Raw genomic sequence first — 57,671 nt, 5'->3', positions numbered from 1 at the left:
AACTCGCGTTGCGGCTGTAAATGCACTGAGCGAATAATTCGCTCTTTACATCAATAGCATGTTTTTAGAGCCTGACCGCCACAATCAGGCTCTATCATCATTAGCTTTCAATAATAATTGCTTACTATCTATTAAACATTTTTTAGCGTAACCACCAAACCAGTGCCCCACTTTCAAAAATGCTTTGATAAATGATGCTTTGTCGCCATTTTCAACAAATTCCAGAGCTTCACCAAAGCGAGTATGGAAACGTTTAAGTAAAGCAACGTTTTCGGGGTTGTTATAAATGATATCTGCATATAGTTGTGGAGCTTGGGCAAATAATCGCCCTACCATAGCCAGCTCTAATCGATATATCGGTGAACTAAAATCACGCAAAATTTGTAAATCAGGATTTTCAGCAGCTAAGTGCGTGCCGTAAACAAAGGAGCTAAAGTGACGCATTACTTGAATAAACGACATGGCCTTATCGTGTTCTTGTGCGCTACTTTCATACAAAGTAGCACCCCATACTGTCATTTGGTCCACCAGCCATTGATACTGCTCTTGCATACGACCGTTGCACACAACGACCACTTGTTTGATCATTCCCGGTGAATCAGGACCAAACATAGGGTGCAAACCTACAACTGGACCAGCATGAGCCTCCATCATTGCAGAGAGTGGTTTATCTTTGACACTGGTAACGTCAGCCAGTACACAATTAACGGGAAGATTGGTAAGTCTGCCAATAATAGTTTCGGTCAAATTGATTGGCACTGAGACAAGGACTAAATCGGCATTTGTGAAAAGTGTATCAGCTGTATCCCAATCGTCTTTCTCTACAATAGAAACGGTATAACCGCTGCGTTCAAACAGTCCGACAAACACTCTTCCCAATGCGCCCTTACCACCAACAACAACAATATTGTTTATAGATTTATCTGCTTTTACAAACTTATGATTTTGGGTGACATAAGATTCACGCATCATTCTGCGTAATAAATCCTCTGCCAGCTGAGGGGAAACACCTAGCTCTTCCGCTTGTGCTCGCCTCGCCGCAATAAGCTGCTTTTCTCTTTCTGGCACATAAATAGGCATCCCAGATTGAGATTTTATTTTTCCTACTTCCGTAGTTAATTCAGCTCGTTTAGCAAGAAGCTCAATCAATTGCTTATCTACCGCGTCAATACCCTCTCGGCATTGACGCAATGCGATATCAAGGTCAGCTTGTTGTTTGTCTTTGTTCATTCAACCACTGTTGTACGTTAAGCAACTTCAGATGTAACTGACAATCTCGTTGGCAAGACAGTCTGCAATTTATCTTTAGCCGCATTAATTAATAATTCGGTAGCATCCCAATCGATACACCCGTCAGTAATAGATTTACCATATTCTAACTCATCCAGCGTTTTGTCTGTACCGTTTTGATTTCCTGCTTTTATATGGCTTTCTAGCATAATGCCGATAATAGATTGATTTCCATTAAAAATTTGTTCGACAACATCGCCGGCAACAAGCGGCTGGTTACGGTAATCTTTATTAGAATTACCATGACTACAATCTACCACTAAACCTGCCGCCAAACCTGCTTTTTCGAGTTCACCTTCGCATATTGCAACGCTTTGAGTATTATAATTAGGTTGCTTTCCACCACGTAGAATAACGTGACCATCTGGATTACCTTGTGTGGCCACTACAGTCACTTGACCTGCTCGATTAATCCCCATAAATTTATGAGGCGATGCAGCAGATTTCAATGCATTAATAGCAATACCTAAACTTCCGTCAGTACCATTTTTAAAGCCTACGGGCATAGATAAGCCGCTAGCCATTTCTCGGTGAGTTTGCGATTCAGATGTCCGTGCACCAATTGCCGCCCAACTAAACAACTCACCTAAGTATTGAGGACTAATAGGATCAAGAGCTTCTGTAGCCACAGGAATATCCTGTTCTGCCAACCAAATAAGCAGCTCTCGAGCTTTTCTTAAACCACCTTCTATATCAAAACTACCATCTAGGTGAGGATCGTTAATCAAGCCTTTCCACCCAGTCGTTGTTCTTGGCTTTTCAAAATACACACGCATTACGATATACAAAGTATCAATTGAACTTTCTCGGAGTGCTTTCAAACGCAGTGCATAGTCTTTTGCAGCATCTACGTCGTGAATAGAACAAGGGCCACAAATCACTAACAAGCGATGATCTTTTCCATGAATGATATCGCTAATTTCTTTTCTTGCAGTCCCAATTGCCGTTAATGCGCGATCTGAAACGGGTAATTCTTGTGCCAATTTTTCTGGAGTAACTAGGACATTCTCAGCACTTACATGAACATCACTAAGGGTATTATTTTGCATCTATATTGCTCTTAAAATTCGGGTTTTACTACTACTGGCAATTACAGTGTACACTTATATTTACACTGGAAAATTATTTCATAGCTAATTAGGGTTGACTTTGTAACAACAACTAGAGAATTAAGCAAGCGGTCTTTTTTAAATAACCTGAACCCTGTTTAAGAAACGGCGCTCAATACTGCCAGAATTGCGAATTGCTGCGTTGTAAAAGCCAGTAATAGAATCACTATTACATGACTTTTACGCCTTGTACTTCACAATTCTAACAGCACCGAGTATCAAGATTGAAATTAGCATTTTAAAACAAACACTTGCACCATTCCTTAAACAGGGTTCAAGTTAAATACATAAAAAAAGCGGCCTAAGAAGGCCGCTTTTTACTGTTCCCCTAATAAATACCCTAGGGTTAACATTTATTTATTAACTAGGCTTTACGGCGCATCATTACAAATAATCCTAAAACACCGAACAAAGCAAACGTTGCTGGTGTAGATACCGCTGTGGTGCTAGCAAATTCAACACTTGCCCCGACAGTAATTGCATCCTCAAGTATTGGTAACCCCCCAGTAAGAGCCTGGAAGCCTGCGGTCACAGAACTTAAGCCTAAATTGCCCTCGCCTAATGCATCAACAGACAAATCAAAACTAAACTCAAAATCAGTTAACGGAGCAAATACTGATAAAAACCCAAGGCTAATGCCGCTTGCTACATCTATGCCCGGCAATAATACAGGAGCAGAAAATCCTGTTAGGATTGTATTCAAAGTTAAAGAACTCGCGTCAAACGAAAACGCGCTCGTGTCAAAATCAAACATCAAACTTAACGAATTTACACTAGTAAAGCCGCTTCCTGTTAACGTCACGGTTAAGGTATCGCCAACTTCAACAACACTGTCTGAGGTAGACACTTCAATTAAACCTGCATTTGCGTTAAAACACGCTAAAAAGGCACACATTGCTAATAATTTTTTCATTTTATTTATCCTAATTTCACTAAAACTACGCTGCACACCCTGTGCGTGAGCACAGGTTATACAAAACAAAAACATCAAATATATTAATCGAACCATCTTGGTTTAAGTCAAACGAGCTATCTAACTCAACACCTTGGCTTATCGCTGAGAACATGCCTTGAATATCAAGGATATCAACGTCACCATCACCATCAAAATCACCAAGCACATCAACGTCGCCGTTATCCGACGTTAGTGCAAAGCCGATGATTAATGGGTCGTGATCCGATGAACGGAAAGGCACTTCGCCATCAAAGATGCGTAAACGCGCCTCTTCACCAAAATCAGTATTGTAATCAAGGCCAATGGCTTCATCTGAGTTGATATGCCAATCTTCAGCACCGGTAATTTGCTCAAGTAATGAATCACTGGCTAGGCCATGATCTAAGTTACCTGACTGACCGTCAAACACAAATGAATAGGCTTCAGGGTCAGTAATGACATTGGTAAAACCATTTTCTTCTAATTCAACAAGTGGGTCTTCTTGTGCATAGGCGTTTAAGTCACCAATGATTAAGAAGTCGTCATCGTTTGAACCAGTAGGATCCGTTGCTAACCATGTATGCAAGGCTGTCGATGCTTGAACACGTGTAAGGTTACAATTACCTTGTCCCGTTGTCGTATCGTCATCACCTGCGCCACAGCCAGAACCTTTTGATTTAAAGTGATTAACAGCAACAGTAAGTGATTCACCTGACGCTATTTCAGTAAAGGTTGTAGCCAGTGCTGCACGGTTAGAGCCGCCACCGCTAAATAAAGGATCTAGCTCGCTTAAACCTAACTCAGCCAAGTTACTATCGTCTAAGATAGCCATGGCATCACCATTCATGATTTCAACTGTGTCTGCACAGTACATAAAGCCAACTGCAATGGCGTCAGTCCCTACGCGAACACCTGGGTCTACGTAATCGAACTGTGCACAGCTGCGGTCACGAGGGTCGGCATTTATTGCTGAAACTAGCTCTGCAACAGAACTGTTTTCACCTTCAACGATGTCGTTTTCTATTTCAATTAAGCCAATAATATCCGCATCTAACTCAACAAAAGCCGATACCAATTTTTCAAGCTGTCTGTCGAATTCAACTTGGTTATCAGCCCCACGACATTCACCTGTTCCACCACCGATGAAGCAGGTATTACTACCTTCATCTAAAGTGTTGAAGAAGTTCAATACGTTAAAGCTAGCAACCGATAGCGTTCCACCTACATCAGGACGCTCTGGTCGAGCAAACTGCGTAAACACAGGCTCTACATCTGCAGGTACTAAGCGGTATACATCAAAAGAATAACGCAACACACCTTCAATGTTAGTGGTTTCATCACCAATACGTACATAGTTAGACGTGCTCAAACCTGGTGCTGGATAACGAATATCAGCTGGGTTTTGTACAGTTAAGCCATCGTCTAGGGTGATGCTGCGGCTTCCAATGTCTTCTAAATACGCATTGTAACCGGCTTCATCAGGTCGGTTAGTTTGCGTAAACTGGAACAATCGCCCGCCTTCAGTCAGCACTAACTCTCCGAAACGGTCTAATGAAAACACTTCAGTAACCGTAAGTGATTGTGCAAATTGCACCCACATACCTTCATAGCGCTCTAAATCAGGAACGAAATCACCACTGCCAGAGGCAATAACGTCTTCAGTAGGTAAAGTAATTGATGTTCTTTCGGTTTCACCAAGGCTATTTGTCGCTGTTACCGTAACACTGGTTACTGCACTAATTTGAGTTTCTTCAAAGAATTCAGCAACGGTACCTGTAACTTGTACTTTGTCACCAACTTGTACGTCAACAATGTCGCCCGTTCCGTCGAAAACAAAAATACCTTCAGAGGTCAGTGGGTTTTCATCAAAATCAACGCTTTCTTCTTGAATATAGAAACCGTCATAGTCGCCATTTGAACCGGCTTCACCATTTTGGTAATCGCCAACAACGATACCTTCAACAATAACAACTTGGTTTAACAATGGACTCGCTGGACCTGACCCCTGTACGTCGCTAATTTTAACTTCAGTACCTGGGTCAACGACAACAACACCGTCGTCTCCGTCATCACCATTATCTCCACCATTGTTATTTCCGCTGGTAGAAAACTGAGCGATCGGGAATGGAGTGCTTGAAGTTGAATTTGATGTGTCGCCATCGATGGCATTTGCACCACTGAATGACCAGCTGTCTAAAACAAAACTTCCGCCGTCTGGTCCTGTGCCACTGTCGCGATACGCCCAACCATCTAAGTATTCCCATGGCTCACCTGTACCGTCGAGTAAAACGTCACCAAAGGTATCTGCTACTTCACCGTCTTTATATAACTCAATTGCGTCATCACCATTAATATTGGCAATATTATTTGTGAAATCAGGTTCAAAACCAAAGTAAGTATTGAAATCTTCAACACCTGTTGAGATATAAATATACTCTCCAGCACTCGCCGATTCAGCAGGGAAGTTATACTCTAAACCATCAGAGCCACCACCGTTATTCGCTACACCAAGACCGAAGATAGACAAATCTTCGATATTTGATACCGCATAAATTTCAATTGCTTTTGGCAAGCCACCAGATAAAGGCCCATCAAATACACCGGAGATAACTAGCTGTTCTGGAACAAAGTAACTTGCAATTGGGAAAGGGTTCGAAGCAGTAGCATTGGTTGTAACGCCATCTAGCGCATCAGTTCCGCTAAAAGTCCAGCTGTCTAATACAAAAGTTTCACCATCTGGGCCAGTACCAGCAACACGAGCAGCCCAACCATCTTGATAGTCCCAAGGTTCACCTGTACCGTCGACATTAATATCGCCAAAGACATCAACCACTTCGCCATTACAGAAAAGCTCTACCGCATCATCGCCATTGATTCCTGCAGCAGTTGTGCTGGTATATTGAGGAGTGAAACCGAAAAACTCAGTAAACTGAACTTCTTCTGTTGCAATGTAAATGTATGAACCAGCAGAAGCTGACACTGCATCGAATGTCAATTCTTGCCCACCCGAGCCGCCGCCATTATTAGCAGAACCAACTCCGCACAGGCTAAGGTTATCAATATCATTTACAACAAAAATTTCTATTGCTTTTGGCAAGCCACCAGAAAGTGAACCGTCAACGATACCCGTTAATACCAAGTCGCCTTGCTCTGGCAAATTACCTGTATCTACAATTTCTTCGGCTGCTGTAAAGCTAAATGTGAAGTCTGCTGCTAAATTGTTCGTTTCGGTGCCATCTAAATCAGACACGTCATCTGCTGAAATTGTTAGTGAACATGTTTCACCTTCAATTAAATTTAAACTCGGTGTAAGAACGTACTCTATATCATTATCTGTGCTGTCAGTTAAAGCAATATCGCCACTTACGTCACAACTTAGTGCGTTCCACGTAGCAACAGAAACGGCTTCACTAAAATTAACAGTAATACTGCTATCCACTGATACGCCTGTTGTACCATCAGCGGGTGACGTGCTGAAAACTAGCGGTGCTGTATCAACAACATCATTGTCTTGAGAGCCGTCAAATGACGCTTTAGGAAATGGCGTTGATGCAGTAGCGTTAGTTGTTTGACCATCTAAGGCATTAATACCACTAAAGGTCCAATTGCCAACAGTAAACACAGCGCCATCTGGCCCAGTGTTCGCATTCCGATATGCCCAACCATCTAAATACTCCCATGGTTGTCCAGTTCCATCTGTATTTACGTCGCCAAACACATCAACTACAGCTCCGTCACAGAATAACTCAATGGCATCGTCACCATTAACGTTAGCGGCACTGGATATATAATCCGGCGCTTCACCAAAGAAAGCAGTATATTGAACTGTTTCCGAAGCAATATATATGTAGTCCCCAGCAGAAGCAGTTACATTAGGAAAAGTAAACTCCTGTCCGTCTGTTCCACCACCATTATTGGCTGCACCTATGCCACATCGGCTTAAATCGGCAATATCATTTGCGACATATAACTCGACCGCTTTAGGTGTTCCACCTGATAACCCTGCGTCAATGACGCCAGTGATCACAAGGTCGTTTGTTGTTTGTGCGGCCGCCGATGCAGATACTGCAAGTGCCAACACAGATAAAACAGGTTTAAACATATCGTTCTCCTACCATTGTTTATGTGCTCATTTAAAACCTAATCAAATGCCACTTAATTTTTGTTTTTTATTGTTATATCTACTGAACAAAAGTTCAGGTGGATGAAGTGACGCTACCCGTCAAATATGTCACTTTTGTGACAGTAATGTGGCAGTAAGAATACGTCAAATAAGCAAACCAAATGGCTGATTTAGATAACCTTACTCAAAGGAAAAGTAATGTTATTTTGTAAAAAAAATAGACACTACTCAATTTGATTTTATAAGTTGAAACTCTGATTACTCTTACCTATAAAGCTGTATATTTACTATTTACAACATTCCCAATATCGTAAAAAAACCTGACAAAACGTTAAAATAAAAAATTAACCTGTATTCTTGTAAAAGTTGTATTTTTATACTAACTGATAAAATCAATTGAACAAAAAACGAACATTGAATACATGTTTAACGGTATCATTCATATTCGATAACAATATTAGCATCGTGAAAAACGCAATCTTTGTTACACTCCACCATTAATTATCTATTTTTCATTAGTTCAAGGTTTATTGGTGTCTTTCTTTGCGTCTAAAAAAATCACAGTGTTATCTAAACCTTTTTTAGTACTTGGTTTTATTACGGGTGCCATGTGCAGTTTTACGGTAATGAGCGGCGATAACTTCGGTAGAGTAAATTTATTATACTTATTGTTCATATTTTGGTTGGTACCTGTTGCCGGAGCTCTCTATTCAGCAATCTCGTTAAGCTTAAAGAGTAATTCCAATATCGCTAACGTATTCACCCTATTGCCTTTTTGGCCAGCGTCATTTCATACTCATATACGTCAAATGCATCAACAAACAGTAAGTGGGACATGGTTTTTTTATCAAACTCAAGGAGTTGCGCTTTTTTACACGCTAGGAGGTATGAGTGTTTTTTTACTTATGCTAGTTATCACTGACGTTAATTTTGTCTGGCGAAGTACTATCATTAGCGACAACAATTTTCATGCCCTACTCAGCTATATTGCTATTCCTTGGTGGCTATACCTCGACGCACAACCCTCATTAAAATTGGTACAATTAACCCAAGACAGCCGACTAGATACTTATTATGAAAACACGCTAATTTATGGTTCATGGTGGAAATTTATCCTGTTAACCCAGTTGGTTTACGGTGTATTAATACGTCTAACTATGTTACTTGCGGGTTATCTTCTTTTAACAAAAGAAGTAAAATATCAAAAAGATTCATCTAGCACTAAAACCCATGCTAAATTCGGCGAAGGTACAAAAAACGAAAAGCCCAAAAGTGCCATTTGCTCATCGTTACCTCCCAATATTGGTATAATCAATTGGGCAAACCTGAACTCAATCGAACTTGTTATTCCTTCCAATGCAAAAGTTCTGCTAACCGGCACAATTGTAGAGCCTCAAACCGAATTAATAAGAGAATATAAAGAAGGAAATGTACTTGTCATTACTAAATCATGGGAACCACCATTAGGTGAATTAAGCGACTTTCTCACACTGGGCAGCGGTTTTATATTTCCCATTGATATCCATGAAAATACTCCATCTCCCCCATCAAGAGCTCATTTACAAGAATGGATTCGATTTACCAACGAACACCCAAACTGGTCGCTGTATCAACCCCCAAGCTGGCTGAAGAGTTAAAATACTATATGAAGACAAATACGCACCCTCAGTTTGCTGTTGTAGGCCACCCGAATAAAGGGAAGTCTTCAATTGTTTCAACTCTGTCTCACGACCAATCCATTGCAATATCTAACCGAAGCGGCACAACTGAACATGCGACAACATATACAGTCGAAACACATTCAGGTTACTACGAACTTATTGATACTCCCGGTTTTCAACGCCCTACTCGTGTACTTAAGTGGTTAAATGAGCACTGCCAAAATGCCAGTGAACGGGCTAAAACACTTTACGAATTTATTTCTTCTCCTCAGTGCCAAGAAGAGTTTAGAGACGAAGTCGAATTACTCACGCCTATAGTTAACGGTGCCGCCATTCTTTATGTCGTTGACGGTTCAAGGCCTTATGGTGTGGAATACGAATCGGAAATGGAAATACTTCGCTGGACAGGTCAGCCTTCAATGGCGTTAATCAACCCAATCGAAAATGGCCAATTTGTTGATGAATGGAGCAGTGCTTTGGCTCAGTATTTCAAATCTGTCCGCTTGTTTAATCCATTCAACGCTGACTTTGATAAACAAATAGAACTACTCAAAACATTTGTTTATTTAAATCCGCAGTGGGCAGATTCACTGAACCGCATTACTGATGGCTTAGTCAATAAAAGGCATTCGCAGAAAAGCGAAAGTATTACTATATTAGCTCATTTGTTGGAAGATTTGTGTGCACATCAAACTCATCAAAAAGCAGTAACAAAAACACAAGCGACCAAACTAAAGCCCGTTGTGATGAAAAATTACACGCAATGGATGAAAACACGAGAACATAATGCAATAGAAGAATTGCTAGCTTTATATTGCCACAGTAAAACAGCATTTTCTCTTAAAGATCTAGACCTTCCACCTGACTTATTTGATTGTGAAGAGTGGTATGCATGGGGACTCAATAAAAAACAGCTTGTTTCAGCTTCTACAATTGCAGGAGCAGCAAGTGGTGCTATGCTAGATGCGGCTATCGCAGGCTCCAGTTTAATGATGGGAACGATTGGCGGTGGTTTAATTGGCGCAACAGGGGCTTGGATAGGGGCCAATTCACTACTGAACGCTCGTATAAAAGGTTTGCCCTTAGGTGGCTTTCAAGCCAAGATTGGCCCGATCACGAATCGAAACTTTCCTTTTGTAGTCATCGGCCGCTTCCTTCACCTTTATCAGCAAATAATTAATTTGAATCATGCTGATAGAAGAATGTTAACCCAATCCACTTTTGATTTTCAAAAACAGCTTGAATTACTAGATACAGACGCCCGAAAGGCGATATTCAATGGTTGTAATCGATTAGTAAAGCAAAAGTCAGTCAATAACTTAGACGAGTTATTATTACCTCTGTTTAATCTTAAGTAAACTGGATAAATTAACAAGCTGCGTCAATACTTTAGTTATTACAACAAAAGTATTGATAATTTCGCCATGGCCAACATTAAGTTCATTATATATTGTAAAGATACTGAAGCAGAATCGCTGTTAATAGAAACCTTAACCGGCGTCTATAAGAATATAGTAATAGTGTCTTCACCTTCTGATATCGCAATGCACTTAAAAGAAGGATTCGCCAAAATTGTGTTAGTCAGTTCTGAAAACTTTAAACACTCTTTAGCCATTTACTATCATGCTTTAAGTTTAATATCCGATGATGACTTGCCTGAACATGCGTTTGTCCCATTAGTTTCTCGTCGTGACGAAAAGCTCGCTTGGGACGCATTTAAAGCTGGATTCGCTGACGATTACATCGTTTCACGCCCCCTTTATGAAACCCATAGACCCATTATGATTTGCGATCATCTATTAAAAGAAATGGGCATGACGCGGAAAACAGCAAAACCAGAAATGATTCAAGACCAAATAGATGATATGCCCGAAAAAATAAAAGACATTGTTCAAAAAGGCATAGTGCGTAAAGAGAATCTAAAATCTGAATTTAAACAAACCATAAAAACCGTTAGCCAAGCCTTAGACAATGCTGCTGAAAAAATCCAAGCGAACCAAGATGTGAAGCTAGATATGGAGCAGCTAAAAAGCACATTGGCTGCTATTCGTTCCGATGAAATCAGGCCTATTTTGCTCCAACTTCAAGACAAAGCCATTTCCTTACTAGAGCACATTGTAAGTGATATTAGCAGCACCAATGCAACTGAAGCACTACCTGTTTCAGAAAAAGAAAACGCAGAGCCTAAGTTTAATAACTTACACAACGCTCCAATCCCCTCACCGTCTGAAACTAAAACACCTCAAATTCCCAAAATACTCGTTGTTGATGACGATGCTATTAGTCTTAGTGTTTCAGTAAAAACGCTACAAATGTTCTTAGCCAAAGTCGATACCACAAGCTCGGGTAGACGAGCGCTAGCATCGCTAAATGCCGAGGAATACGATTTAGTTTTAATTGATATTCACTTAAATGATTGCAATGGTTTATTTGTTATCGATCAAATAAGAAATTCAGAAAACAAAAATACCAACACTCCGAAAGTTGTTCTAACCTCGAACCGTGACAAACAGTCAATTAAAACCGCCTCAGAAATGGGTGCAAGTGAGTACTTAATAAAGCCTTTAACAAGAGATACTATCATTAAGCTTTACAAAAAATATGACATTTCTCTTTTGAAGAAAAAGTAGCCAGCAGTAATGAAATGAGTGATTTAGTAAAAGTAGGGGTTGTTCGATTTAGTTTGTAAAAATGGGGACTTCAATCATTGAAGTCCCCATTTTTTCTGGCTCATTTTAATCTTTTTTGATTAAACTAATACGTACCTATTACAGTAACGCCATCTGTAACAGAAGCTGCAGAGATGTAACCAATAGTTCCTTTATTAGCAACAACCGCATTAATAATATCCGCGTCACTTGCAAACTCTTTTGGTGGCGCGCCTTTCCCAGAGAAAAGTAATTTAGACCAATAAGCTTTAAGCTGACCAGCAGACTTTTTAAGCACTTTACTGTTAAATTCTTTATGAGAAGGATTCTCATCTTGAGCGTAAATAGGAGTCGCTACTTCACCACTGTCAAAATTCTTCAATTTACCTAAGAAAATACGTGGAATTTGATCGCCTGAGGCTGTTAGTCCACTATCTTTTGCAACAATCACAGCTATGTCTGCTTGAGCGAATGACGCAATACTAAGTAATACCAAACCACAAAGCGCTGAATTAAATAATTTCATGAATATGTCCTCTTAGAAAAGTAAATCTACACCAACAGAAATCAAATCTGCATCATCCGTAGATGAAAGATTATCGTCTCTTGTGGTGTAATCAACTTTGAACGCTATATTTGAAGAGTACTCATAACGAATTCCAACACTAATGGTTTCACGATCTTCTTGAAATGCGCTAAACAACCCAGTTGCAATAGCAGCTGCCTGTGGTGCAGCGGCATCAATTAATGCTTGATTCCCACCAGGTAAAGCAACGTCTAACTCTTCATATGTAATATTTGGAGTCCATTTACCTATGCGATACCCTGCTGATAAATACCAAGCAGTAGGAATTTGAGGTAAACCTTCAGGGAAATAAATTTGACGCCATTCACCATTAATAATGAGAGAGCCATTATCAACTTTAAACCCAATATGAGAAAACGTCGCAGTATCATCTTGTGTTAAAACACGGCTTGCTAATTCCGTAGCGCCCGTGCTTGCAATAACATCACTTGCACCTTGAAAGGCAGCTGAATTAATTGATAACTTGTTACGAAAATACCCAGCACGTACAGAAAACCAATTTTTTTCTAACTGAACTGAACCACCGAAAAAGTTTTGAGAGTCAAACGTGTCGCCAACGGCTGTTTCGCCATCAGATGCACCCGCTACCACTTGGAATGTAGCATCCCAACTTCCATAAGAATCCGAATAAAGTAAACTCGCACCTGTTATGTTTTGAACTAAAACGCCATAAACATCTTGAGGCGGGCGTATCCAGTAATAAGTATAACGAACGTCTAAGAAATCCGAGTAGCTGAAAAATGGCACTCTCAAGCGGCCTAAATTAATTGCCGTTTTTTCGTTGTAGTTATAAGTGATATAAGCCCACTCTAAGTCTACATCGTAATCTTCAGCTCCTCTAGCAGTTAATTGAACAGTGCTAGTAAACTTATCAGCTAAATCAACAGTTCCTTGAATACCAACAAGAGTATCGGGATCTGCGTCAAAATCGCTGGTATATCCAAACAGCGTTTCGTCGTCATCTAACGTAATACCACCAACAAATGACGCAAAGCCATTTACCCTTACATCTGCCCAAGCACTGCTATGAAATAGTGCTAAAACAAAAATCAACTTAGAAATGTGTTTTATTTTCATCATTATCGCTCCAAGTGAAGTTTTTAAAATGGGTTTATCCACTTTAACTGCACAGTTATTTTTAATAATTAGTATGTTTTTATTCTAAGAACAGGAATCACTTACCCAGTTCGACTTGTCAAAAAACATGAAAAATAAAAGTGCCACTTGCTGTAATGCATAAAGCCTTAGAACAAGGGGTTACTGATATTTTGAATTAAGCGTAGGACAAATAACAATAAGCGCTAATGAAAATTAAACGACAAAAGCATATAAAAAGGTAAGAGATTGAATATTAACATTAAATTAATTAAAACTTCTAACAAGGATCTAACAAGCATGATTAAAATGAGAGCAATAATCGTAGAAATTGTAAAAAAGGAAAAGCCTCAATACTGTTCAATGAGGCCTTTAGGTTTTAATTAAAGTGATAAACTTGAAAAGCTTTGAGTAAGTAATTGTTTGGCGTTTTGCCCTTCTTCTGTGTCTAAATACGCTTGCATTTGACTAACGTATTTTAAGATCATATCGGTATCTAAACCCAATGCCTCGAACTGACTTTTTAGCTCATTGATAGACTTCAACGAATCACTGTATTGCGCAGCTTGCTCTAGTAACCCGCTGATACCGTCTTGCTTTAAGTTACTTGTATCAGGCAATTTGCTTAAATAACCATCAATACCAGGAATTTGAGATGTTAGTGAAGAAAATGTATCTGAACTTACATTATTTTTTGCGTAATTAAACAAGGAGGCTAAACCACCTTCAGCTTGCTCGCTATTTACGCCCAAGTTACTAGTTAATGAACTTAGAAGGCCTTCAGCAGATAGTTGTGGCGCTTGTTCTGTAGATGTGGTTTCAAAACCCAATGCTGATTTGATTGAGTCAAGCCAACCTTCTGCATGTACATTTGCGCTTAGTGAAAGACCAAGGGTAAAACAAATTAGTGTGATTTTTTTCATTTTAGATGTCTCTTAAATTAGTATTCTTGTGCTGTAAAAATATATCTACACTCAATTGAAACATATTATGGGTTTTGTTACTAAGCTTTCTCACCAAGTTAATGCTTTTTTGTTTCGACAAGAAATGGCTTAATAAACGTATTCAAGGCTGTCGCCAACCGTAATTTCTAACGTTTTATTTTTACTTGAAAAAGTGGCATTAACACCGAATGCCGCTGCCTTTGGTTTATTTGGCATACCATTAATTGATGCAAGTTCATCATAAGGGACCCGATCTTTTTGCAAAACACCTGTATCTGGGTCGATAGTAATAACAATACAACGCTGGCAATGATCTACACAAACTAAACTCGCACCTGAATTGAAAACCATTGAAGACACTGCGTGCTCATCGAAAGCGGCAATACCCGATACAACAATATTGGGTCTAAAGGCTCGCATAGTGACTTGTGACTTTCCTTCTTCAGAAAGAAGTCCATTTAAACTAGTTAACGATGCCTCATTCGCAACTAAATAAGGCGCTGCGTCAGCGAAATGTTTTCCTGTTTCTCCGAAGCGTTCAACACTTCCAGGTTCTCTTATTTTCTGATTATCAAACTTCACTAAACGCAAAGGCTTATCACTGCCTAAAACCTCAGTAATCCAATCATTAACATCTTGATTGACCATAAAAGCTGACACCGAGTCTCTCCAAACTAGTACTGGAGTCGTTTCTAAATTAGGTTTTACTTCAATTGAAGGTGCATTCGGGTGAGATAACACTAAGCCCTTATTAGAAAAACTAGGCTGAATAAGGGCTAATTTTGCGTTTGCTCTTTGAGTGAGCATTTTTCCCGACTCATCCACAATCATCCATTGCCGATCGCCCTCTAAACCAAAGGGCGTCATTTTCGCTGAATCTACAGCAATTCCAGCACAGGATTTCACAGGATAAATCGTTAGTTGTTGAATACAGCCTTTCATGCTTTTCATTTACCTTGTTCGAAGATATAGCACTGCTTTCAATAAAAACTGAGCACCAATCAAATTTGCAACAAGGTTAGGGTATATCTAAGCTGCTTGTAAACTCTTTTAGCGCAACAAATTTAAAATAATGTATAGTGGAAAATCGTTTCTTTTTATAGATTGACCTTCTATGGATTTGACTACCTATCTCGTTTACTTAGCGGCAATTTTCGTTCTTACTGCGTCACCTGGCCCCATTGTTTTACTGTGTGTAACTCACTCTATTTCCTATAATTTTAAAACCGCTTTGTTTGCAGCAATGGGCAGTTTAGTTGCCATAATAGGAATAATGTCTCTATCTTTTACTGGCTTAGGTCTTGTTATTGCATCTTCAGAGAGTGTTTTCGCCATTATTAAATGGCTCGGAGCAGGCTACCTTGTATTTATTGGGGTCAAAAACATTATGGCGTCGTTCAACAACCAAAACACCACAACACTGAAATCAGTCAAGTCAAATCATTCATATAAAAGTGCTTTTACCAGTGGTTTTCTAGTTGGCGCAACCAACCCAAAAGCGCTTATTTTCTTTACTGCGCTTTTCCCTCAATTTATTGATATGAGTTCCCCCTTACTTCCCCAATATCTGTTGTTGGTATTCAGTTTTGCCGTATTAGAGCTCTCTTGGCTGTCCACATACGCTTATTTAGGGACGAAATCAGCATCATGGATAGCAAATAATAATCGAATGAAAACACTCAATAGAATCACTGGTGGATTATTTATAAGCGCAGGAGCTTTGTTGCTGACATCCGAGCGATAGCTCGTTAAGTAGAACCGTTTTTAAATAGTACTGATTCAGCGACAATATCATCTGCTGATTCAATATGATCTAACCATGTTTTGCCTATAAGATGGTCGTATTCATGTTGAAAAATACGCGCAACGAAATCTTCGAAACGACGTTGTTGAAACGTGCCTTCACGATCTTGAAATTGTACATCAACCCACACAGAGCGCTTTACTTTCCCACGAAGTGATGGCACCGACAAACACCCTTCCCAATCTTTTGTTTGCGCTTCACTATAATGCGTAATTGTGGGGTTAATTAACACTAAAGGATCCATAACTGGCGCTGTGGGATAACGCTCGTTAGGCCGAGAGGCAATAATCATAATTGCTCTTGAATCAAAGACCTGAGGAGCTGCAATACCAATTCCCTTAGCGTTGAGCATAGTTTGCATAAGTGATGATATAAATGACTGACACGACTCAGAAACAATATGACTTGTCTCAACTGGCAATGCAGGTGTTTTAAGAATAGCTTCTCCTACCAACGCAATGTTCATAAAACCTCCTAATGATCGATGAGCTATCAGCCCCAAATTGAATTAGGCTTATTGGGTTTATTTTTACGGGCTTGGGTTTTTGCCTTAATATTGTCTTTCACTTGCTCTTTCGTATGTGCCGTGTTTGCAGCGTCAGGTCTGTACTTTTTAACCATGCCTTGCAATACATTGCGCACAAGTTGATCCCCTGCGGCTTTGTAATTTCTATGATCGGGCTTACGAAACAGTGCAGAAAATTCACTTTTGCCTATTCTGAAGTTTGCCAAAGCAAGAATATCAATCATGTCATCGTCTTTATAACTCATCGCTATGCGAATTTTACGAAGCACTTCGTTGTTACTCAACCTTTGGCCGCTAGCTAATACGGTAGGCTTAACACCTTCTTGTTTGCCTCGGTTTTTAATAATAAGGCCATCTAGGAATAGCGAAATAATTTTGTCTCTACAAGGTAGATACCCCTCTTCCCCTTCTTTTTTCATTATTGAGCGAAGGTAATCAAGGTCCATATCGTATTCTACTAGCTTAAATAGGCTTACCGCTGCCGTATCATTAATAGACAATGCATATCTAAGGCGGCGTAAAACGTCGTTATGGATCATAAAAGGTGGCCCTATTTAAGAAAAAATCATAGAAAAAAGTGGCTGTAGCTTATAGTAATGACGTGGTAACCAACAGCCTTTTTGAAGCTCAACATTCACTCGTGCTAAGCTTTCCCCTTATTATACAAGCTAAAAACTAAAAACATGCAAAAACCAGTTAATCTAATAGAAAAATTCACGCTTTTTTCAGATCTTTATTCCCCCAAGGTTGTTGCTGAAATGAACGATTACCAATTCAAGCTCGCCCGCATAGAAGGAGAGTTTGTATGGCATTCTCACGCTGAAACAGATGAAGTGTTTATTGTACTTGAAGGTAAATTAACCATTGAGCTAAGAGATCGCACAATACATCTCAATGACGGAGAAATGTTTGTCGTTCCCAAAGGCGTAGAACACAAGCCTTCGGCGATTGAGCAATGTAAAGTCATGCTTGTGGAGCCTAAAGGCACTATAAACACAGGAGAAACCAATAACACCGACCTCATTGCTCAAAATGATGTTTGGATTTAACCCCATTGTTTGTTAATCAACGGGGTCCATAGTTAATTTACATAGAATACGGTATCGGATATTTCCTCATCTATACTCGTGTTCCTGCGAATAACATCAGCAAGGCGTGTTGCTTCTACCCACTGAATTTCTTCTTCAGTTAATGTATTTTCATACCAAAATCGGTCGCTTTTTCTCAGCGTATCAAATTGCAATACATTGATCGCGGTAAACAATTCACCTAACTGCGAACCTTGCTCAACCAGTGGTGTTTCTGATAGTCCACCAACCCAAAGGTCAATGTTTTCAACACTTTCATAGGCATTGAATAATTGCATTTGCAAATTGGTATTGTCGGTAATATCAGAGAAATACTCTACTGGCTCAAGCCCCATGGCCACACGCACGTCGTTATAGGTAGGTAAACCGTGATCCCTTCCCCGCTGAATATTAAGAGACACTAGGTCGAACCCTCCTGCACCAGGCATTCCAAATAAAAAATTACGCAAATTATTTACCACCTGATTATCAAACCTTTGATGGGTTTGAATTGAAAAACCTCGTAACAAAGGATCGATATCGTTTTCTTCTGTAAATAACAGATGAGCTGTAAAAAAGGCATCTCTCAATGCCAAATCACCTTCAGCTATGGTATTACCATCCGCATCAACTCGTAAAAATGTATTATTTACCGCACTATGCCCAAGCCTAAACGCTGCACTGCTAAACTCGTTGAACAAGTTACCATTCACACTTTCATCATAACCAGAATATGCTGGCATTGTATTTTCACCGATTAACGCAGGTAAAAACTCATTGTAGGTAATGTGTTGCACCATACCTATAACCAAACGTCGTGTTTGCTCATAAATCGTATCAGGTGACGCTTCTGGGTTTCGTCTTTCTAGCACCGATGCCAACCGATTATGCTCCCTGACCCACAAGGTATGCATAGCAGCCAAACCAGCTTGTTCATTCACCCGTACATCACCGGCTAAAAATAACGTTTCTGGCTCTGCAATAAAGCCGTTTGCATTTATTAGCCCCTCAGTATTAAACGGCAACAGGTTATTTTCGCTTGTCGCTAAATAAGGACTATTGCTTCCTTCTCGCAATACAGCGTTTCTATTATCGTCTGAGCCGTAAATCATAGAGCCATCAATCCAAGAAGAAATCTCGTTTTCTTGCTCCCTTACATTTTCGACACTGGTTCCTGTATCAGGGTCGTAAATAGCCCTGTTAAACGGGATAACAACCTGACCCGTAGCCTCTGGGTCAAAGAATACATCCCCTGTGGGTACAAGGATATTTTCTGGCTCATCTTCACTGCCATCAGTAATGCCAAAGTCATGATCAATAAATTGCCCCCACACCCAGACATAATCAGAGGTTCCATAGGTATTAAGTATGCTCTCACCTTCACTTTGTGCGACCACTAAATTACTCACCTCACGGGCACTTTTTCGCGGGTCTCCCGCCATAGAGGAAATACCATCAGTGTAATTTGCCTCTCCAATACGTTGTAGATGAGAAAAATTAGAACCCCAATCAGGGTTGTCAATATTATTGCTTGAGCCGTCATAAGAACGGATTTCTCGAAAATCTTCCTCATTTAACTGAAAAACAGCCCGTGCATTGCGGGTTCGCGCATTATATCTGCGGCTGTCTACATCATCGCTGATCCCTTGGGGAGAGCGAGTTCTTTGTCTGTCGCGATCATTTACGCTTGCTTCATCTGTAACCGGTGTTGTTTCGTTGTCACCTACAGTGACTCCATCTGTGGGCTCAATGCCGTTATCATTCTCAGTTGTACTGCTTCCTCCACCACAGGCCTGAAGTAAGATAAATAAAGCGAAAGAAATGGGTGAAATGTGACGATTATTTTTCATTGTTAACCTCGGATTACTAGTCAATTAAGATTGAGATCTAACTTGTTACTGTCATTAACTATGACAATAAAATGTTAAAAATAATGTGGAGGTTTTACGCAGAATAAACACAGTTTGTTCTTACTAAAGGCATTAAACATTACGCTTTCTTTGCTGAGTTGAAATTACAGCTGTTTACTTGTTCTCCCTTTGCTTCTAGCGTTATTGTGAACATTGTTGCTATTATTGATTCAAATAAGCTATTTTATTTTAAATTTGAGGGATTAAAGTTAAACGCATGAGTCAATTTAATATTGGTTCGTCTATCTTATTATTAATTTTAATATCAACTCTCTCTCTCAGCAGAGCTTATGGTGTTGATATAGTGAAAATGAACACTGGAGGCTTAAGCAATGACTTTCGAGCAAAATACCGAGCCACAGTTTTAGAAGCCGCTTTAGAGGCCACCATTGAAGAGTTTGGTCCCTACGAAATTAAAATTATTGAGTTACCTACACCCCCTACCCGAGCAATTCACAAGAAGAACTTACATAAATTTGCCAAGGTTTCCACATTAGATGATTTGAAACGGCTAGCTAGAGGCGTTCGCAGTGGTTGGGCAACCACGAAAATATTAAAAGATAGCGGCTTAAGTACGTTTGAATTAACAACCTTAAACGGGCTATATAATATGCTCGACAATGACGCTATTGATTACATCCCCAGAGGTATAAATGAAATTTATGGTGAAATTGAAATGTCTTAAATCAAAAAAGCCCGCTTGAAGCGGGCTTTTTAATGTTAACAGTAACGCGGAATTAGTAATATTAGTTAAGTTTCTCTTTGATACGTGCAGATCTACCTGAACGATCTCTAAGATAATAAAGTTTCGCACGGCGAACAGCACCACGGCGTTTCACTTCAATAGAACCTACTGCCGGGCTATGTGTTTGAAACACACGCTCTACGCCTTCACCGCTCGAAATCTTACGAACTGTAAACGATGAGTGCAATCCACGGTTACGCTTAGCGATAACCACACCTTCGTATGCTTGAAGACGCTCTTTTTCGCCTTCTTTCACACGTACTTTTACAATAACAGTGTCACCTGGGCCAAATTCTGGCACATCAGTTTTTAACTGTGCTTCTTCAATTTTCTTGATGATATCTTGACTAACTTTACTCATCATATCCTCTCTTCCTAGTTAACTGTCATCTTGCTGCAAACTGTCTTCAAATGCCTTTAAAAGTTCAGCTTGCTCCTCAGTCAGAGCTAGGTTGTTAAACATATCAGGGCGCTTAAGCAAGGTTTGCCCTAAGGCTTGTTGCAAACGCCACTGTCTAATTTTTTTATGATCGCCACTAAGCAAAACCTCTGGTACCGAATTCCCATCCCAATGTTCTGGGCGGGTATAGTGAGGGCAATCTAACAAACCTTGAGTAAATGAATCTTCGTTCGCTGATTCAGCGTGTCCTAAAACACCAGGAACCAAACGAGATACTGCATCCATTAACACCATGGCTGGCAATTCACCACCACTTAACACGTAATCGCCGATAGACACTTGTTGGTCTACGTGTTTCTCGATTATGCGTTCATCAATACCTTCATATCGACCACACAATAAAATCAATTTTTTATGTTTAGCCAGTTGCTTTGCACCTTGATAATCCAATGGATTACCTTGGGGCGACATATACACCACATGGGCGTTTTCTCCAGCTGCTTTTTTAGCAGCACAGAGTGCGTCATTTAAAGGCTGCACCATCATTAACATCCCAGGACCACCACCGTAAGGCCTATCGTCGACCGTTCGATGTTTATCATGAGTGAAATCTCTAGGATTAAACACTTGAGTTTGAATTTGACTCTTTTTTACCGCACGTCCAAAGACACCTTGGCTAAAAAAAGAATCAAACATGTCAGGAAACAAACTGACAATACCAAACCATTTAGAGTGCTCGTCTAAGGTCATTAAAACCCTGGATCCCAGTCGACAGTTATCACCTTTTCTTCTGTATCAACCTTGTTTATCACTTGGTCAAATACAAAAGGAATTAGTCGCTCTCGTTGACCAAAGGCATCTTTAGGATTCGCTTTGACTTGAAGCACATCGTTTGCACCGGTATTGAATACCTCTTGTACAAGGCCTAAGTCATAGCCACTAAGATTCACTACACGCATCCCTTTCAGGTCGCGCCAATAAAACTCATCTTCACCTAAATCAGGTAACAAGGTTGCCGCAACTTCTATTTCAAAGTTTTTCAATGCATCAACCGCTTCACGGCTATCCACATCAACTAACTTTGCAACAAATGCGTTACCTTGTACTCTCCATTGCTCAACTTCGACTGTGCGCTCACCTACAACCCAAGGTTGATAAGAAAACACACCGTCTTGCTGCTGAGTAAAACTATGTATCTTGACCCAACCTTTCACACCGTGAGGTGCTCCAATTTTGCCAATTACCACATTGTCAGACGCGTGACTCATTTTACTCTACTTATGCAGCTGCTTTTTGTGCATCTTTAACCAAGCTTGTTACGCGATCAGACAAACTCGCGCCTTTGCTTACCCAATATTCAACACGTTCAAGATCTAAGCGAAGACGCTCAGCTTGACCCCGTGCTGTTGGGTTAAAGAAACCGATGTTTTCAATGAAACGCCCGTCTCTTGCGCGACGACTGTCGGCAACAACAACTTGATAAAATGGACGCTTTTTTGCGCCACCACGCTGTAAACGAATAGTAACCATAAATGCCTCAATCCTTTCGGATAAATCGTTGTAGCGTTACTGTTAACATACCTTTCGTTTCGTTAAGACGGAACGAAAGGCCGCAGAATTATACGCGCATACAAAATAAACACAAGTTAAATTACTTCGATGGCAAATATGCGATAAACTCCGTCTTATCTTCCGATAAACCTCTGTTGTACGAGCGCCGTTAAAAATGCAAAGCACATCTCTTGTTTCTTGGTATAAGCAATTAATTATGCCCTATCGTTATCAAGCACTGATTGCCATTATCGCTTTATTTATTGGCTCTGGAGGTTGGCTTGCGCTAGGCCAAGGATTAAAATACGGCATCGATTCTGGTTTTATAAATGGTGATACCCAAGTGTTGGGCTATGCGGGTATAGGATTAGCGGTGTCGATACTGATAATCAGCATTGCAACCTATTGGCGCTTTTATTATATGACATGGCTTGGCGAAAAAGTCAGCGCAGATATTCGAACTCAGGTTTACCAGCATATGCTTACCCTTGGTCCTTCTTTTTACGCCAATACTCGTACAGGCGAAGTCATATCTCGATTTACCAGCGACACCAGTGTGTTACAAACCGTTATAGGATCTAGCCTTTCAATGGCTATACGCTCGGCTGTTACCTTCATTGGTGCACTCATACTCATGTTAACGGCAAGCATACAACTTACCGTTGCCGTGCTGATTAGTGTCCCTTTTATTTTATTGCCCATTCGCTTTTTAGCACCAAAGCTCAGAAAGCTTGCTCGTAGTAGCCAAGATAGAGTGGCTGATTTAGGCGCCCATATTGACCAAAGTATTCATGAAATTGCCACAGTACAAGCCTATAACGCAGAATCACGAGAAAACACTGTTTTCCAGGCCAAGGTATCAGACGCCTTGACCACCGCAGTCTCTCGCATCAAATTAAGAGCCTGGCTTATTGCGCTAATTATGGGGTTAAGCATGGGCTCTATGGTGATGATTGGCTGGTTTGGAATATCAGAAGTCATTAATAATCGTTTAAGTGTAGGAGAACTTACCGCATTCTTATTCTATGCAGTGGTTGCTGGCGGCAGCATTGCTACCATTAGTGAAGTCGTCGGCGATATTCAACGAGGTGCAGGCGCTAGCGACCGTTTACACGAATTACTATTGACTGAAAATCCAATTAAAGAAGGAAGTAACGATCAACCTTCTATTTTTAACCAAGCCCCCACTATTGAATTCTCTAACATTAAATTCGGGTATGACCCCAAAAATCCTTTGTTTAACGACTTTTCACTGTCAATAAAAGCAGGAGAACAAGTCGCTCTTGTTGGCCCTAGCGGTTCTGGAAAAACCACAGTGTTTAATTTATTACTGCGATTTTGGCAGCCATCTTCGGGTACTATTCAAATTAATGGCGAAGATATTCAACATTTAACGCTAAGAGCGCTGCGCCAAGGCATCGCCGTTGTCGATCAATCAGCCGTGGTATTTGCCGATACAATTATTAATAATATTCGCTATAGCAACCCAAACGCGACTTTAGAGCAAGTAAAAAACGCAGCGAAACAAGCCTATGCCGACGAGTTTATTGTTAAATTGCCTAATGGCTATGACACCTTTTTAGGTGAACGAGGTGTTAACTTATCAGGAGGTCAGCGACAACGGATTGCAATAGCCAGAGCAATATTAGCAGACAGCCCTGTATTGTTACTCGATGAAGCCACCAGCGCGTTAGATGCAGAAAGTGAATCCCATATTCAAACGGCCCTCAGAAGTTTAATGGAGTCCAGAACAACTCTAGTGATTGCCCACAGATTAGCTACGGTGAAAGACGTTGATAAAATAGTGGTAATGGAAAATGGCAAAATTCAAGACATTGGCTCTCATGAAAGCCTAGTTAAAACCAGTAAAATTTATAAAAAGTACACCGAATTGCAGTTACTGAAATAAGTATGGTTTAGATTTCATCGTATTAAATTCCACCAGTTGCATATAAATACGATGAGTTTCTGTACATTAAAAAATTTACGTTATCTTTACGGTGAATCATTTGCTTTACTTGGCTAACCCGTCAAAAATGCGCCTTAATTGATTTAACTTTTCGGATTTTCAATTTTGGCATCTCAAAATAATTCAAAAAAACGCATAAAATATATTATTCCTTTAACCATATTCGTTGTTGCGATAGTGGCAGCGTATTTAATTAAACAAAACCCTCCGACCCAAAAAAGAGGTCGGCCATCTGCTGCGCCACAAATGAATGTGGAAGTTGAAATGATTAAGCCAAAGCAATATCAAATCATTTTATCCAGCTTCGGCACCGTTAGGCCTCGAACTCAAAGTGAACTTGTAGCCCAAGTATCAGGACAAATTAAACACGTCAGTCCCAACTTTAGAGAAGGCGGTTTTTTTGAAAAAGGTGAAGTTCTTTTACAATTAGATGACCGCGATTACAAAGCCGATTTAGATATTGCGTTGGCAACCTTAAGTGAGGCGGAACAAGGGCTATTAGAAGAACAAGCCCAAGTGGATATTGCATCGGAAGATTGGAAGCGATATAGCTCTTTACCTTCATCTCAAAGACTAACTAACAGCGAAACGCCAAGCGCACTTTTACTCAGAGGGCCTCATCTAGAAGCCGCTAAAGCCAGAGTACTGTCTGCGCAAGCTCAAGTAGACAAGGCAAAGCTAGCATTAGAGCGAAGCTCAGTTATCGCCCCTTTTGCAGGGAGAGTATTAGTTCAATCTGTGGATGTCGGACAAGTTGTTACGGTAAATACTAACTTAGCTACGGTATTTGCAGTTGATTTTGTTGACATTAGACTACCGTTAAATAATGCCGATTTGCCACTTATTGACCTACCTGAAGAATTCCGTAATGTTGTAAATAAGCCTTCTAACAACGCAGAACTAAAGGTAACCTTTCGTTCTGAATTAGATGAAAAATCCTATTGGCATGGCTCTTTGGTACGAACAGAAAGTGCAATTGACTCATCGTCACAACAGCTTTATGTCGTTGCTCAAATTGACGACCCGTACGCATTAGAAAATGAGAGTTCTATTCCATTAAAAATAGGCCAATATGTTACCGCAGAAATTCAAGGCAAATTACTCTCCGATGCCATCGTTATTCCCAATAGTGCAATTTACCAAGGTAGCTATGTTTATATCGTTGAAGAAGGCGTATTAAAGAGAAAAGATGTTTCCATCCTCTGGCACAATGAAACTGATGCAGTTATTAGCAACGGGTTAAATATCAACGACCAATTGGTAATGACCGCGCTAGGACAAATAAGCTCAGGCACACCTGTTGCTATTAATGGCGAAGCACCTAAAGGGCAAAGGCCACCAAGAGGTGGCAAAGGCGATAGACAACAGCATTTGCAAAGAATGGCTGAAGAACAGGGCATATCAGTAGCAGAACTTATGGAAAGACGAAAAAAGCAGCGCAGTGAAAATGGAGGCCAACTATGATTGCTTGGTTTACCCGTAATCACGTTGCAGCAAACCTAATGATGATTACTGTGCTACTGGCCGGTGTATTTTCAATGCGCTCACGTATTCCGCTAGAGGTTTTCCCTTCTGTTGAATCAGAAGTTGTATCAGTATCTGTCACCTTACGTGGCGCGACTCCAGAAGATGTAGAACAAGGAGTCTCCATTCGAGTTGAAGAAGCCGTTCAGGATTTAGAGGGCATTGACCAAATTACAAGTGTATCTTCAGAAGGTAGCTCTACAGTTAATATTGAAGTTGACTCTGGCTATGACCCAAGAGAAATATTGTCCGACGTTAAATCTCGGGTAGACGCAATAAACACCTTCCCTGCTGATGCAGAGAACCCCGTGATCTCACTTGCACAAAGAGTCAGAGATGTTATCACTGTCACTGTATCTGGTGATTATGGAGAAAAGGAAACCTTAGAATTTGCCGAAACAGTCAGAGACGACTTGTTGCGTATACCTGGTATCACTCAGTTGGAGTTAGATGGTGTGCGAGATTATGAAATCACTATCAATGTTTCTCAACAAACCTTGAGGCAATACCAGCTCACAATAAACGATGTCAGTAGCGCCATTTCACTGAGTTCAGTGGATATCTCAGCGGGTAACTTACGCACATTTGGCGGTGACGTATTATTACGCTCCAAAGGCCAAGCCTACCGCAAAGATGAATTTGAAAATATTGTTGTTAAAACTCAAGCCGACGGCAGTATTTTGTATTTAAAAGACATCGCAACGATCAATGATGGCTTTGAAGAATCCCCAGTTAGAACCCGTTTTAATGGTAAGCAAGCCGCGTTTATTTCGGTGTACAGAATAGGTGATCAAAGCGCCATAGAAGTCGCTGATTTGGTGAAAGAGTATATCAAAGAAAGACAAGATTCCTTACCTGTAGGGTATGAATTAAGTTATTGGAATGATGATTCTGAAATCGTAAAAGGCCGCTTAAATACATTGCTTTCCAATGCCCTACAAGGCGGAATTCTAGTATTAGCAATGCTAACCTTATTTCTACGTCCATCTATCGCATTTTGGGTGTTTTTAGGTATTCCTATTTCCTTTATGGGGGCATTCATTGTCATGCCCTTTTTGGGCGCAACCATTAACATTATGAGCTTATTCGGCTTCATCTTGGTGCTGGGTATCGTTGTAGATGACGCCATAGTCACAGGCGAAAATGTTTATACCCATATGCAAACCGCAAAAACCTCGGAACAAGCCGCCATTGAAGGTACTGAAGAAGTTGCTACTCCAGTGACCTTTGGGGTATTGACAACGGTAGCCGCTTTTCTCCCCCTTGCATTTATAGAAGGTGCAAGAGGAAACCTATTTGCCCAGCTTCCCATTGTGGTTATCCCTGTATTGTTGTTCTCTCTGGTTGAGTCTAAGTTTGTTCTTCCAGCTCACCTAAAATACGTCAAATTGCGCAGCGCAAACGATAAACAAAACAGGTTTGAAAAATGGCAGAAATCCTTTGCTGATGGGTTTGAACGTTCAATAATAAAATACTACCAACCAACGCTTCACTTAGCCTTGCGTCATAAAACGGCTACACTAATGAGCTTCGTGGCATTGTTTATTGTAATTCTTGCGTTGATTACCAGTGGTTGGACTCAGTTTTCTCCTTTCCCTCGTATTCCAAGTGAAACTGTACGTATGAATTTAACCATGCCTACAGGTACGCCTTATGAAGTAACCGATAAGTTTATTTCGAGAATTTCAGATGAAGCGTATAAATTACAACAAAAACACGTCGACGAAAGCACAGGCGAAAGTGTGATTGTGAATATTCTAGCGTCAACCGGAGGTCGAGGCGGTGCAACTAACTCAGGCCAAGTACGCTTTGAAATCACACCTCCAGAACAAAGAACGTATAATATAGGTTCGAGAGAGCTTTTAAACGAATGGCGTAAAGCAATTGGCCCAATTCCCGGCGCAGAAGGCCTTACTTTTAGAGCCGAGTTGGGACGCAGTTCAGATCCAATTGATATTCAACTAACAGGCTCGTCTTTAACGACTTTGAATACTCTAGCTGAACAAGTGAAATCTCACTTGGAAACTTATCCAACCGTATTTGAAATTGCTGATAGCCTGTCTAATGGCAAGCAAGAACTACAACTAGAGCTGACATCTCAAGGCAAAGCACTTGGCCTTACTAGAAGTGGTTTAACATCTCAAGTTCGCAACGCCTATTTTGGTTCAGAAGTACAACGAGTGCAGCGAGGAAGAGATGACATTAGTATTATGGTAAGGCTGCCTATAGAAGAACGTAAGTCTGTTGCAGACCTAGAACAAATGCTTGTACTTACACCAAGTGGTGACTCTGTTCCTCTTGGTCATGTTGCAACCTTAATTCCTGGCACTAGCCCATCGACAATTCAACGTATTGACCGGTATCGTACAGTCAACATTACTGCCGACATTGAAAAAGACAAGACTAACGTTACAGCGCTGCAAGCATCCCTTAATACCTACTTGGCTTCACTAGTAGCTCAATATCCAGGTATCAGTTATACCCTTGAAGGTGAAGCCAAAGAGCAAAGAGAATCCTTTGGCTCATTGAAGCTTGGTCTTACCTTTGTATTTTTCATTATTTATTGCTTACTCGCGATTCCATTTAAGTCTTATTGGCAACCATTAGTTGTAATGAGCATTATTCCCTTTGGTATTTTAGGTGCAGTAATGGGGCATTGGATAATGGGCATGAGCTTGTCCATTATGAGTTTACTAGGGATGCTCGCACTTGTCGGTATTGTGGTAAATGACTCACTGGTTCTGGTTGATTTTATCAATAAGAAAAGAAGTGAGGGACACAGTATCATGGAAGGTGTTCTAAATGCTGGAGCAGCGCGAGTTAGACCTGTAATGTTAACCAGTTTAACTACCTTTTTTGGTTTGATGCCGCTGTTGTTTGAAAAATCGACTCAAGCACAATTTCTCATTCCAATGGCAGTTTCGTTGGGCTTCGGTATTATATTTGCCACATTGATCACCCTTGTATTAGTGCCCGTAAACTACCTCATTATGGACAGAATAGTCGGCATTTTTAGACCGAATGCTGAACCCGTTAACAATGTTTAAAGCTGTTGAGGTAAGCCGTTAAGTTCTTACCTCTTTCATCTTTATAATGCGCCGAGCACTGAGTAAATTCGTTAATTCTATCTAAGCGAAAGTTACGAAAATCTTGGCGCTGTTCACACCAAGCACAAAGCAGCCACACGGGGCTAAAAGACGTTAACGCAAGTGGCCAAATAGTTCGCTGGCTAGGTACCTCGTTTAAATCAAGATAACGAATGGTGACTTTGTGCTTTTTTCGAATACATTCTCGGACATGGGAAAAGCTCACCTGCCAAGGAATTTTATAACGGCTTGGCGCTGAGAACGTACTGATTTGTTGTAGTTCGTTACACATACGAGCGGATAAAGTTGCTTGAATCTTGTGATACGCACTTTTGGCCTTTGCTGCAAATTGTTCATCCGTCCAATTCGAAACCATACCAATTCCCAAGGCGATGGCTTCCAATTCATCAGCATCAAACATTATCGGAGGTAAGTGATAGGTTTTGTCAATCACATACCCTACCCCCGCCTCACCTGTAATGGGCACACCAGAATCAATCAGGTTGTCGATGTCGCGATAAATAGTCCGTGCAGAAACCTCAAATTCGTTTGCTAGTGTTTGCGCAGTTACAGCGCGGTGCATTCTACGTAAATAGTGAACAATATCATTCAATCGCTCAGACTTTTTCATACCAGAGGCCAAACCCGTTGCTGCATGACATCAATAATATACAAAGATTACTGACAGTAGGTGTCAGTAGTCAATGGTTACACTGAGCTGGAACTTAAACATCAACTGTAAATGGAGAGAACAATGATTGGTTATGTCATGCTAGGAACATCAGATTTAGACAAGTCAGGTGCGTTTTACGATGCTTTACTTAAAACAGTAAACGCCTCAAGAGTAATGGAGGTTCCAGACTATTTTATTGCATGGGCGAAAGAAAAAGATCAACCTTCTATCGCTGTCACTTTGCCGTTCAATAAAGAAGCTCAACATCCGGGAAATGGCAATATGACTGGAATACACGTTGAGACACCAGAGCAAGTTAAATGCTTTTATGAAAAAGCTATTTCATTAGGAGCGAGTTGCGAAGGGAAACCCGGCTTCAGACCTGAAGGCGAAACAGCAGGTTTTTACGCGGGGTATTTTAGAGATTTAGATGGCAACAAGCTCAATGCATTTTGTATTGTGCCGCCGACCACACAAGATTAAATTCTAAAGCCTATCCTAACATTAAGCTTGAACACCGACAAAGTTCGCTTTGTTGGTGTTCATCGAAAATCACGCAGCCGTTTTCGGTTCCGCTTCAGGGCATTCTTTTTTATCTGGGGATAAGGCTTTTGCTAGCAGTTTATGAGTCAATAAATGCAAATATTCAACTTCCTCTTCGCTTCTATCACCATCAACTCCAGTAATAAAACAAGCTACTTCTGCAGCTTTATCTGCGTCATACAATAAATCTGCTGCCATGGCTTTTAGAAAGTTAAGGCCCTCGCCAACATCAATAGATTGACGAGCCAAAAAAATCGCTTCCGTTTTAAATGCCTCTATAGAGATCGGACTATTCCATTCAATTTTACTGATAACGTCGTCCAGTGCATCTTGCTCAGTTAGCGTCACTTTCCTATCAACTTGATATAATAAGACAGCCATTTGAATAAGTGCCTGATTAAACTTCTGAACCGATGATAACTGCATACATACTCCTTCATTTTCTTACAAAGAACGGTAACTACGAACTGCTGAGATGTTTTGACCTTATAAAACAGAAAAAGTGCCCAATAAAAAACACAATGGCAATGTGACTTTGTCTTAGTCTAGCCTCCATTTATCGCAATACTGAATTACATATTGTTAAACAAGGTAAAATCGACTCTACCAGATTTATCCTAGCTAGTGTTGTTTACGATCCCTAAGCGCTCTTTATACTTTATGTTGCTCAAAAGTGTAAATACAACTATTGTAAATAACTCTTCTTTTGTTTTTAACGAAAACTCTGTCATTTTTTTCATTACATGAAATTGTTTACTGGACCTGATTATTTAACATGCAACAACGTAAAATAGATCTGTTATTAATTACAGCTGTAAGCTTGATTTTTGCCTTTATTGGCATAGCGATAGTCTCAGTTGGTGGCATAACTCTAATAAACAAAGAAAATCAGCAATTTGTCGACCGTATCTTAATGCAAGTAGAAACATTGACAAAAGAGTCAGCATCAACGCTAACCCACTTAGCTAATAACCGACAAACCACTTGTGACAGTAATTATCTTCATTTTCTACAACAGGTTATGTTTCAAGGCCATTACATAAAAGATATTGGTTACTACGGTAAAGACAATACAATTGTATGTTCTACATCATTAGGCGTTTTAGAATCTCCAATAGAAAAAGAAGAGCAAGGATTTACCACTCCAGATGGTGTTGAAATCGTCATCAATAGCCCACTAATGTTATTTGATTTAGATTATTCTGCGTTTAGAATGAAGAATGACTCCTTTTTCGTTGTCACTGAGTTTGAAGAAATACTATCAGATGAAAATCCTATGCAAGATTGGCAACTGGTGTATCGGCCTGACGAGCAATTCATCCCAGTTTTAGGTACTCCAAACAGCTACGCTAACTATTCAGAAAATTCATCTCAGCAAAGTAAAGGCCTTACAGATCTCGTGGTGGAACAATGTCTGGACAGTATTTCGTTTTGCGTAGTGAGCCGATTTAGCTTATTTGATTTAATCGGCGCAAAGGTGAGCATTTTTTTATTCCTGATATTCATGTCCTCAGGAATATTTGGTTACCTTGCTGCGAGCAGAGCACTTAGCCATAGAAACTCAATGGCCGAAAGAATTAAGCGAGGTTTAAAATGCACCAATTTCTTTCCTTTGTTCCAACCTATCGTTGATTTAAAAACCAATAAGATCATTGGTTGTGAGGTACTCGCTAGGTACTCAGACAACGCAGGACCTTTGTACCCAGATGAATTTATTCCTTTATTACCTCAATTAGATTTAACGTTACCCTTCACTACTAAGTTAATTAAAACTGCGGTGGCCGAGCTCACTGCACAAGACGATATTCCCAATGGATTTAAAATTAATTTAAACCTGTTCCCATCAGATATCACCAAAGATAACATTACCGATTTTATGGCCGCTGCCGCAAATACAAAAGATTTTAATATTTGCTTTGAAATTACCGAAGACGCAACTTTCAATACTCCTGAAGCCCTGAGTAATTTAGCAAGATTAAGAAGGCAAGGTTTTACCGTTGCTATTGACGACTTCGGTACAGGGTATGCGAATTTAGGACAACTTCAAAACTTAGAGTTCGATTTTTTGAAAATCGATAGAAGCTTTATTATGGCGCTAGAAGGGGATAATGTTAAATCAACGCTTATCCCAACTATTATCTCTCTAGCTGAACAACTCGATGTCACGCTTGTTGCTGAAGGGGTAGAAACAGAAAATCAAGCCAGCATATTGAAAAACTTAAATACTGGCCTAGGTCAAGGCTGGCTCTTCGGAAAGCCTATGCCAGCCGAAGATTTAAGCGAACTAACGATTCAGACTAATAAGAACAATTAGCGTGGCGGAAACATGCCGCCAGGGCCAGCTCCGCCTGGTGGCATCATACCTTTCATTTGGCGCATCATTTTCTTCATGCCCCCACCTGACATTTTCTTCATCATCTTTTGCATCTGAGTGAATTGCTTCAGCATTCTGTTTACATCTTGTATTTGAGTGCCTGAACCCGATGCTATGCGGCGCTTACGGCTGCCTTTGATAATTTCAGGCTTAGCTCGTTCGCCCGGTGTCATAGAGTTAATAATCGCTTCCATCTGCACAAACTGTTTGTCGTTTGCTTGGTCTTTAATCTGCGCTGTCATATTACCCATGCCTGGAAGCTTATCCATTAGCCCCATCATACCGCCCATACCACGCATTTGCTCTAATTGATCTTTAAAGTCTTGAAGGTCAAACCCCTTACCTTTTTGAACTTTTTGCGCTAGTTTTTGCGCTTTGTTCTTATCAACTTTACGCTCTACTTCTTCAATTAGGCTAAGCACGTCGCCCATACCTAAAATACGAGATGCCATACGTTCTGGGTGGAAAGGCTCTAATGCATCAACCTTTTCTCCCATACCAATAAACTTGATTGATTTACCGGTAATTTGTCTTACAGAGAGAGCCGCACCACCTCTAGCATCACCATCGGCTTTGGTCAGAATGACCCCTGTCAATGGCAAAGCCTCACCAAATGCTTTGGCTGTATTTGCCGCATCTTGTCCCGTCATCGCATCGACAACAAACAAGGTTTCAATGGGGTTGACTGCTGCGTGTAGGTCTTTAATTTCAGACATCATGTCTGCATCTACGTGTAACCTACCCGCTGTATCTACAAGTAACACATCAAAAAACTGTGTTTTCGCAGCTTCGATTGCGTCTTCAACAATGGCAACCGGTTTTTGCATAATATTCGACGGCTGGAAAGTAACATTGACTTCCTCAGCTAAGGTTTCTAGTTGTTTAATCGCTGCTGGACGATAAACGTCAGCACTCACAACCATCACTTTTTTCTTTTCACGCTCAGTTAAATATTTTGCTAATTTAGCTACACTGGTAGTTTTACCAGCACCTTGTAACCCAGCCATTAAAATTACCGCAGGAGGCTGAGTTGCTAAATTAAGACCAACATTGGCGTCACCCATAACAGACTCAAGTTCGGATTGAACTATCTTGATGAACATTTGGCCTGGTTTTAAGCTTTTACTTACTTCAGTACCTAACGCTCTCTCTTTAACTTGAGAGACAAACGTTTTAACAACAGGCAAGGCTACATCGGCTTCAAGCAATGCCATGCGCACTTCACGTAAGGTTTCTTTAATGTTGTCTTCGGTTAATCTTCCGCGCCCACTGACATTTTTAAGTGTTGCGCTTAGGCGATCTGTTAAATTCTCAAACATAATTATGATTACATGGTAAATTCTATGTCTATAGTATACCTCAAACTGAGCTGGTTAAAACGACATTGGATTTTATTCTGTTACTCAGTCACAATGGGGCTGTCAAAATTCATTATGGTTAATTGTTAAAATCAATATGAAAGGCTTACTCGTTGCCATTACAATGTGCTTGTATTTTTTTACTACCCTTATTTTCTTAAGGCGGATAGTAAAAAATAAGAGTACCCGTCCATTAGATTATAGTGTTGCTGCATTTGCAGTTGTTATACACGCATTAATTTTAATTATGACTCTATCGAAAGGCACTGAGCAAGGCATGAGCATGACCAATGTCCTTTCTCTTGTTTCTTGGATAATTAGTGTCTCAATGTTAATCGGCACTCGGTTTGTTTCAAATACCTTATTGTTACCTGGCGTTTCTTTGTTTGCAGGTTTATCGGTATTAGTTACTGGGCTTGTTCCCCCCAACATTACAGTAACCGTACCATTATCGGCAGGTATGATTACCCACGTAACCTTGTCTTTACTTGCTTATGGCTGTTTAAGCATCGCTTTTTTATACGCAATTCAAATGATGATGATTAGAAGTAAGCTAAAGCACAAAGGAAAGGCACTGATCAATTCTACATTGCCTCCACTGATGCTAGTTGAATCATTTTTATTTGGGCTTACTCTTGTTGGCTCAATGCTATTATTGGCAGCATTAGCAACTGGGTTTGTTTTTATTGATTCTATGTTTTCAACTCACTATGCCCATAAAACTGTTTTGTCGATCTTAGCATTAGGTGTGTATACCTTACTGTTGATTGGTCAACGTGCTTGGGGTTGGAAAAACAAACAAGTAGTCACGCTTATTTCTATCGGGTTAGCATTATTAACGCTAGCCTATTTCGGTAGCCGCTTCGTACGCGAAGTCCTACTTTAACTTTTATGGAATCCCTGTATTGGACGCTATAGATACAAGTGCACTGGCCATTGCGTTAGTGATACTCATTTTATGCTCAGCTTATTTTTCTAGTTCTGAAACCGGTATGATGTCGATTAACCGGTACAAACTCAAACACTTAGCCAACGAGAACCATGGCGGTGCAAAACGGGTTATGTCTTTACTCGACAAGCCTGATAGACTCATTGGCCTCATTCTTATTGGTAATAATATTGTCAATATTGCGGCGACTCTTGTCGCAACAGAAATCTGTGTACGTTTATTTGGTCCGGTTTGGGGACCCGCCATAGTCACAGGTGCATTAACTCTAATACTTCTTGTTTTTGCTGAAGTCACACCAAAAACATTAGCTGCACTCTACCCTGAAAAAATAGCTTACCCCAGTTCAATCATACTATTGCCATTATTATTTGTATTTATGCCCATTGTACGGCTGGTAAATGGCATCACTAATGGTTTACTCGCCATCGTCAACATTAAACCGAGCGAAGGTAACGCTGATACCCTTAGCCCTCAAGAACTACGAACCGTTGTGTACGAAGCTGGTGCGCTTATTCCCAAACGCCATCAAGATATGCTGGTCAGTATATTAGAACTCGAAAATGTAACTGCTGAAGACATCATGGTGCCCAGAAACGATATTGTTGCCATTGATGTAAATGATGATTGGAAAGATATACAACGTCAGCTGGTTAACTCCCAACACACCCGTGTTTTATTGTTTAGGGACAGTATTGATGATGCCGTAGGCTTTGTTCACGTCAGAGATGCCCTAAGACTCTTGTCTAAAGACCAATTCAGTAAAGCGACTTTGTTAAGGGCTGTAAGAGAAATTTATTTCACACCTGAAACCACTCAATTGCATACGTTAATGTACCAATTCCAAGCTGAAAAAGAGCGAATAGGGCTCGTTGTTGATGAATATGGTGATATCCAAGGGTTAGTCACACTAGAAGATATTCTTGAAGAAATTATCGGGGACTTTACCACCAATATTCTCCCTGATCACAGTAAAGAAGCGAACGTTCAACAAGACGGTTCTGTTTTAGTAGATGGCAGTGCTAACGTACGAGAACTCAACAAAGAAATGAACTGGCATCTGCCGACTGAAGGACCCAAAACACTTAATGGTTTGATTTTAGAATATTTAGAAGAAATACCTGAAAACAAAGTCAGTGTTCGTTTAGACGGATATCCATTAGAAATTATTGAAACCACTGAAAATATGATTAAAACGGTGCGTGTGATGCCAGAGTATTATAAAACCCCGGAAGCAATAGCCAAAGAAAACTAAGCGCGCTGCTTTCTTAGCGCTAACGCTTTTTCTTTAGCTGCATTAACCTTTTCAGATAAGGTGGTTAATTTATCCATTAATGCAGGTAAATCAGAATCATCACGCAAATCATCATCTTCAACATGACGTTGCAGTGCGATTTTTAAATGTTCTGGTAATGTATTAGACCTCATAACTCTCTATTCTTATCGCTTTTAGCGAAAATAAACCTCTCATCTCGTTATCGGTGAAAATGTAAATTACTTGAATAGATTTAACGAGACTTATAGAACGCCTTGATAATGCTTAGCTAATATGCCTTTTAATGTCGCCCTATCACATTCTACAACTGCCATGGAGCCTGTATTAAACAAAACACCTTCTTTAGAATAAAGAACCTCTGACATTAAGAAGCTTACAAACGGCATATGGCTAACAATTAAGATAGCATTAATTTCATTAAAATCACTTTTACTTTCCAATAAAGCACTCAAGTAATCACAAAAATGAGCAGCACTAGCATCCGGCGTAACATCTCTACTTATTAATTTATGGCGTATTGGAATATGACCTTTAACGATATTAAAAGTCTGCTCAGCCCTTACATACGGACTAACTAAAGCTAAATCGATTTTAATATGTGGATAATGCTGAGAGAACCAATAAGATGTATCGCGAGCTTGCTCTTCTCCAACACTAACTAACTGACGAGAAGCATCATTTTTTACCATGTTTTCAGCCATACCATGGCGCATTATACATAGCGTTACCTTTGAATCGTTTTGCGTACTACTTTGACCCAGCATAAATATTGTGCTTAAACTCTTATGTATAGTGAACAATAACAAATTTCATAACGTTGGCAAGACACAAGCAGCGTGAACGTCAAATTTATTACAAATGAGAACTCCGCATTGAGCATAAAATGTGTTTTAAACAAAAATACGATATTTCACTCTGTAAACGATGCTTCTTCTTTTGTCAGCATCAAGTCCAAAAACACATCTACAGTGCACTTTTCTTTATCAGTAAGAGCGGGCCATTTTTTTGATCCTGATGATATTCAGGGGTTATCACACTTACTTGAGCATATGTTGTTCTTAGGCAGCCGACAGCAGCCTAATCCGAATCAAATAATACATCATATTCAAGAAAAAGGAGGATCAGTAAACGCATGGACATCAGGGGAGTTTTCTAATTACCATTTTAGTTGTCCGAATGAGTCTTTCAGCGAAATTATTCCTGCATTCATAGACGCTATTTTCCATCCTCTTTTATCGATGGATATGATTGAAAAAGAAATTGACGCTATCGATGCCGAATTCAAGTTTAAACGTAAAGATGAATTACGCAGGTTATATCAAATTCATAAAGAAACTTGTAACCCAGACCACCCTTTTAGCAAATTTTCTGTAGGAAACGCAGCGCTTTTTAGACAGCATAGTTGCAGTTATTTACGAAGCAGTTTAAAAGAATTTCATTCTCGTCATTATACAAAAAGTAATATTAGAGTCGCCCTTTGTGGGTCATCTTTGTCAAACCACGATATACAAACACTAACGGCATCCCTTGAGCACTTACCTTCTATTCCAGAGGTTCAAACTGGTTGGCCTCAGTTGTATAGAAAGCAAGATTTAAAAATACAGATAGATGTTAAACCTCTACAAAAAGCACGACGACTTATTGTTAGCTTTGCCTTACAAACTAAAATTAAACGTGTAGAAAATGCGCTTTTTTACATTAGCCACCTATTAGGAGACGAAAGCAACGGTAGTTTATTAGCCTACCTAAAAGCAAAAGAGCTAGCGACAAACCTAGTTGCAGGTAGCGGAATAGAGGGCTCAGACTTTAAAGATTTTAACGTTAACATTCAGCTTACCGAAAAAGGCGAAGATGACATTGAAACAATACTTAACTCTCTTTTCTACACGTTAACCCTTATACGAAAAGACGATGAGAACTGGCGAAGAGACGAAAAGGCATTTTTAGATAACCTTGCAAGAGAGCATTCAGAGTCTCCACCATCCCTTGATGCTATTTGCGAATATGCTGACAGGTTATTTGAAAACAGCCACGGACACATCAATGAACCTTGTACACAAGAAGAATTGATGTCAGCGTTAGGTTGGATGACAACGGATAATCTAAGAATCAAACTCATATCTCCAAATATAGAAGCGAATAGAGTGTGTGCATATTACGATGCTCAATACGCTGTTCATGATTTATCAGACAGTAAAATTCAAGTATGTAATAACCCAACCGAAAATCCTGAAATTTATTTACCCAAACGCAATCCTTATGCAAAATCATCGCCGAAGAAAGTGCCAAGACATAACCGGTTCTCATCCCCAAGATTAATAAATAGCCGGAAATATAAAAAAGTATGGTTCAGTCAAGAGCTGCAATTTAACAGTAGTAAAGGTGACCTATATTGCAGTTTTGACTTACCTTCATTGTGTGATAACGCACAAAACAACGCTGTAAAACGCATATGGTTATTAGCCGTTAACGATCGATTACAAGAATCTTTGTACCATGCTAGTATCGCCGGTTTACACTATCGCCTTTATGGACATCAATGTGGTTTCACCCTGCATTGTCGAGGTTTTACAGATAACCTTTTAGGTTTAGCTGCTGATGTATTAGATAAGAGTTTTAACGACCCCTTGGATGAAAAAGCATTTAATCATGCTTATCATGCACAAAAAAGAGCCCTTGCTAACACACTCTTAAATAAGCCGATAAATCGTCTTTTATCACGGCTTGGCGTAATTATTCAAAAGTACAATTATGCTCCAGCGTCTTTACTAAGCGCTTTAGATACAATAAATTTCACTAATTTTAGTCAAGTCATAAGTCATTCATTTCGCCATAGTTATAGCGAATCATTACTTCATGGTAACTGGACTCTCGCCAACAGTGAATTTTGGTCATCACACCTTGATACACTGCCATCACGCTTTGATATTCCAAGTATATCAAGACACGTTATTCAGCTTCCTTTAGGTAAAACATCTATAAACTGCGTTGAATGTGAACATGAAGATGCAGCAGTTGTTTTATACCTTCAGGCTCCTAGTGATAGCGCTAAAGATACTGCTTTTTGCATGATAGTAGAACAGCTATTAGCGGGTCCTTATTTCAACGCACTGAGAACTGAAAAACAACTTGGCTATATTGTTGGCTCAGGTTATGTACCTCACAACCAACACCCCGGAATAGCATTTTATATTCAAAGCCCAACTCACGGTCCAAATGAACTTTACTTAGCCATGATTAGTTTTTTAAAAGAACAAATTAATAACTTGGTATTTTACAAAAACTATTGGCCGTCAATTAGAAAAAACCTATTAAAGCAAGTTTCTGAAGAAGACACTAATTTGGCAAAACAGTCACAAAGAATTTGGTTAAATTTAGCCGCTGGAGATATGTCAAATAACAGGCAAAAACAATTAGCTTTTGCTATCAACGAATTCTCATTTGACGAACTCGTCGAGGACGCAAAATCTATACTTTCTAGACAGTCATTTGGTGAATTAATACTCTACACAAAAGGTAAATTTTCTTTTTTAAACAATGATTTCGGCAAAAATATCACCAATTTATCCCGATTCAAAGACGAAGCCTCCTTTTTTGATTAAAATAACTTGTACAGCACGAATAAATTGTGCATATTTATCAAGGTAATAGAGTATGGATGCTTAAAATAACTTTAAGCTGGTATTCACCGTATAAGGTAGTATGTGCGTAAACTGACTCTCATTAATTCGCTTTTTTTGTATTTAGCTATTGTTGTGCTGAGTGGGCTTTCGCTTAACGGCTTTGCGGCCGTATCATCGTCCTTAATGCCCTCTGCAAACAATCATAAATATTTATCAGCTGACATACGACTTGGCATTCCACAAACTTACATTTTAGAAACAATTGAAGACGAATTTGGTTTCCTTTGGTTTGCCTCTTCTGAAGGCTTAATTCGTTTTGACGGTTATGAAACTAAAATTTATTTATCCGACAAACACAATAAAGCTACATTACCTAGCAACTTCGTCAGACGTGTATTTATTGACACAAAAGGAACCCTTTGGGTAGCAACAATCAAAGGCTTAGCTAGATTTAATCGCTATACTGAAAAGTTTGACCGAATTTTCATTTCCGATAATGCAAGTCTAGATACCGATATCTGGGAAATAAACGAAACACAAGACGGAAAAATATTAGTCGCGAGTTCAAACGATTTTTATCAGTATGAAGAATCAATAAACAAGCTCGTAAAATACAATAAAAATATCCGCTTCCCTTCCAATATTGTAACCTTCTTAGATGAACCAAATCGTATATTATTCGGTACATTACGAGACGGTGGTTTTGTTTACGACAAAACGAGTAGGCAACTGTATGCGCTAACCGAAACTAACCCTTTCTCCATTCACCTCGATAGCAAAGAAATTCGGGACATTCAGCACCTAGATAACAACTACTGGTTTGCAACAGAAAAAGGATTAGTGCTTCTCGATACAGAAACTGGCAACAATGAACACAAGTATTATGTGAAAGACTGTGTTATTAGGAGTGTGACTCAACACAAAAAAACAATAATTGTGACTAGCGGTTCTGAAATTGTTGAGTTGTTAAAAAATCAAACAGACTCTACCTATTATGTATCCTCTCAATTCGACTCAAGCAATGACAATATTCTCTCATTGTACATTGATACAAATAACTCTAGATGGCTGGGAACAGATAACGGAGTAAAATTAAAAACCAATTTCACCAACTACCTTCCGATCATTACAGCAAAGTTTCGCAACGAGAATAGCGATTCTGAGTTACTTCCTAATGACATTTGGGGTATCGGGGAAGATACCAGTGGAAATATTTGGTCAGTATCTCAGAACGGTGAAGTACAGAAATACACCCCATCCAACGAACAAGTCACATTGTTTCATATTGAAGAAAATATAGAAGCATGGGACTTAGCTATTGACCGAAGTAATAGCCTATGGATAGCATCTAATAAAGGGTTACTTGTGTTTAGCATCGAGAATAACAATCTCGTCCCAATCTCAACTCTGTTACAACACAACCCTGTGTATGACATATACATGGATGATGAAAAAGTTTGGTATTTTACTGACGATTCAACGCTTAGCTATATAGAAACAAGTGACCCATCTTTAACCCAAGTAGACATAAAATTTGATACTACTCTTCCTCAATCTCGAGTGGCTAAGTTAGATAGCCAAAATAGATTTTGGTTTGCCAGTCCATTCAAAACAATTATTTATGACAATGACAAAAGGCAGATTATTGATGCTCCAGATTATTTAGACACAATTAAGGCACTTATCGCTGTCATTGAAGCTAAAGACTTCATTTGGCTCATCACCCACGACCAGGGTATCCTTAAAGTAAACTCTGATACATTAGAAGTTACTGACACTTTTTTATTACCTAATCAAAATGAAACAATATTCTCCGCCTTAGGTAGTGACGAGGGTATTTGGTTTACTAACGGTAGCTCACTATATTCATTTGATTTTGATACTCACCTAATTAATCAAACAATTAAACCGGCACAATTGTCATACAACATATTGTACGAGCGCGTCGCGTTAAAAGCGTCAGATGAGCTTTTTTTGTTTGGGGGCAAATATGGGTACCACCTGTTAAATCCAAGTTTATTAAAGGCGTCACAAAAAACATCCTTAACTACCAATTCACCAATCATTTCCGGATTTCGACTGCGTTCAGAGAATTTACCATTTTCAGATCCTAGCTCGTCTTTAAGCAAACCGATTTATTTATCTAACGAACTTAATCTAGATTACAACGATGACCGCTTTAGCTTTCTATTCGCGCTGGTAAACTCCCCTTCACCATTGGAAGTACAATATCGCTATAGACTCAAAGGTTACGACGATAAATGGGTGTACACCGAAGATGCCCTATCTCGACGAGCTATTTTTCATAACATATCTTGGGGCAAGTACTCGTTGTTAATACAGGCCAAAGAGCCAGACAAGGCATGGTCGTCTTCTACCCAATTGGCAATTAATATAGCACCTCCCCCCTGGTTCTCAGCTGAAGCTATATTTGTATATGTTTTTACGTTCATTGTATTAATTGGTTTGTTTATTCGCTACGCACAGCAAAAGAGCAAAGCAGCGAAGATAGTACTTGCTTCAGAAGAGCGCCTAAAGTTAACCCTTTGGAGTAGTGGTGATGAACTTTGGGACTGGGATATAACTAAAAACCACGTTCATCGCTCTAATATCTGGGGAACAATTTCATTCCCAATTGATTCAATAAGAGGAAACAAAAATGCAAATGGGAATATTCATCCTCTTGATTTAGATAAAGTGAAATTAGCCTTACAGCAACATCTTGACGGGCTTTCTGACTTTTATGAAATATCTTATCGCGTAAAAACCATTGCGGATGAATGGATATGGGTACTAGATAGAGGCAAGGTGGTTAGTAAAGACGATACGAATACTCCTATAAGAATGACAGGTACGTTGAAGAACATTCAACACCTTAAGGAAGCAGAGAAAACACTCGAATTATTCGAACGCTCCTTTGAAAATATCTCTGAAGGCGTATTTATTACAAACACCGCATTTAAGTTTATTTCTGTAAACAGTGCTTATTGCAAGTTTACCGGAGAAACTCAAACTCAGGCATTGTCATCTTATTTGAGTTTTAATCAATATCCTGATGTATTTACAGAAGAAGTGAAAAAAACACTGAAGCATCGCCAGAATTGGTCTGGCGAAGTCGAATCTCAACGTCGTAACGGTGAATCTTACGAAATTGAAATGAATATCAATGCAATTGAAGGCGATGACGGTAAAATAAGCCACTACGTAGGGGTATTTTCTGACATTACCGCGAGAAAAGGAACTGAAAAAGAATTACTCAAGTTGTCTAACACCGACCCGTTAACTGAGCTTCCCAACCGTTCATTTTTCCAGGCTTATCAACAAAACCTAGTCCGTCGAAACGAAAACCATACCTTGCTTATTTTAGATATGGATAACTTTAAGAAGATTAATGATTCTCTAGGTCATCACACGGGCGATTTACTCATTAAGCAAATTTCCACACGACTTCGTAGCATTACGAGAAATGCTGATACATGCTATCGCATTGGTGGTGATGAGTTTAGTATTTTGATTGAACAAGAAACAAACGTGCACCTGGTTACTCGCTATGCGCAAAATGTACTTAACTCTCTATCAGCTCCTTTTGTTATTAATAAACAAGAGTTTGTATTAAGTGCTAGCTTAGGCATAGCTTTGTATCCAGTCGATGGTGCATCTCCTCAGGAACTATTAAAAAATGCCGACACTGCTATGTATATTGCAAAAAACACGGGGGGTAATGCATACAAGTTCTTCAGTGGAGAAATGAATAAAAATGCAGTACGGCAACTGCAGATTGAGAATTTGATCCGTCACGGCCTAAAAGGCGACTTATTCACCGTATTTTATCAACCTAAAGTCGATATTATATCGGGCAGAATGACTGGTATGGAAGCCTTAGTACGCTTTGAACATCCAGAGAAAGGTATTATAAGTCCAAGCCAATTTATTCCTCTAGCCGAGCAATCAGGTCAAATTATTGACATAGGCGAAGTGGTACTAGAAAAAGCACTACAAGATACTAAGCGCTGGGTAGATGCTGGTTTGTTTTCAGGCCGAGTTGCAGTCAATTTGTCGGCAAAACAGTTCGAACTCACTGATTTGGATGAAAGGATCACAAAAATCATCAACAAAGTGGGTATTTCGCCTGCCCACTTAGAATGTGAAATAACCGAAGGGACCTTGATGGAGAACCCTGAGCAAGGCTTAGAGCTAATGCACAGGCTTAGAGAAAAAAGTATTCATTTAGCCCTTGACGACTTCGGGACTGGCTATTCTTCACTTGCCTACTTGAAGCGATTCCCACTAAATACATTGAAAATAGATAAAGCATTTATTGATGATATTGCTCACTCAAATGTAGATCGCCATATGGCAGCTGCTATCATCAACATTGCTCACAATCTCAATCTCAATGTAGTCGCTGAGGGAGTAGAGAGAGAAGAACAATTAGCTATATTGAAGCGATATGATTGTGAAATGCTTCAGGGCTACTTGTTTAGTAAGCCTGTACGCGCTGAAAGGTTTGAAGCTATGCTTCGTGACAATATGAGTCTACACAGACTTTTATCTCGTTAATCATTGTTTAAATATAAAAATGGCATATAAATCGCTTATAAATCAATGACTGCTTTAATTTTGACAGTCGATATTTTAAATTTAAATAATGAGGATCGAAACCATGTTGAAAGCGTATGCTGTTGCTGTAGCTTTATCTACAACTACGCCTGTGGAAACTACCACTGAAGTTCAAAACCAACCATTGAAAGATACTTCAACCCAAACCAGTGTTCAAAAAGGATACAAAAGAGGTGGAAGTATTTTAGTCATTCCAAGTATTGATTCTCAAGTTCAAAAAGGCTACAAGCGAGGCGGTAGCATTTTAGTTATACCTAACTAAAATAGACATCTATAGAAATAAAAAAGAGACAGGACGCCTCTTTTCTATTTTTAAACGGAAATTAGCCAAGATTACTCATAGAACGTCTTCCCTTCTTCAGCCATAGTAACTAAGCACTCAGCTGGTTTAAATTTTTCATCTAAGGTATCTGCAAAATGAGTCAATGTTTCTACCACATTGTCGATGCCTAATGTGTCCATGTAACGGAATGGCCCACCGAGAAAAGGGGGAAACCCTATACCGAAAATTGCTCCAATATCACCGTCTCTAGGGCAACGTATAACCGCTTCATCTAAGCACCGAGCAGCTTCGTTTAGCATCATCATTACACAACGCTCTGCCACTTTTGCACTGCGTAATGTTTTTTCAGGTGTTACCGACAAAAGGGAATAAATGGACTCATCAACGTCTTTTCCTGGCTTTTTACCACTATACGCATAAAAGCCTCGTTTATTCTTTTTCCCTTTCCTATCGTCTGCTAAAACCTTGTCAAACGCTGAAGGGGCATTAAATCTATCACCAAATTCATTCACTAAGATAGGAATGATCTTGGTTCCCACATCAATACCCACTTCATCAAGTAATTTAACTGGGCCAACAGGAAACCCAAATTTCACCAAGGATTTGTCGATGTGGTCAATGGGCTCACCTTCAAGCAGTATTACCGCAGCTTCGTTCATGTAAGGAGCTAGAATACGATTTACATAAAATCCTGCGCCATCCTTTACTACAATGGGGGTTTTACCTTGCTTTTTAGCAAACGCTACTGTGGTAGAAATGGTCTCATCTGAAGTTTTATCCGTTGCAATCACTTCAGCAAGCGGCATTTTATCTACCGGTGAAAAGTAATGTAATCCAATGACATTTTCAGGACGTTCGGCTTTTTCCGCAATATCTGCAATTGGAATTGATGACGTGTTTGATGCGAAGATAGTCGACTCACTACAGTGCGTTTCAACATCATTAACCATAGTTTGTTTTAAACCAACATCTTCGAATACAGCTTCAACAATAATATCTGCGTCTTGCATGCCACGGTAATCTAATGTCCCCGTTAACATATTCATTTGTTTTTGCATTAGCGACTTTTTAATAAAACGTTTCTTCACTTTTTTATTTAATAAGTCGTAGCTATATTTCATCGCATTGGCAATGCCTTCTGGACGAATATCTTTTATTCGTGCAGGCACACCCGCTTTTGTTGCAGTAACAAACGCAATCCCACCGCCCATTAGACCACCACCAAGCACACCTACTTTGTGTACAACCTTAGGGTCAACATTGGCAACACCATGCTCTTTTTTCATTTCCGTTGTGGCAAAGAAAATATTACGTAATTCTTTTGATTCTGATGTCATAACTAGCTCACCAAAACTCTTTGCTTCATGGCGCAATCCAGCAACCATACCGCTTTTAATTCCGCGTTCAATCACCTCGATAATTTTTGTTGCCGCAGGGTAATTACCTTTAGTTTTAGCTAACGTTTGCTCCCGCGCTTTTTTGAACATGATATCGCGGCCAAATCCAGTTTGTTCTAGAACTTTATTAACCATTCCTTTTTGTGGCTTAGCACGATCCGGTTTACTTTTAAGAGCAAATTTTTCTGCTACATCCACTAACACAGTCAAAGGCACCATATCGTCCACTAAGCCAAGTTTTTTAGCTTGTTTTGGACGCTTTGAAGACCCTGTTAACATCATTGTCATTGCTGGCTGAATACCCACAAGAGCAGGTAGACGCTGAGTTCCTCCGCTACCTGGAAGCAAACCCAACTGAACTTCAGGCAAACCTAGCTGAGTCGCATCGCTATCACTACACACGCGATAATGGCACGCCAGTGCAAGCTCTAACCCGCCACCCAATGCAGGGCCGTGAATAGCCGCAACAAAAGTTGCTTTCATGTTTTCAATACGATTGAAAACATCTTGGCCGCCTTTCGCTATAGTTTCAGCGTCTTCAGCCGTTTCGCACTCTGCCAGCATAGATATATCTGCGCCAGCAACAAAAGAATTGGATTTTCCACTGATTAACACCACACCTTTGATGCTAGCGTCATTATCAATTTCATCTAAAATGGCGTTAATTTGATCACCAAATTCTAACTTTAAGGTGTTCATGGACTCATTGGGTACGTCCATAGTCAATATAGCAACGCCGTTATCTTGTTTTTTAAGGGTAAATGTATCAGTCATTATTCTGTCTCCACAATCATTGCTGCGCCTAATCCACCTGCTGCACACGCAGTTACTAGACCGGTACCACCACCTCTGCGGTTAAGTTCATTCAGCATTTGAGTAATCATTCGAGTGCCCGTTGCTGCAAATGGATGGCCATAGGCAAGAGAGCTTCCCATGACATTAAATTTGTCCATATCAATGATTCCCGTAGCCTTATCTCTGCCTAATTTTTCTTGCGCAAACTTGTCACTTGCGAACATTTTAACGTTAGCCAAGGTTTGTGCAGCAAACGCTTCGTGCATCTCAATAAGGGTTAAGTCATCTAACGTCATACCCGCTTTATCAAGGGCGATAGGCGTAGCATAAGACGGTCCCATCAACATGTCTTCCCACACATCAATAGCGGAAAACGCATAGCTTTTAATGTAACCAAGTGGGGTATAGCCTAGGGCTTTTGCTCGGCTTTCAGTCATCATTAAAATAGCCGATGCCCCGTCTGTTAACGGCGTAGCATTCGCGGCAGTAACCGAACCGTGTTTTTTATCAAACACAGGGCGTAATTTTGCGTATCCGTCTAGTTTAGAATCAAAACGTACATTGTTATCTTTTTCTAATGCCCCTTTGTAAGGCGCAGCATAGGCGGTCATGACTTCTTCACTCAATTTGCCCTGCTCCCAGCTTTCAGCAGCAAGAGAATGAGAACGATGAGCTAAAGCATCTTGTTCTTGGCGAGAAATGTCATGAGATTTTGCCATTTGCTCTGCGGTTTGTCCCATAGACAAGCCCGTGGAATATTCAGCAACCGCAGGAGGCACTGGCAACAAATCTTTCACTGATAGCTTTTTCAGTACATTTAATTTTTGCCCAAGGGTTTTCGTTTTCTGTAAATCCACTAAGGCTCTTGCTAAGGTTTTCGATACGCCAATAGGAGAAACTGAAGTAGAATCAGCACCACCTGCAATACCGACTTCAATATTTCCAGCCATCATGGCTTCAGCAATATTGACCGTAGACTGAAAACTCGTCGCACAGGCGCGAGACACACTATACGCGTCAGTATGCACATTCATTCCAGTGCCCAGCACAATTTCACGGGCGATATTGGGCGCCTCTGGCATTTGTACAACTTGACCATAAACCACTTGCTCAACCCATTTAGGGTCAACGCCATGACGAACCAATAACTCGTTTACAACCATTTTTCCCAAGTCGACGGCTGGTACGCCGTGAAAATAAGTTGCCATTTTTGCGAATGGAGTACGCAAACCTGCGACGACCGCAATTCTATCGCCACTTCGCGTTGTTACTGATTGTTGTTTAGCCATATGTCACCTTAAAATTTTCTACCGTAAGTGGTCAGACCTGTAATAAGACAAGATTCTTGCAGACTCCCGCATAAATAGCAAACATTAGATGCTTGAAAGAAATAAAAGGAACCTTATATAGGTATTATGGTCTAGAAAAAAAAATAAATATAAAAAGGTTAGTATTTGTATGGCGAAGGAGCCTTTTGTTCAGCTACACGATTATTTAGACAGTCAAATTGTAGGGCAGCGTTCCCTAACGACAAACTTACTTATCGCATTAATTGCCGATGGTCACTTATTAGTAGAAGGTCCTCCTGGGTTAGCAAAAACCCGTGCAATTAACGCACTCTCTCAAGGCATTGAAGGCGATTTTCACCGAGTTCAATTTACGCCAGATTTATTGCCTGCGGATTTGACCGGTACTGATATCTACCGTCCAGAAACCGGCGAGTTTAATTTCCAATCTGGCCCCTTGTTTCACAATCTTGTGCTTGCCGACGAAATAAACCGAGCACCGGCAAAAGTACAATCTGCCTTGTTAGAAGCAATGGCAGAACGTCAGATTACCGTGGGGAATAAAACCTACCCTTTACCAGAGCTGTTTTTGGTAATGGCTACGCAAAATCCATTGGAACAAGAAGGCACATACCCCCTTCCTGAAGCCCAATTAGATCGCTTTCTAATGAAGCTTGAACTGGATTACCCTGACGCCGAAACAGAATTAACTATATTAAGGTTAAACAGAAGCGAAGCCAAACACGAAAAATCTGCCACGCCAGAGCCTTTGTCACAGCAGCAAATTAGTGAAGCAAGACAGTCATCACTCAATTTGCATCTAGCAGAGTCTTTAGAAACTTATATAGTGCAGTTGATCATGGCAACACGAAATCCTGGTGCCTATGACTCAAGTCTTGCTCAAGTAATTGAGTTTGGCGCTAGCCCTAGAGCCTCTCTGTCTTTAGAGCGTTGTGCGCGCGCTCACGCATGGTTACAAGGCCGAGATTTCGTCGGTCCTGACGACATACAAGCCGTATTTTTTAATGTGTTGCGCCACCGAATTATTTTGTCTTATCAAGCGGAAGCGGAAGGACACACTATTAACGGTGTACTCAAACGTATTTTGGATTGTGTGCCTGTTCCTTAAATGAATAATGTGAATAAAATGACACAACAACTCGCGGCTTTATCAGCCGACGGTGTAAACTTAGGCACCCGCGAGTTATTGTTCTACCAAAGTTATACCAAATTACTCGATATGTCGCCTTTATCAAAAGTAAAAGCCCATTTGTCCGGTGGCTATGTGAGCGCCATCAAAGGCAGAGGTATGGAGTTTGATGAAGCGCGCCACTATCAAGCCGGTGACGACATTCGAGCTATCGATTGGCGGGTTACTGCACGTACGGGTAAAACCCACACTAAAATTTACCGAGAAGAGCGAGAGCGCCCTGTCTTTATTCTTTGTGATGCTAGCAACAGTATGAAGTTTGGTACTCAGTTGTTTTTAAAGTCGGTACAAGCTGCCCACTTTGCTAGCCTTTTAGGTTGGACTGCGGTGAATCGCGGCGACAAATTAGGCGCAATTTTATTTAATGACAACGACCATATAGAAATTAAACCCAAAAGTCGGAAAAAAGCAGCCCTTGCCTTATTTCACGGCCTAACTTCGGTTCATTCACAAGCTTCAACCAGTGCTGCTGAAACGTCTGCGAACAAAGAAAATGTGTTTGAGCAAAGCCTAATGCGTTTAAGACGGTTAGCCAAGCCTGGAAGTTTGGTTTATATACTGTCGGATTTTGAGCAGTTAAATGAAACATGCTCTAAGTACATAAGTGATATTCACCGTCATTGTGAAGTCCATGCAATCGATATTTTCGACCCCATTGAAATCACTCTTCCAGCTTCAGCTAAAGGGCGTAGGCTTTCGCTAAAATCTGCGTTTTCGTCAGAAACCGTCACCCTAGGTTCTGCGGCATCTCATAATGCCTATTCAAAAGAAAGGGCCAAAAAGCAACAGCGTTTAGATTCACTGTTAATGCCTTATGTGAATCAATACTTACCCATTAGTGCTGGTGAATTCTTACTCGACCAAATAAAAACACACAGCGGTATACCCAAATGAATCCACTGGATAATCTAGCTGACATCGCAGAGCCGAGCTCTGTAAACATCTGGCCTCTGGCATGGGGCTGGTGGGCCGTTATTTCTATTGTATTACTGTTAGTTGTATTACTTTTCGTCATCATTGCAAAAAACGTTAAACGCAATGCAGTGCGAAAAACAGCATTAGCACAACTCAAACACGCTAACGCTACGAATACCCTTAGCGTTTCTCAAGCCAGTACTTTATTAAAACGTACGTGCATTAGTTACTGCGGAAGAGAGCCTATCGCCAAATTACATGGTTCACAATGGGTTGAATTTTTGTTTAATTCGCTAAAAACATCGAGTCAGAACAAACTAACAACTGAACAACTGACTCTTTTTGCGCAGTCTCATTATATGCCAAACCCAGAATCAAACTCAGCACTCATATTTGAGCTCACATCAACGTGGTTAAAGGCCGTTGACTTAAACAAGCTCATTGCCTACAAAAATGAGGTCGGCCATGTTTAGTTTTGAATGGGTGTGGGTGTTCGCCGCATTGCCTATACCTGTGTTATGCAGATGGTTACTACCAACCTTGTCGTCTCAATCTCAGTCTCTTACTGTGCCCTTTCACTTATCCAGTGAATTATCCGCTCCGGCCACAAACAATAAAACCCATATTTTCAGTCAATTGGTTTTATGGGTAATTTGGATACTCTTTTTGACTGCTGCAGCTCGTCCTCAATGGTTAGGCGACCCAATTACAGTTCCTAGTGAAGGCAGAGAGATGATCCTAGCCGTCGACTTGTCAGGCTCGATGCAAATAGAAGATATGGAACTCAATGGCAGAACCGTGGACCGCTTAACTATGGTGAAATCAGTTTTAAGCGATTTTGTAGAGCGTCGAGTAGGCGATAGATTGGGCCTTATATTGTTCGCTGATACTGCCTATTTACAAGCCCCGATGACCTTTGACCGCAAAACGGTATTTACCCTTTTACAAGAAGCCGTTATTGGCTTAATTGGTGAAAAAACAGCCATTGGTGACGCCATAGGCTTAGCCGTAAAACGGTTTCGAAATAAAGAAGAAAGCAACAATGTGTTAGTACTGCTAACAGACGGACAAAATACCGCTGGGAACATTAGTCCAGAAGAAGCCAATCAGCTCGCAATAGAACAAAATGTAAAAATTTACACTATTGGTATTGGTGCTGATTCACTTCGTGTCAGTAGTCTTTTTGGTTCACGACAAGTTAACCCGTCTAGAGATCTTGATGAAAAACTGCTCAGTGAACTAGCAAAAAGTACTGGTGGACAATATTTTAGGGCCCATAATGCACAAGAGCTTGAAACCATATACACCTTATTAGATCAATTAGAGCCTATAGAAGGTGATGGTCAAACCTATCGCCCACTACACAGTTTATTTTTATACCCACTACTTGCGGCGTTAGCCCTACTCTTCTTGCTTAGCTTGTCGCAGGTTTATTGGTTGGGAATGCGCAATGTTAAATGATTTTCACTTTTTAAGGCCTGAATGGCTCTATGCATTAATTCCATTAATATTAGTATGGATCCTAGTAAACAAATTTCCTAAGAATCAACAAGACTGGCAAGGTGTTATTTCGCCTCATTTGTATAAGCATTTGTTTCCTACATCACAGAAGAATATCAACCTATTAGGGTTAGCCTATGCACTCACCTTTGCATTAGCCCTAGGTGTCATCGGCGCTGCTGGGCCCACAGTAGAAAAACTGCCTCAGCCAGTATTTTCTGTAGATAAAGGGCACGTTGTGGTTATGGATATGTCGTTATCTATGCGTTCAACTGACATTGCACCAGACAGGCTTACCAGAGCAAAGTTTAAAGCCATTGACTTAGTACAACTCATTAATGAAGGTGAAATTGGTCTAGTCGCCTATGCTGGCGATGCTTTTACCATTAGCCCATTAACTGAAGATATTTCAACTTTAGAAACCTTGATACCAAGCCTAAGTCCAGAAATCATGCCAGTTCGCGGTAGCGATGCCTATGCGGGGCTGACCTTAGCTGCTGACTTGTTACTCCAAGCGGGTTATCCAAATGGAACCATTTATTGGATCACTGATGGAATTGATATTCGCGAAGCAAAAGACATTAGCGAGTGGATAAACCAGTCCTCTTTTCAAATCAATGTGTTAGCGGTAGGAACCAAAGAAGGTGCTCCTATAACCCAAGCTAATGGCGAATTATTTAAAGACTATTCGGGCAGTATTGTTATTCCAAAACTGAATGTCGGCCCTTTAGTCGCCGTTGCCAAGCAATCAAGTGGTGCGGCGAGTGAAATTACAACCGATGATAGTGATATTAAACGCATCACATCAGCAGTTGTCCCTCCCAGCGCATCTGATGATGAAGAGGAAGAAAAACTCGGTGGTGACCAATGGCGTGAACTAGGCCCTTGGCTTGTTATCCTAGCCCTTCCCTTTGTCGCCTATTTATTCCGCCGCGGTTTGATTGCCGTTATGGTACTCACCTTTTCATCCACGGTGTTTTATCCTCACCCCAGTTTTGCCAATGACGCAGACATAAGTGTGCCAAGCAAAGGGTCGCCTAACTCAGTCACAAGTTGGTTTAAAAACAAAGACCAACGGGGCTTAGATGCTTACAAGAACAAAGATTATGAAGACGCTGCCAACGAGTTTAACGACCCTATGTGGCAAGGCTCCGCTCATTACCGCCAGGGTAATTACGAAGAGGCTATATCGTCATTTTCACAATTAGACAGCGCTGATGCTTGGTACAATACCGGCAATGCACTGGCGCAGTTAGGTAAATTAGACGAAGCCATAGAAGCCTATGGCAATGCGCTATCTAGAGACCCTGGTTACTCTGCTGCTGAACAAAATAAAGCCTTAGTGGAATCGCTAAAAGAGCAGCAAGAACAAGAGCAACAAAACGACGAGAATAGCGAAAACAACCAAGATCAAAACGGTGAAAATAGCGAAGATAACCAACAAGACGATAGTCAGAGTGAGGGACAAGAAGAGAGCCAAGGGGACAACCAAGACTCTAATCAAGACAACGGCCAAAGTGATGAACAGCAAGAAGACAGCGAAGGTAATCCATCGGATCCGCAGCAAAACGGCGAAAATGAATCTGAAAATTCAGAGCAACCTCAAGAATCTGAAGAAAATAGTCAACAACAAAGTGAAGAATCCCCTGAATTCAATGATGAAGAGTCTCGTGAAGGTGAGCAAGCAGATGAAGGTAATGACCAAGGCGAAGAATTAGAGCAACAAAAAGCTGTGCAAAATGCACAAATAAATGAAAGCTCTCTCACCGACGAAGAGCGAGAAAAACAACAAAAAATAGAAGCATTATTGCGACGAGTTCCCAATGATCCAGCGTTTTTATTGCAACAAAAAATGCGCCTTGAAGCGCAAAAACGTGCCGGAAAAACTCGCTCTGCACCTCAGGAGAAACAATGGTAAAGCGCACCCTACTCATTATTACCCTAGCATTTTTAGCTACGCCTTTCGCTCATGCATTAGAGGTAGAAGCCTCTGTAGATAAAAATCCGGTGTTAATGGACGAAGCCATAATATTAACAATTACAGCGACGGGCAAAGTTAACAGAAATGCGTTTGACTCATCGCCCCTACTGAAAGACTTTATTGTAAGTAACACGTCTACCAGCAGTAGAACCAGTATTGTCAATTTTGATAAAACAACAACCACCACCTGGCAAACTACACTGCTTCCGAAAAAAATCGGCCAATTTGTTATACCTTCATTGGATATCGATGGCAGTGCTACCCAGCCAATAGCGGTACAAGTTATCCCTGTACCAGATACCAGTGCAAACGAACAACGAGACTTTTTTGTTACCGGTGAAATAGCCCAAGATGATGTGTATGTTCAGCAACACGTAAAATATGTCGTGAAACTACATATGGCGCAAAACATTGAAAGTGGAAGTTTACAGGGGCCAGCTTTAGAAGACGCATCTATAGAGCAAGTTGGAGAAGACAACCAATATTCTGACATCATTAACGGTAAGCGTTTTCAAATTATTGAAAGAACTTATGTTATCGCGCCGGAAAAATCAGGCCAATTTGAGCTACAAGGACCCGTATTTTCGGGCAACGTATTTTTACCCAGTAGTAGCCAATCATATTCTCGATTCAGTCGGACTCAAAATATCGTCAGACGAGGCCCAGCAACCCAGATCAATGTAAAGCCTATTCCAAGTAGCTTTACAGCAAAATGGTTACCCAGTGAATATGTCGCACTTTCAGAAGAATGGTCTAATGACGAGAAATTTATGGTGGGAGAACCCATCACTCGCACTCTAACCCTGACAGTTGCCGGTCAAAACAAAGAACAACTGCCTGAAATAGAGCAGTTTTACCCTCCATTTGTGAAACATTACCCAGACCAACCATCAACGGCATCAGCACAAAAAGACGGGGTTATTTTATCTCAGCGCAAAGAATCTACTGCAATTATTCCTTCAAAAGAAGGTACATTAGTTATTCCCGGCGTAGAAGTCACCTGGTTTAATACAAGAACAGGACAGACAGAAGTCGCCTCTATTCCCGCTCGTTCATTTCAAGTGCTTCCAGCGGCTGAATCCGCAGCGAATAAGGGCTCCCCTAGTCAGACGCAAGAGTTTGAATCTGCACCTGAAGTTGTCGCTCAACCAGCACCGGTATTGGTAGAAAACAAGCAACAGCTATTACTGTGGCAAATTGTGTCCGGCGTTTTAGGTGCTTTGTGGCTAATAACCTTATTCTTATTACTACGCAGCAAAAATAAACCACCAACAGCAAGGTTGGACGTTAAAACCAAATCAGTAACCTTACCGATTTCAACAGGCACATTACACTCGGCAATTGATAATAAAGAGTCGGGAAAAATACAGTCTCAATTATTAGCTTGGTTACAAAAGCAAGACAACAAACAGTACGACAGTCTAGCAGAAGCGTTAAAAGACCCTCAATATGACTCTCTAAACCAAGCTTTATCCAGATATATGTCTGGATTATATAGCGAAAAGAGAAGCAATGTAGATGGTGAAGAGTTAAAATCAGCCATTAATGCATTATCTAAAAAAGCAAAACCAGCAAACGCGAATACTGGTGGACTGGAACCTTTGTACAAGTTATAAGGTAAAGATAATAATACACCCTGTGACATCACACTCGTACACACTTATAAATAATTGCGGACAATTTTATGTTCAAGCGAAATAAAAATGACAAGGTAACGGTCTTATCTGACGTTATGAAAAAACAACAACGTTACGAATCATTAGTACGCGCTCTCCATACAGACATATACAGATATGCATATTGGCTGATTGGAAATAAAGCGATAGCCGAAGATGTAGTGCAAGAGACTTTCTTACGCGCATGGCGTTCGCTCGACTCTTTAAAAGACGAAAAAGCCGCGAAATCGTGGTTGATTACTATTTTAAGACGAGAAAACGCACGGCGTTTCGAACGTAAACAATTCGATTTAGTTGATATAGACGATGTTCATGTAGAAGACCACTCAGCATCTTTAGAGGCGTCTCATACCAATGACGAAGTAAGAAAGCACATTTCTAAATTAGATGAAGAATACCGAGACCCATTAATGCTACAAGTTATTTTTGGCTTTACCGGTGAAGAAATTGCTGAACAACTGTCGTTGAACAAGAATACCGTCAATACGCGTTTGTTTAGAGCGCGCAGTCAATTAAAAGAATCATTAGAACAACCTGTTTTACGAGGCCAGGCAAATGGGTGAGTTAGAATTTAGACGCCGAATATATGAAGATCCAGATTCTCGCGATGAAGATTTATTACAGGAAGCGGAAAGCAATGAATCTAGCCAAAAATTTTGGCAAGAAACCCGTGCTCTTAATGAAAAAATTAAGTCAGCCGTGGATATCCCAGTTCCAAGCGATTTAGCAGACAAGCTAATTTTGCAAAGCACATTTCAAGATCTTGCTCGCCAGAAAAAGCGTTCAAGAGTGCATTTAGCGATGGCAGCATCAGTTGCTTTCGTAATTGGCATGACCTTTACCATGTGGTCGCCAACTCAACAAGATTTAGGTCATGCTGCGATAGCCCACATGAACCATTCACCAGCTGAGTTTACTCAAGCTAGCGAAGTCTCTATTGAGGAAGTCAACGACAAGCTGTCTTCTATGGGGGCACAACTTATTGGTGATATTGGTAGAATTTACTCTGCAAACTTTTGTCGATTGGATTTTGTAAAATCACTACACGTTGTTGTCGATACAGACGATGGTCCAGTATCTGTGTTTTTTACTCCTTATGATAAGGATTCAGCATTACCAGAACGTTTTTCTGAGGATTCCTACACTGGGGAAGGTTTTAGATCACAACGAGCTAATGTCATGGTGGTAGGCGATAAAAACACAGATATCACTGAGATAACAAAGAAAGTTAAAGCCAGTATGAATCGCGCTTAATTAATGTGTTTTAATAAAAAGCCGTACCCATGAGGTGCGGCTTTTTTATTGATTCAGTTTCAATTATTCATTTGAATAACCATAGTTAGCTCGAACAGCCGTTGCAATCCACTTCGCTAAACCTGTTTCAAATTTATCAATGTTAGCAATAAATCTTGCGTCACTTTCCCAGAGTTCCGCAAGCGCGGCAAAGCCCGAAACTGATGTGGTATAAAACCAGTTATCAATGTGCTTTCGATACCTTTGGGCCAATTCCAAGGCCACTTGATTTGTAGGTGCAACTCCTGAACGAAGGGCATGTGCTGCATCTTGCCAAATAGCATTTTCTTCACGCTTAATACGCTCCCAATCTTGAGGTGTATAGTCCTTTGTCTTGTTTTGACTCTCTTTATAGAACTCAGTCCCACCCCACTTTTGTTCTACTTCCTCTTCATACAAAGAAGGGTCAAACCCTTTAAATATATCCCTCAAATCAATATTGGCTTCATCCGTTAACTGTTTAATTGCCATATCGATTGCTTCTACCATTGCGTTTATATTTTCTGCTTGTTTAACCACAGCATTTCTTTGTTGTTGCAAACTTAAGAGCGTATCGAAATTAGCATCATCTAAATTTCTGGCTATATCTTCTAAAGGCAAGCCAAAGGATTTTTGAATCAATATTTGCTGTAACCTTAAGGCGTGCTTCTCAGTGTATATACGGTAACCGGATTCGGTTCTATTGGCTTTAAGCAAACCAATATCATCGTAATGATGAAGAGTTCGAATGGTAACGCCCGATAACAACGCCATGTCTTTAACTGTCATGTCTTCGATTTTTTTCATTTTTTAACTCCATGTTTAACTAGGGCGTGTTGATCTTTGCTGTACAAGTTTTGTTCATTTAGGGCCTTACTGACCGCGGCACTTGCTTGCAGGCTCAGTGGTTCTGAGTCAAAAGCAAGTAACAAAGAGCAGTGAGGCCCTAATTGAACCCTTCGGGCAGTGCT

Annotated in this window: 48 protein-coding genes (1 of these 48 running past the window's edge); 25 read left to right on the top strand and 23 right to left on the bottom strand. The window is 40.3% G+C overall.

Features of this window, described 5'->3' with window-relative positions; all coding sequences use genetic code 11:
• Nucleotides 1-37: the end of a prephenate dehydratase gene (pheA, locus tag J3L16_RS10565; RefSeq protein ID WP_207612951.1), read on the top strand. Its footprint begins 1,142 nt before the window's first position; the window shows 37 of its 1,179 coding nt (coding positions 1,143-1,179); its start codon lies off the left edge, out of view; the stop codon is at nucleotides 35-37.
• Between the two features lie 47 nt (nucleotides 38-84).
• On the opposite strand, the gene tyrA is transcribed toward pheA, so the two are convergent.
• The 4 genes from tyrA to J3L16_RS10545 all read right to left on the bottom strand — a co-directional run bounded on the left by tyrA (nucleotide 85) and on the right by J3L16_RS10545 (nucleotide 7,435).
• Entirely contained in the window at nucleotides 85-1,230 is a 1,146-nt protein-coding gene (tyrA, locus tag J3L16_RS10560) for a bifunctional chorismate mutase/prephenate dehydrogenase (RefSeq protein WP_207612950.1), read from the bottom strand.
• A 17-nt stretch (nucleotides 1,231-1,247) separates the two neighbouring features.
• Complete coding sequence (locus J3L16_RS10555) at nucleotides 1,248-2,339, bottom strand: 3-deoxy-7-phosphoheptulonate synthase (protein WP_207612949.1); 1,092 nt, start codon at nucleotides 2,337-2,339, stop codon at nucleotides 1,248-1,250.
• 424 nt (nucleotides 2,340-2,763) lie between these two features.
• A complete protein-coding gene (locus J3L16_RS10550; protein WP_207612948.1) occupies nucleotides 2,764-3,312 on the bottom strand; it encodes a hypothetical protein in 549 nt (182 codons plus the stop codon).
• 25 nt (nucleotides 3,313-3,337) lie between these two features.
• Nucleotides 3,338-7,435 (bottom strand): ExeM/NucH family extracellular endonuclease, encoded by a 4,098-nt coding sequence (locus J3L16_RS10545; protein ID WP_207612947.1) that lies wholly within the window; start codon nucleotides 7,433-7,435, stop codon nucleotides 3,338-3,340.
• 554 nt (nucleotides 7,436-7,989) lie between these two features.
• Here J3L16_RS10545 and J3L16_RS10540 point away from each other — a divergent pair.
• The 3 genes from J3L16_RS10540 to J3L16_RS10530 all read left to right on the top strand — a co-directional run bounded on the left by J3L16_RS10540 (nucleotide 7,990) and on the right by J3L16_RS10530 (nucleotide 11,747).
• A complete protein-coding gene (locus tag J3L16_RS10540) occupies nucleotides 7,990-9,093 on the top strand; it encodes a DUF2868 domain-containing protein (protein ID WP_207612946.1) in 1,104 nt (367 codons plus the stop codon).
• Nucleotides 9,024-10,475, top strand: coding sequence for a GTPase/DUF3482 domain-containing protein (locus J3L16_RS10535; protein ID WP_207612945.1), 1,452 nt, complete (start codon nucleotides 9,024-9,026; stop codon nucleotides 10,473-10,475). Before J3L16_RS10540 ends, J3L16_RS10535 begins: the two co-directional genes overlap by 70 nt.
• Nucleotides 10,476-10,541: 66 nt before the next feature.
• Nucleotides 10,542-11,747: a response regulator gene (locus J3L16_RS10530; protein WP_207612944.1), complete on the top strand. Its 1,206-nt coding sequence runs from the start codon at nucleotides 10,542-10,544 to the stop codon at nucleotides 11,745-11,747.
• Between the two features lie 124 nt (nucleotides 11,748-11,871).
• Here the strand turns inward: J3L16_RS10530 and J3L16_RS10525 are convergent, their stop codons facing one another.
• From J3L16_RS10525 to J3L16_RS10510, 4 genes are all read right to left on the bottom strand, one after another.
• Nucleotides 11,872-12,291: a phosphate ABC transporter substrate-binding protein gene (locus J3L16_RS10525; RefSeq protein ID WP_207612943.1), complete on the bottom strand. Its 420-nt coding sequence runs from the start codon at nucleotides 12,289-12,291 to the stop codon at nucleotides 11,872-11,874.
• A 12-nt stretch (nucleotides 12,292-12,303) separates the two neighbouring features.
• A complete protein-coding gene (locus J3L16_RS10520; protein WP_207612942.1) occupies nucleotides 12,304-13,428 on the bottom strand; it encodes a hypothetical protein in 1,125 nt (374 codons plus the stop codon).
• Between the two features lie 401 nt (nucleotides 13,429-13,829).
• On the bottom strand, nucleotides 13,830-14,369 hold the full coding sequence (locus tag J3L16_RS10515) for a DUF2780 domain-containing protein (RefSeq protein WP_207612941.1): 540 nt from the start codon (nucleotides 14,367-14,369) through the stop codon (nucleotides 13,830-13,832).
• A 129-nt stretch (nucleotides 14,370-14,498) separates the two neighbouring features.
• Complete coding sequence (locus J3L16_RS10510) at nucleotides 14,499-15,341, bottom strand: MOSC N-terminal beta barrel domain-containing protein (RefSeq protein ID WP_207612940.1); 843 nt, start codon at nucleotides 15,339-15,341, stop codon at nucleotides 14,499-14,501.
• Between the two features lie 163 nt (nucleotides 15,342-15,504).
• On the opposite strand from J3L16_RS10510, the gene J3L16_RS10505 reads away from it, so the two are divergent.
• Entirely contained in the window at nucleotides 15,505-16,134 is a 630-nt protein-coding gene (locus J3L16_RS10505; RefSeq protein ID WP_207612939.1) for a LysE family translocator, read from the top strand.
• A gap of 4 nt (nucleotides 16,135-16,138) precedes the next feature.
• Here J3L16_RS10505 and def read toward each other — a convergent pair whose 3' ends face one another.
• Both def and J3L16_RS10495 read right to left on the bottom strand, forming a co-directional pair.
• On the bottom strand, nucleotides 16,139-16,660 hold the full coding sequence (gene def, locus J3L16_RS10500) for a peptide deformylase (protein ID WP_207612938.1): 522 nt from the start codon (nucleotides 16,658-16,660) through the stop codon (nucleotides 16,139-16,141).
• Between the two features lie 26 nt (nucleotides 16,661-16,686).
• Nucleotides 16,687-17,259 carry a DUF1456 family protein gene (locus J3L16_RS10495; RefSeq protein WP_207612937.1) on the bottom strand — a complete coding sequence of 191 codons (573 nt, stop codon included), beginning with the start codon at nucleotides 17,257-17,259 and terminating at the stop codon, nucleotides 16,687-16,689.
• 144 nt (nucleotides 17,260-17,403) lie between these two features.
• Here J3L16_RS10495 and J3L16_RS10490 point away from each other — a divergent pair, with 144 nt between their 5' ends.
• Nucleotides 17,404-17,769, top strand: coding sequence for a cupin domain-containing protein (locus J3L16_RS10490; RefSeq protein WP_207612936.1), 366 nt, complete (start codon nucleotides 17,404-17,406; stop codon nucleotides 17,767-17,769).
• A 32-nt stretch (nucleotides 17,770-17,801) separates the two neighbouring features.
• Here J3L16_RS10490 and J3L16_RS10485 read toward each other — a convergent pair whose 3' ends face one another.
• The gene (locus tag J3L16_RS10485; RefSeq protein ID WP_207612935.1) at nucleotides 17,802-19,637 is read right to left on the bottom strand and encodes a peroxidase family protein; all 1,836 of its coding nucleotides are present in this window, start codon (nucleotides 19,635-19,637) and stop codon (nucleotides 17,802-17,804) included.
• 277 nt (nucleotides 19,638-19,914) lie between these two features.
• Between J3L16_RS10485 and J3L16_RS10480 the strand changes: the two genes are divergently transcribed.
• A complete protein-coding gene (locus J3L16_RS10480) occupies nucleotides 19,915-20,382 on the top strand; it encodes a hypothetical protein (RefSeq protein ID WP_207612934.1) in 468 nt (155 codons plus the stop codon).
• Nucleotides 20,383-20,443: 61 nt separating this feature from the next.
• Here the strand turns inward: J3L16_RS10480 and rplS are convergent, their stop codons facing one another.
• Genes rplS through rpsP form a run of 4 tightly spaced genes read right to left on the bottom strand, consistent with a single transcriptional unit; the run spans nucleotide 20,444 to nucleotide 22,372 of the window.
• Entirely contained in the window at nucleotides 20,444-20,803 is a 360-nt protein-coding gene (rplS, locus tag J3L16_RS10475) for a 50S ribosomal protein L19 (RefSeq protein ID WP_207612933.1), read from the bottom strand.
• 18 nt (nucleotides 20,804-20,821) lie between these two features.
• Entirely contained in the window at nucleotides 20,822-21,592 is a 771-nt protein-coding gene (gene trmD / locus J3L16_RS10470) for a tRNA (guanosine(37)-N1)-methyltransferase TrmD (protein ID WP_207612932.1), read from the bottom strand.
• Entirely contained in the window at nucleotides 21,592-22,110 is a 519-nt protein-coding gene (gene rimM, locus J3L16_RS10465) for a ribosome maturation factor RimM (protein WP_207612931.1), read from the bottom strand. Before rimM ends, trmD begins: the two co-directional genes overlap by 1 nt.
• Nucleotides 22,111-22,120: 10 nt before the next feature.
• Complete coding sequence (gene rpsP / locus J3L16_RS10460) at nucleotides 22,121-22,372, bottom strand: 30S ribosomal protein S16 (protein WP_207612930.1); 252 nt, start codon at nucleotides 22,370-22,372, stop codon at nucleotides 22,121-22,123.
• Between the two features lie 196 nt (nucleotides 22,373-22,568).
• On the opposite strand from rpsP, the gene J3L16_RS10455 reads away from it, so the two are divergent.
• The 3 genes from J3L16_RS10455 to J3L16_RS10445 all read left to right on the top strand — a co-directional run bounded on the left by J3L16_RS10455 (nucleotide 22,569) and on the right by J3L16_RS10445 (nucleotide 28,933).
• Nucleotides 22,569-24,302, top strand: a complete 1,734-nt coding sequence (locus J3L16_RS10455) for an ABC transporter transmembrane domain-containing protein (protein ID WP_207612929.1) — start codon at nucleotides 22,569-22,571, stop codon at nucleotides 24,300-24,302.
• Nucleotides 24,303-24,467: 165 nt separating this feature from the next.
• On the top strand, nucleotides 24,468-25,826 hold the full coding sequence (locus tag J3L16_RS10450; protein ID WP_242698794.1) for an efflux RND transporter periplasmic adaptor subunit: 1,359 nt from the start codon (nucleotides 24,468-24,470) through the stop codon (nucleotides 25,824-25,826).
• Entirely contained in the window at nucleotides 25,823-28,933 is a 3,111-nt protein-coding gene (locus J3L16_RS10445) for an efflux RND transporter permease subunit (RefSeq protein WP_207612928.1), read from the top strand. Before J3L16_RS10450 ends, J3L16_RS10445 begins: the two co-directional genes overlap by 4 nt.
• Here J3L16_RS10445 and J3L16_RS10440 read toward each other — a convergent pair.
• Complete coding sequence (locus J3L16_RS10440; protein WP_207612927.1) at nucleotides 28,920-29,603, bottom strand: YafY family protein; 684 nt, start codon at nucleotides 29,601-29,603, stop codon at nucleotides 28,920-28,922. The two genes, J3L16_RS10445 and J3L16_RS10440, sit on opposite strands and share 14 nt — an antisense overlap.
• A gap of 123 nt (nucleotides 29,604-29,726) precedes the next feature.
• Between J3L16_RS10440 and J3L16_RS10435 the strand changes: the two genes are divergently transcribed.
• Nucleotides 29,727-30,128, top strand: coding sequence for a VOC family protein (locus J3L16_RS10435; RefSeq protein WP_207612926.1), 402 nt, complete (start codon nucleotides 29,727-29,729; stop codon nucleotides 30,126-30,128).
• Nucleotides 30,129-30,197: 69 nt separating this feature from the next.
• Here J3L16_RS10435 and J3L16_RS10430 read toward each other — a convergent pair whose 3' ends face one another.
• Nucleotides 30,198-30,614 carry a TerB family tellurite resistance protein gene (locus J3L16_RS10430; protein WP_207612925.1) on the bottom strand — a complete coding sequence of 139 codons (417 nt, stop codon included), beginning with the start codon at nucleotides 30,612-30,614 and terminating at the stop codon, nucleotides 30,198-30,200.
• A gap of 349 nt (nucleotides 30,615-30,963) precedes the next feature.
• On the opposite strand from J3L16_RS10430, the gene J3L16_RS10425 reads away from it, so the two are divergent.
• Nucleotides 30,964-32,502 (top strand): EAL domain-containing protein, encoded by a 1,539-nt coding sequence (locus J3L16_RS10425; protein WP_207612924.1) that lies wholly within the window; start codon nucleotides 30,964-30,966, stop codon nucleotides 32,500-32,502.
• Here the strand turns inward: J3L16_RS10425 and ffh are convergent.
• Nucleotides 32,499-33,881: a signal recognition particle protein gene (gene ffh / locus J3L16_RS10420; protein WP_207612923.1), complete on the bottom strand. Its 1,383-nt coding sequence runs from the start codon at nucleotides 33,879-33,881 to the stop codon at nucleotides 32,499-32,501. The two genes, J3L16_RS10425 and ffh, sit on opposite strands and share 4 nt — an antisense overlap.
• A gap of 136 nt (nucleotides 33,882-34,017) precedes the next feature.
• On the opposite strand from ffh, the gene ccsA reads away from it, so the two are divergent.
• On the top strand, nucleotides 34,018-34,806 hold the full coding sequence (gene ccsA, locus J3L16_RS10415) for a cytochrome c biogenesis protein CcsA (protein ID WP_207612922.1): 789 nt from the start codon (nucleotides 34,018-34,020) through the stop codon (nucleotides 34,804-34,806).
• Nucleotides 34,807-34,825: 19 nt separating this feature from the next.
• Nucleotides 34,826-36,121: an HlyC/CorC family transporter gene (locus tag J3L16_RS10410; protein WP_207612921.1), complete on the top strand. Its 1,296-nt coding sequence runs from the start codon at nucleotides 34,826-34,828 to the stop codon at nucleotides 36,119-36,121.
• Here J3L16_RS10410 and J3L16_RS10405 read toward each other — a convergent pair.
• Nucleotides 36,118-36,294, bottom strand: a complete 177-nt coding sequence (locus J3L16_RS10405; protein WP_207612920.1) for a hypothetical protein — start codon at nucleotides 36,292-36,294, stop codon at nucleotides 36,118-36,120. The two genes, J3L16_RS10410 and J3L16_RS10405, sit on opposite strands and share 4 nt — an antisense overlap.
• Before the next feature lie 90 nt (nucleotides 36,295-36,384).
• Nucleotides 36,385-36,855, bottom strand: coding sequence for a phosphohistidine phosphatase SixA (gene sixA / locus J3L16_RS10400; RefSeq protein ID WP_207612919.1), 471 nt, complete (start codon nucleotides 36,853-36,855; stop codon nucleotides 36,385-36,387).
• A 159-nt stretch (nucleotides 36,856-37,014) separates the two neighbouring features.
• Here sixA and J3L16_RS10395 point away from each other — a divergent pair, with 159 nt between their 5' ends.
• The 3 genes from J3L16_RS10395 (at nucleotide 37,015) to J3L16_RS10385 (ending at nucleotide 44,647) form a co-directional block, all read left to right on the top strand.
• Nucleotides 37,015-39,744 (top strand): insulinase family protein, encoded by a 2,730-nt coding sequence (locus J3L16_RS10395; RefSeq protein WP_207612918.1) that lies wholly within the window; start codon nucleotides 37,015-37,017, stop codon nucleotides 39,742-39,744.
• Nucleotides 39,745-39,846: 102 nt separating this feature from the next.
• Nucleotides 39,847-44,325 carry an EAL domain-containing protein gene (locus tag J3L16_RS10390; RefSeq protein WP_207612917.1) on the top strand — a complete coding sequence of 1,493 codons (4,479 nt, stop codon included), beginning with the start codon at nucleotides 39,847-39,849 and terminating at the stop codon, nucleotides 44,323-44,325.
• Between the two features lie 103 nt (nucleotides 44,326-44,428).
• Nucleotides 44,429-44,647, top strand: a complete 219-nt coding sequence (locus J3L16_RS10385) for a hypothetical protein (RefSeq protein ID WP_207612916.1) — start codon at nucleotides 44,429-44,431, stop codon at nucleotides 44,645-44,647.
• Between the two features lie 71 nt (nucleotides 44,648-44,718).
• On the opposite strand, the gene fadJ is transcribed toward J3L16_RS10385, so the two are convergent.
• Together fadJ and fadI are read right to left on the bottom strand one after the other, a co-directional pair.
• Complete coding sequence (gene fadJ, locus J3L16_RS10380; RefSeq protein WP_207612915.1) at nucleotides 44,719-46,839, bottom strand: fatty acid oxidation complex subunit alpha FadJ; 2,121 nt, start codon at nucleotides 46,837-46,839, stop codon at nucleotides 44,719-44,721.
• Entirely contained in the window at nucleotides 46,839-48,149 is a 1,311-nt protein-coding gene (fadI, locus tag J3L16_RS10375; RefSeq protein WP_207612914.1) for an acetyl-CoA C-acyltransferase FadI, read from the bottom strand. The genes fadJ and fadI overlap by 1 nt, the downstream gene beginning before the upstream one ends.
• A 169-nt stretch (nucleotides 48,150-48,318) precedes the next feature.
• Here fadI and J3L16_RS10370 point away from each other — a divergent pair, with 169 nt between their 5' ends.
• From J3L16_RS10370 to J3L16_RS10335, 8 genes are all read left to right on the top strand, one after another.
• Nucleotides 48,319-49,275 carry a MoxR family ATPase gene (locus J3L16_RS10370; RefSeq protein WP_207612913.1) on the top strand — a complete coding sequence of 319 codons (957 nt, stop codon included), beginning with the start codon at nucleotides 48,319-48,321 and terminating at the stop codon, nucleotides 49,273-49,275.
• A gap of 18 nt (nucleotides 49,276-49,293) precedes the next feature.
• The gene (locus J3L16_RS10365; RefSeq protein ID WP_207612912.1) at nucleotides 49,294-50,250 is read left to right on the top strand and encodes a DUF58 domain-containing protein; all 957 of its coding nucleotides are present in this window, start codon (nucleotides 49,294-49,296) and stop codon (nucleotides 50,248-50,250) included.
• The gene (locus J3L16_RS10360) at nucleotides 50,247-50,744 is read left to right on the top strand and encodes a DUF4381 domain-containing protein (protein ID WP_207612911.1); all 498 of its coding nucleotides are present in this window, start codon (nucleotides 50,247-50,249) and stop codon (nucleotides 50,742-50,744) included. Before J3L16_RS10365 ends, J3L16_RS10360 begins: the two co-directional genes overlap by 4 nt.
• Nucleotides 50,737-51,732 (top strand): VWA domain-containing protein, encoded by a 996-nt coding sequence (locus tag J3L16_RS10355; protein WP_207612910.1) that lies wholly within the window; start codon nucleotides 50,737-50,739, stop codon nucleotides 51,730-51,732. The genes J3L16_RS10360 and J3L16_RS10355 overlap by 8 nt, the downstream gene beginning before the upstream one ends.
• Nucleotides 51,722-53,689, top strand: coding sequence for a VWA domain-containing protein (locus J3L16_RS10350; protein WP_207612909.1), 1,968 nt, complete (start codon nucleotides 51,722-51,724; stop codon nucleotides 53,687-53,689). The genes J3L16_RS10355 and J3L16_RS10350 overlap by 11 nt, the downstream gene beginning before the upstream one ends.
• Nucleotides 53,683-55,368 carry a BatD family protein gene (locus J3L16_RS10345; RefSeq protein WP_207612908.1) on the top strand — a complete coding sequence of 562 codons (1,686 nt, stop codon included), beginning with the start codon at nucleotides 53,683-53,685 and terminating at the stop codon, nucleotides 55,366-55,368. Before J3L16_RS10350 ends, J3L16_RS10345 begins: the two co-directional genes overlap by 7 nt.
• 68 nt (nucleotides 55,369-55,436) lie before the next feature.
• A complete protein-coding gene (locus J3L16_RS10340) occupies nucleotides 55,437-55,991 on the top strand; it encodes a sigma-70 family RNA polymerase sigma factor (protein ID WP_207612907.1) in 555 nt (184 codons plus the stop codon).
• Nucleotides 55,984-56,682 carry a DUF3379 family protein gene (locus J3L16_RS10335; RefSeq protein ID WP_207612906.1) on the top strand — a complete coding sequence of 233 codons (699 nt, stop codon included), beginning with the start codon at nucleotides 55,984-55,986 and terminating at the stop codon, nucleotides 56,680-56,682. The genes J3L16_RS10340 and J3L16_RS10335 overlap by 8 nt, the downstream gene beginning before the upstream one ends.
• Nucleotides 56,683-56,745: 63 nt before the next feature.
• Here J3L16_RS10335 and J3L16_RS10330 read toward each other — a convergent pair whose 3' ends face one another.
• Nucleotides 56,746-57,507: a MerR family transcriptional regulator gene (locus J3L16_RS10330; protein ID WP_207612905.1), complete on the bottom strand. Its 762-nt coding sequence runs from the start codon at nucleotides 57,505-57,507 to the stop codon at nucleotides 56,746-56,748.
• Nucleotides 57,508-57,671 lie beyond the last annotated feature (164 nt).

Origin of the sequence: Alteromonas sp. 5E99-2 (assembly GCF_017368475.1) — a bacterium.
In the GTDB taxonomy this organism is placed as follows: domain Bacteria; phylum Pseudomonadota; class Gammaproteobacteria; order Enterobacterales; family Alteromonadaceae; genus Alteromonas_F.
The sequence above is the reverse complement of the archived record's forward strand: the minus strand, read 5'-3'. Positions and strand labels throughout refer to the sequence as shown.

Coding starts and splice junctions, on each gene's coding strand:
- tyrA (WP_207612950.1), bottom strand. CDS start 1,230: ATGAACAAAGACAAACAACAAGCTGACCTTGATATCGCATTGCGTCAA.
- J3L16_RS10555 (WP_207612949.1), bottom strand. CDS start 2,339: ATGCAAAATAATACCCTTAGTGATGTTCATGTAAGTGCTGAGAATGTC.
- J3L16_RS10550 (WP_207612948.1), bottom strand. CDS start 3,312: ATGAAAAAATTATTAGCAATGTGTGCCTTTTTAGCGTGTTTTAACGCA.
- J3L16_RS10545 (WP_207612947.1), bottom strand. CDS start 7,435: ATGTTTAAACCTGTTTTATCTGTGTTGGCACTTGCAGTATCTGCATCG.
- J3L16_RS10535 (WP_207612945.1), top strand. CDS start 9,024: ATGGATTCGATTTACCAACGAACACCCAAACTGGTCGCTGTATCAACC.
- J3L16_RS10530 (WP_207612944.1), top strand. CDS start 10,542: ATGGCCAACATTAAGTTCATTATATATTGTAAAGATACTGAAGCAGAA.
- J3L16_RS10525 (WP_207612943.1), bottom strand. CDS start 12,291: ATGAAATTATTTAATTCAGCGCTTTGTGGTTTGGTATTACTTAGTATT.
- J3L16_RS10520 (WP_207612942.1), bottom strand. CDS start 13,428: ATGAAAATAAAACACATTTCTAAGTTGATTTTTGTTTTAGCACTATTT.
- J3L16_RS10515 (WP_207612941.1), bottom strand. CDS start 14,369: ATGAAAAAAATCACACTAATTTGTTTTACCCTTGGTCTTTCACTAAGC.
- J3L16_RS10510 (WP_207612940.1), bottom strand. CDS start 15,341: ATGAAAAGCATGAAAGGCTGTATTCAACAACTAACGATTTATCCTGTG.
- J3L16_RS10505 (WP_207612939.1), top strand. CDS start 15,505: ATGGATTTGACTACCTATCTCGTTTACTTAGCGGCAATTTTCGTTCTT.
- def (WP_207612938.1), bottom strand. CDS start 16,660: ATGAACATTGCGTTGGTAGGAGAAGCTATTCTTAAAACACCTGCATTG.
- J3L16_RS10495 (WP_207612937.1), bottom strand. CDS start 17,259: ATGATCCATAACGACGTTTTACGCCGCCTTAGATATGCATTGTCTATT.
- J3L16_RS10490 (WP_207612936.1), top strand. CDS start 17,404: ATGCAAAAACCAGTTAATCTAATAGAAAAATTCACGCTTTTTTCAGAT.
- J3L16_RS10485 (WP_207612935.1), bottom strand. CDS start 19,637: ATGAAAAATAATCGTCACATTTCACCCATTTCTTTCGCTTTATTTATC.
- J3L16_RS10480 (WP_207612934.1), top strand. CDS start 19,915: ATGAGTCAATTTAATATTGGTTCGTCTATCTTATTATTAATTTTAATA.
- rplS (WP_207612933.1), bottom strand. CDS start 20,803: ATGAGTAAAGTTAGTCAAGATATCATCAAGAAAATTGAAGAAGCACAG.
- trmD (WP_207612932.1), bottom strand. CDS start 21,592: ATGACCTTAGACGAGCACTCTAAATGGTTTGGTATTGTCAGTTTGTTT.
- rimM (WP_207612931.1), bottom strand. CDS start 22,110: ATGAGTCACGCGTCTGACAATGTGGTAATTGGCAAAATTGGAGCACCT.
- rpsP (WP_207612930.1), bottom strand. CDS start 22,372: ATGGTTACTATTCGTTTACAGCGTGGTGGCGCAAAAAAGCGTCCATTT.
- J3L16_RS10455 (WP_207612929.1), top strand. CDS start 22,569: ATGCAAAGCACATCTCTTGTTTCTTGGTATAAGCAATTAATTATGCCC.
- J3L16_RS10445 (WP_207612928.1), top strand. CDS start 25,823: ATGATTGCTTGGTTTACCCGTAATCACGTTGCAGCAAACCTAATGATG.
- J3L16_RS10440 (WP_207612927.1), bottom strand. CDS start 29,603: ATGAAAAAGTCTGAGCGATTGAATGATATTGTTCACTATTTACGTAGA.
- J3L16_RS10435 (WP_207612926.1), top strand. CDS start 29,727: ATGATTGGTTATGTCATGCTAGGAACATCAGATTTAGACAAGTCAGGT.
- J3L16_RS10430 (WP_207612925.1), bottom strand. CDS start 30,614: ATGCAGTTATCATCGGTTCAGAAGTTTAATCAGGCACTTATTCAAATG.
- J3L16_RS10425 (WP_207612924.1), top strand. CDS start 30,964: ATGCAACAACGTAAAATAGATCTGTTATTAATTACAGCTGTAAGCTTG.
- ffh (WP_207612923.1), bottom strand. CDS start 33,881: ATGTTTGAGAATTTAACAGATCGCCTAAGCGCAACACTTAAAAATGTC.
- ccsA (WP_207612922.1), top strand. CDS start 34,018: ATGAAAGGCTTACTCGTTGCCATTACAATGTGCTTGTATTTTTTTACT.
- J3L16_RS10405 (WP_207612920.1), bottom strand. CDS start 36,294: ATGAGGTCTAATACATTACCAGAACATTTAAAAATCGCACTGCAACGT.
- sixA (WP_207612919.1), bottom strand. CDS start 36,855: ATGCGCCATGGTATGGCTGAAAACATGGTAAAAAATGATGCTTCTCGT.
- J3L16_RS10385 (WP_207612916.1), top strand. CDS start 44,429: ATGTTGAAAGCGTATGCTGTTGCTGTAGCTTTATCTACAACTACGCCT.
- fadJ (WP_207612915.1), bottom strand. CDS start 46,839: ATGACTGATACATTTACCCTTAAAAAACAAGATAACGGCGTTGCTATA.
- fadI (WP_207612914.1), bottom strand. CDS start 48,149: ATGGCTAAACAACAATCAGTAACAACGCGAAGTGGCGATAGAATTGCG.
- J3L16_RS10370 (WP_207612913.1), top strand. CDS start 48,319: ATGGCGAAGGAGCCTTTTGTTCAGCTACACGATTATTTAGACAGTCAA.
- J3L16_RS10365 (WP_207612912.1), top strand. CDS start 49,294: ATGACACAACAACTCGCGGCTTTATCAGCCGACGGTGTAAACTTAGGC.
- J3L16_RS10360 (WP_207612911.1), top strand. CDS start 50,247: ATGAATCCACTGGATAATCTAGCTGACATCGCAGAGCCGAGCTCTGTA.
- J3L16_RS10355 (WP_207612910.1), top strand. CDS start 50,737: ATGTTTAGTTTTGAATGGGTGTGGGTGTTCGCCGCATTGCCTATACCT.
- J3L16_RS10350 (WP_207612909.1), top strand. CDS start 51,722: ATGTTAAATGATTTTCACTTTTTAAGGCCTGAATGGCTCTATGCATTA.
- J3L16_RS10345 (WP_207612908.1), top strand. CDS start 53,683: ATGGTAAAGCGCACCCTACTCATTATTACCCTAGCATTTTTAGCTACG.
- J3L16_RS10340 (WP_207612907.1), top strand. CDS start 55,437: ATGTTCAAGCGAAATAAAAATGACAAGGTAACGGTCTTATCTGACGTT.
- J3L16_RS10335 (WP_207612906.1), top strand. CDS start 55,984: ATGGGTGAGTTAGAATTTAGACGCCGAATATATGAAGATCCAGATTCT.
- J3L16_RS10330 (WP_207612905.1), bottom strand. CDS start 57,507: ATGAAAAAAATCGAAGACATGACAGTTAAAGACATGGCGTTGTTATCG.